We start from the raw sequence: 55476 nt of genomic DNA, 5'->3' as shown, positions 1-55476 counted from the left end.
AGGCTGCCGGGACCTGCGGGCCGGTCTGCTACGCGTCCCCGTCGCCGGCGGCGTGGACCGTGAAGTCGCCGCCCACGGTCCGCAGGCCGTCGTCCGTGGTGCCGCTGATCGTGTACCGGTCGTCCCCGGCGTCCCGGCCGCCCCGCTCGTGGTCGTACTGGCCCGCGAACACCCACTCGCCCGCCGGGACGGTACGCCCCTGCCTGAGCACCCAGGTGTAGACGAGGAAGCCGTCGCGCTCGGCCACCGTCAGGGTGAAGTCGCCCTCGGGCAGGGAGCGCCAGGCGCCCGTGGAGGACACCCCGCCGGTCTGGGCGATCTTCAACTGCACGGTCAGCGCCGTCAGCCGCTGCGAGGCCCTCAGCGTCACGTTGCTCTGCGCCCAGAACTCGTTGCTGTGCGGGTCCACCGAACCGTTCGACCACAGCGGGCCGTTCTCCACGTCGTCGGTGTCCGGCAGCGCGTGCGGGGCGGCGGGGGTGGCGGGTGCGGTGGGCGTGGACGCCCCGGACGGTGTGCCGCTCGGGCGGTCCGGCCGCTCGGGGCCGGCCGTGTGCGGCGGAGCCTGCGGGGTGGCGGGCGGCCGGCCGGTGGCCTCCGGGGAAGCGGCCGGCGGGGGCGGCACGGCGACCTGCCGCTCCTGCGGGGCCGGTTCGCCGCGCACGGCCGAGGCGACCGCGTAGCCGCCGGCGGCGAGCATGCCCGCGACCGCCGCCGTGGCGCCGGCGATCCGCAGCCAGCCCCACACCGGGGGCCGCGTCGCCCGGTGGTCGGGGCGCCCCCGCTGCGCCATGCCCCGCCCGACGCGGGCCAGGATGTACTCCCGGTCCGGTTCGTGCGTCCCGGCCGCCTCCCGCAGCCGGGCGCGCAGCTCGTCGTGCACGTCCCGCTGCATGGTCATCGGTCCCTTCCTGCGGTCTCACGGGTACCTGCCATCGCGGCGCGCACCTGCCGCGGAACCGATGGCCGGCCGAGCAGCCGCTGCAACTCGGTCATGCCCTTCGAGGTCTGGCTCTTCACCGTACCCACCGAGACGCCGAGGGCCAGCGCGGTGTCCTTCTCGGAGAGGTCGAAGGCGTGCCGCAGCACCACACAGGCCCGCTTGCGGAACGGGAGCCTGCGCAGCGCCGACCGCACGTCGAGGACCCCCGCGACGTCCGGGTTCTCCGTCCTCTCCTCGCGCTGCGACCAGAACAGCGCGACGCGGCGCCGCTCGCGCACCGCGCTGCGGATGCGGGTGCGCGCCAGGTTGGCGACGACTCCGCGCGCGTAGGCCACCGGGTGGTCGGCCGCGCGCACCCGGTCCCAGCGGTGCCACAGCGCCAGCAGCGCGTCCGCCGCCAGATCGTCGGCGGCGTCCGGCTCTCCGGTCAGCAGATGGGCGAGACGCGAGAGTTCGGCGTAGTGGCGTTCGAAGAAGGCATGGAACTCCTCGGAGGCGGCGTCGTCGACGACTGTGCCCACGGGTGACCTCTCCTGCCCGATGAGTGACATGTGAATGCCATGTGGCCGTACGGTGTTTCGGACACTGTATGGCACTGCGAACCGAGGCCGGCCGCCCCGGGGCGGATCCGTCACCAGCCCTGGGAGCGCCCTCGCAGGAAGCCCGCTTCGTAGGCCGCGATCACCGCCTGGGTGCGGTCCCGGGCGCCGGTCTTCGCGAGCACCGCCGCCACATGGGTCTTCACCGTGGCGGGCCCGACGTCCATCCGCCCGGCGATCTCCGCGTTGGTCAGCCCGGCCGCCATCAGCCGCAGGACGTCGCTCTCCCGGCCCGTCAGCCGGCCGACCCAGGCCGGGGGTTCGCCGTACGCGCGCGCGTGCTCGTCGGCGAGCGCCCGCACGGCCGCCGGGAACAGCAGGGTGTCACTGCGCGCGACCAGCCGTACCGCCTGCACCAGCGCGTCGGCGTCGCAGCGCTTCAGCAGGAAGCCGGCGGCTCCGGCGCGCAGCGCCGCGTAGACGTACGAGTCGTTCTCGAAGGTGGTGACGACGACGACGCGGGGCGGCGCGTCGAGCGTGGCGAGGATCCGCTCGGTGGCGCGGATGCCGTCCACCTCCGGCATCCGCACGTCCATCAGGACGACGTCGGGCCGCAGTTCGCGCACGACGGACACCGCCTCGGCCCCGTTCGCCGCCTCGCCCGCCACCTCCAGGTCCGGCTCGGCGGACAGGATGGCGCGCAGCGCGGTGCGGACCATGCGTTCGTCGTCGGCGACGACGACCCTGATCGGCGGACGGGTCATGCGGTTCCCTCCAACGGCAGGCGGACGGACAGCCGCCACATGTCATCGACGGGCCCCGCCCGCGACGAGCCCCCCAGCAGGCGCACGCGGTCGGCGACGCCCCGCAGGCCGTGGCCGCCGCCCGGGCGGCACCCCTGCCGTCCGGGGAGGGGATTCTCCACGTCGATCAGCAGCCGCCCGTCGGCGACCCCGATCCGCAGCGCCACCGTCCCCCGGCCGCCGCCGTGCCTGAGGGCGTTGCTCAGCCCCTCCTGCACGATCCGGTACGCCTCGCGGGACAGGACCGGCGGCAGGGCGGTGGTGTCGGTGCCGACCGAGGCCGTCACCCGCAGCCCGCCCGCCCGGGTGCGCCGCAGCAGGCCCTCCAGATCGGCCGCGAGGGTCGGCGCGGGTGCCGTCCCGGGCGCGTCCCCGTCCCGCAACACGCCCAGCACCGCGTCCAGTTCACCGACCGTGCGGCGCGTGGTCTCCTCGATGGCGGCGAGCGCCTCCCGCGCGAACTCCGGGTCGCTGTCCAACACTCGGCGGGCCGCGCTGGCCTGCAGCATCACCGCGCTGAGGGCGTGGCCGACCGAGTCGTGCAGCTCCCGGGCGAGCCGGTTGCGCACGGCCAGGTCGGCGGCGCGCGCCTCGGCCGCCGCCAGCCGGTCCTCGGGCCCCGGGCCGAGCAGCACCGGCGCCGAGCGGGCCAGCAGCGCCCCGGCACCGGCCGCGCACGCCGCCAGCCCCACCAGCGCGGCCAGGCCCGCCACCGGAGCCGCCGCCGACGCCCAGGCGTGGTCGAAGACCGCCGGCATGCCCATGCGGGTGCCCGCGAGCCGGGACACCACCGGCAGCACGATCAGCACCACCGCGAACGGCGGTACCGCGAGCGACATCCCGGCGACGATGCCGCCCAGCCCCAGGTGCAGCGTAAAGAAGGCCGCCGTGCGCCTCCGCGCGGCGCGGCTGCGTGCCGGCCCCCGCGCCAGCCCGTCCGGGTCGAGGCCGCACAGGGCGCGCACCGCCCCGGCCTCCAGCGACCGGGCCGGCGGGAACAGTGCCGCGGTGAGCGCGGCCATCGGCAGTGCGAGGGCGAACGAGGCGAGCTGCAGGGAGAGGTCGTTGAACAGATACCGCGAGTTCGTCGCCGGCCCGACGATCAGAGAGCCGACGAGGAAGTACGGCATGGCGAGCGCCCCGCCGAGGATCAGATGGACCCAGCGCCGGCGCGCCCGTCCCCCGAACAGCGTCCCCGCGGCGGTCCTCACGCGGTTCACCGGCCGCGGTCCGCCGACCGCGCGGTGAGCAGACCGACGCCGAGCCGGGCCACGAGAACCCCGGTGACCATCTCGGCCGCGTGCACGAGGTCCATCCACCCCGTGGGCCGGTCGGCGGCGTCCTGGACGCCCGGTAGCGAGGCCAGCACCAGCCAGCCCGCCCAGCAGGTGGTGGCCGCGGAGCCGACCCAGGTGAGCGCGAGGGGCACCTTCACCGGGAGGAGGGAGGCGCGGCGCAGGACCGGCAGGCAGGCACCGGCGACGGCCGCGAGGAGGAACAGCAGGTAGACGGTCTCCATGGTGCGGAACGTGCTCGTACGGTCGTCGGCCAGGCCCTCGGCGAGGCCGGCCGTGCCGCCGCTCGCCCACAGGACGTGGGCGGTCAGGGGGAGCAGGGCGACGGCGGCGGCGAGCCCGGCCGGTCGCCGGTGGGCGCGGCCGGACACGGCCGGCGGCAGGTCCCGCACCCGGCCCCGCCACAGGTGTCCCCAGCGTTGCCGGGCGTACCCCGTGAACAGCGTGCCCAGGGCGAGCCCCTGCAGGATGAAGGCGCCGTAGACCACCCCGAACACCCAGGGGTCCAGGAACGGTTCCCGTCCCTCGCCGTGCGTGGCGGTCGTCCCGCCGAGCGCCCCGACGACCAGGAGCACCGGGTACCCCGCCATGATCGGGGCGAGCAGTCCGGTGGCCACCCAGGCGGGGAACACCGGCAGCCACGCGGGTGTCCGCACTCCCCAGGGCCGGGTGAACATCAGCGCCAGCACGATCACGGCGGCGTCCATGGCCACGGTGACACCGTTGGCGACCGCCATCGTGGCCCGGTGCTCCAGCAGCGGACTGCCGTCCGGGATGCCGATCCGGCTCCCCGCGATCCACGCGGTCTTCAGGCCGAGATACGGCACGCAGGCGGCGACGGCGACGGCGCGCAGGAAACGGCGGGTCCGGTCGGACGCGGCGGCGGGTGCCACCGGCCGGGGGGCGAGTGACTGCGTCATGCCCCCACACTCCCGCGCGGCCCGCTCACGCCGCCTCCTGCCCGCCGGTGATTTCTCTCCGCCGCGCGGGGGAGGGCTGGTCCTCCGGTCGTCTCCCGCCGCACGGGGGAAGGGCTCGGCCTCCGGCCGTCCCGGGGGCGGCCGGCTCAGCCCTCCAGGACGAGCACCGTCTCCTCGATCTCCGTGCCGCGCGCCTGCGCGAAGCCGTGCGCCCGCGCCGTCTCCCGGAAGCCGCACTTGTCCAGCACCCGCAGGGAGCCGGAGTTGTCGGCCGCCGCGCGCGCGTACAGCGGGCGTTCGGGGACCTCGGCGAGCAGGGCGCGCAGGGCGGCCGTGGCGATACCGCGCCCCCAGTAGGCGCGGTCGACCCAGAAGGCGACCTCGCGCTCACCCGGTTCGCCGTACACGGACGCGTTGCCGACGACATCGCCGTCGGCCAGCACCGTCCGCACCAGTGCGATCGACCTGTTGTGGCGCCAGTACGCGTCGAAGGCCTCCCGGTCGGAGGGGTCCTTCGGGGTGAAGGCGGCCATCCGCAGCGCCTCGGGGTCGTTCATCTGCCGGTAGAAGACCGGCAGATCGCTGTCGTGGACCTCGCGCAGGGTGATCTGCATGCTCAGAGCCTACGCGTCGCCAGTGTCAGCCGGTCGCGGGCGTCGAACAGGGCGTCCTTGACCATCTGCTCGTGCGCCGGGGTCAGCCGTGCCACCGGAACCGAGCAGCTGATGGCGTCGCGGGCCGGGGTGCGGTAGGGGATCGCCGTGCCGAAGCAGCGCAGACCGAGGGTGTTCTCCTCGCGGTCGACGGCGAAGCCCTGCTCGCGGACCTGGCGCAGCTCCTCGATGAGCTGCTCGCGGTCGGTGATGGTGTTCTCGGTGAGCGCCGGCAGCGTCTCGGGGAGCATCTTGCGCACCTGCTCGTCGCTGTAGGTGGCGAGGATCGCCTTGCCGAGCGAGGTGGAGTGGGCGGGCAGCCGGCGGCCGACCCGGGTGAAGGGGCGCAGGTAGTGCTGGGACTGGCGGGTGGCGAGATAGACGACGTTGGTGCCGTCCAGCCGGGCCAGGTGGATCGTCTCGGTGGTGTCGTCGGAGAGCCGGTCCAGCGTGGGCCGGGCGGCCGCGACCACCTCGTCGCCGTCGATGTAGGAGGTGCCGACCAGCAGCGCCCGCACCCCGATGCCGTACCGCGTCCCGGTCGCGTCGGTCTCCACCCAGCCCAGCTCCACCAGGGTGCGCAGCAGCATGTAGAGGCTGGACTTCGGATACCCGACGGCCTCCTGGACCGCCGCGAGGGAGTGCATACCGGGGCGTCCGGCGAAGTATTCGAGCAGCTCGACCGTCCGTACCGCGGACTTGACCTGCGCACCGCCCCCCGTCTCGCCAGCCGACATCGCCTGTGACCCCTTCGTTCGACGAGAAGCTGAAGTTATAGTCTCCAACAGCACATTCACCATCAGGGACAGTGTTCAGTATATCGAACAGATACAGGCCCTGGTGGGTGACCCGGATACACGTGGAGGGAACCCGCGGTGGCAGCAGCACCAGTCTGGAGTGTCGACCCCCGAACCGGGAAGCAGCGGGAACAGGTCGCGGTCGAGGCCACCGCCCAGGAGGTGGACGACGCCGTCCGGGCCGCGCACGACGCGCGCGGCCCGCTGGCCGACCGCACCGTTCGCGCGGCCTTCCTGCGCGCCGCCGCCGACGCCCTGGAGGCGGCCCGGGACGGCCTGGTGGAGACCGCCGACGCCGAGACCGCGCTCGGTCCCGTCCGGCTGACCGGCGAGCTCGCCCGCACCTGCTACCAGCTGCGGGCCTTCGCGGACATCGTCGACGAGGGCGCCTTCCTCGACGTGGTCATCGACCACCCCGACGACACCGCCACCCCGCCGGTCCCCGACCTGCGCCGCTACAAGGTGCCGCTCGGCGTCGTCGCCGTCTACTCGGCGTCCAACTTCCCCTTCGCCTTCTCCGTCGCCGGCGGCGACACCGCGAGCGCGCTGGCGGCCGGCTGCCCGGTCGTGGTCAAGGCGCACCCCGACCATCCGGGGCTGTCCGAGCTGGTCGCGAAGGTGCTGCGGCGGGCCGCCGCCGAGCACGGCGTCCCCGAGGGCGTGGTCGGGCTGGTGCACGGCTTCGACGCCGGTCTCGAACTGATCCGGCACCCGCTGGTCGCCGCGGCCGGCTTCACCGGGTCGGTCAAGGGCGGCCGGGCGCTGTTCGACGCCGCCGCCGCCCGCCCGGTGCCGATCCCCTTCCACGGCGAGCTGGGCTCGCTCAACCCGGTGGTGGTCACCGAGGCCGCCGCCGCCGAGCGGGCCGAGGCCATCGGGACCGGCCTCGCCGGTTCGATGACCCTCGGCGTCGGCCAGTTCTGCGTCAAGCCCGGCCTGGTCCTGGTGCCGTCCGGCGCGGCCGGCGACGGCCTGCTCAAGTCGCTCACCGACGCGGTCAGCGACACCGACGCGGGCGTCCTCCTCGACCACCGCATGCGGGACAACTTCGTCGCCGGTGTCGCCGAGCGCGCGGGCCTGGACGGCGTGGAGTCGCCGGTGACGCCGGGGGCGGGCGGCGAGCACACCGTGAGCGCCGGCTTCCTGACCGTGCCGGCCGCCCGGCTGGCCGAGGAGGGCGAGCACGACCTGCTGCTGGAGGAGTGCTTCGGACCGGTCACCGTCGTCGTCCGCTACGAGGACGAGACCGAGGTCAAGGCCGTGCTGTCACGCCTGCCGGGCAACCTCACGGCGACCGTGCAGCTCTCCGAGGAGGAGGCGGCCGGCGAGGGGCGGGGCGCGGAACTCCTGACCGAGCTGACGCCGCTGGCCGGCCGGGTCCTGGTGAACGGCTGGCCGACCGGCGTGGCCGTGGCACCCGCCCAGCACCACGGCGGTCCGTACCCGGCGACCACGTCGACGTCCACCTCCGTCGGCGGCACGGCCGTCGAGCGGTGGCTGCGGCCGGTCGTCTACCAGAACGCCCCGCAGGCGCTGCTGCCCGCCGAACTGCGCGACGAGAACGAGCTGGGGCTGCCCCGCCGCTTCAACGGCCGCCTGGAACGCTGAACTCCCCGGGCCCGCACGGAAGGAAAGAGCTGGGAGACTGGCGCGATGGACGTCGAGATTCCTGAACTCCCGTTCCCGCTGCGTACGTACGGGCCCGACGGCCACTGGAGCTACGAGGACGGTGTGCTCAGCGGCTGGGCCGGGGCGCGCCAGGACCGGTTCGTGCCGCCCACCGGTGAGGCGCTGGACCCCGCATCCGACGCGCCCCGGCTGCTCGGGGCGCCCGAGGGCGACTTCCAGCTGATCGCCCGGGTCACCGTGGGCTTCAACGCCTCGTTCGACGCGGGTGTGCTCTACGTCCACGTCGGCGACCGGGCCTGGGCCAAGCTGTGCCTGGAGTACTCCCCGGATGTGCCCACCGTCTGCACGGTGGTCACCCGGGGCCACTCCGACGACGCCAACTCCTTCACCGTGGACGGCAGCTCGGTGTGGCTGCGGGTCAGCCGGACCGGCCGGGCGTTCGCCTTCCACGCCTCCCGGGACGGCCGGCGCTGGGTGTTCGTCCGGCTGTTCACCCTCGGCGACGAGAAGGAGACGGGCGCCGCCCTGGTGGGCTTCCTGTCGCAGTCGCCGATGGGGGAGGGCTGCGTGGTCACCTACGACCACATCGAGTTCCGCGGCGCCTGGCCGGACGACCTGCGCGACGGCCGCTGACCCGGTACGGGGACCGGTACCGGAACCGGTGCCCGGCCCGGCACGTCTTCGACGGCATGATCAACGACCCCGCGGCCGGCGACCCCGCGGCCGGCGACCACGCGACCGGAGTCCGGGTGATCCGCACCGCCCTAGTGGCGGAGGCGGACGCCCTCGCGGCACTGCACCGGCGCGCGCGGTCGACGTACTACCCGGACGGCCTCCCGGACGACGGCATCGACTGGCCCGCCGCCTGGCGCACCGCCCTGCGGCGCCCCGACGGACAGGTGCTGTGCGCCGTCGAGGACGGCCGGCTCGCCGCGCTGGCCTCCTTCCGCACCCCCGAGGGGGCGGGCCCGGAGACGGTCAAGCTGTACCAGTTCCACGTCGACCCCGACCACTGGCGCTCCGGTATCGGTACGGCCCTGCACGCGGCCTGCGTGGAGCAGTGGCGGGCCGAGGGACGGCACACCGCCGTGCTCGACGTGCACGCCGGCAACCGGGGCGCGCAGGCCTTCTACAGCCGGATGGGCTGGGCCGGCCCGCCGCCGCGCGGTGGCGAGCACCACATCGGGCTGCGGTTCTCCGTGCCCCGGGAATGACCCCGGCTGCTTGAACGTTCATCCACTCGGCGGAGGGAGTCTCCGTCACCGTACGAGCTGGAGAGAGCCGAGACATGCGCGTCGAGATCTGGAGCGACATCGCCTGCCCGTGGTGCTACGTGGGCAAGGCCCGCTTCGAGAAGGCGCTCGCGGCCTTCCCGCACCGCGACCGGGTCGAGGTGGTGCACCGCTCCTTCGAGCTGGACCCGGGCCGCGCCAAGGACGACGTCCAGCCCGTGCTCACCATGCTCAGCAGGAAGTACGGCATGAGCGAGGCGCAGGCCCAGGCCGGCGAGGACAACCTCGGCGCCCAGGCCGCCGCCGAGGGCCTGGCCTACCGCACCCGCGGCCGTGACCACGGCAACACCTTCGACCTGCACCGACTGCTGCGCTTCGCCAAGGAGCAGGGCCGTCAGGACGAGCTGATCCAGCTTCTGTACCGGGCCAACTTCGCCGAGGAGCGCTCCCTGTTCACCGAGGGCGACGAGCGGATCGTCGAGCTGGCCGCCGAGGCGGGCCTGGACGCCGACGCCGCCCGCGCGGTGCTCGCCGACCCGGAACGCTACGCCGACGAGGTCCGCGCCGACGAGCGCGAGGCCGCGCAGCTCGGCGCGACCGGTGTGCCCTTCTTCGTCCTCGACCGCGCCTACGGCGTCTCCGGCGCCCAGCCCGCCGAGGTCTTCAGCCAGGCCCTCACCCAGGCGTGGGGCGACCGGTCGCCGCTCACCGTGATCGACCAGGACGACGCGCAGGCCTGCGGGGCCGACGGCTGCGCCGTACCGCAGCACTGAGCGAAAGCGCAGGTCACCGGGCTCGTATAAGCACTGCTTAGATGATCCGGGCAAAAAATCGCAATGGACTGACAGATGCTCGGGGCTCACAGTGGAGCCATGGAGACCACGGAGAGCTTCGAGAGTCTTGTCCGCGCCGAGTTCGCCCCGAAGAGCACCTTCCTGAACACCGCGAGCAACGGCCTGCTGCCGGCCCGCACCGTAGCCGCCCTGCACGAGGCGGCGCTGCTGCGGGCCGAGGGCCGGCCGGCGGGCCCGCTGTACGACGAGGTGGAGCGCTGCCGGGCCGCCTACGCCCGGCTGGCCGGGGTACCGGCCGGACGGGTCGCCCTGGGGTCCTCGGTCGCCGCGCACACCGGTCTGATCGCCGCCTCGCTGCCGTCCGGAGCCGAGGTCCTCACCGTGGAGGGCGACTTCACCTCCGTGCTCAACCCGTTCCACGTCCGCGGCGATCTCAAGGTCCGCGCGGTCCCGCTGGAGCGGCTCGCCGAGTCGGTGCGCCCCGGCACGGCGCTCGTCGCGGTGAGCGCCACCCAGTCCGCCGACGGCCGCAACGCCGATCTGACCGCCCTGCGCGAGGCGGCCCGCGCCCACGGTGCCCGCACCTACGTCGACTACTCGCAGTCGGCCGGCTGGCTGCCGATGGACTCCGCCGCCGAGCACGACTTCACGGCCTCGGTCTCGTACAAGTGGCTGCTCGGCCCGCACGGCGCCGCGTTCCTCGTCGTCCCCGAGGACTTCGGCGGGCTGACGCCGCTGCTGGCCGGCTGGGTCGCGGGCGAGGTCCCCTGGGACAGCTGCTACGGCCCGGTCACCGACCTCGCCCGGTCCGCACGGCGCTTCGACCTCTCCCCGTCGCTGTTCGCCCACGCCGGGCTGCGGACCTCGCTGGAACTCCTGGAGGAGCTGGGCGTGGCCGCCGTGCACGCCCACGACCTGGCCCTCGCCGACCGGTTCCGCGCGGGGCTGGCCGGTCTCGGCCACGAGCCGGTGCCGGCGCCGGGTTCGGCGATCGTCTCCGTGCCGGGGCTCGGCCACCGCCAGCCGGAGCTGAGCGAGGCGGGCATCGAGGTCTCCGACCGGGCGGGCAACCTGCGTGCGTCCTTCCACCTCTACAACACGGCCGCCGACGTGGACCGCCTGCTGGACGTGCTCTCCGGCTGAACGGACGGCGGCGGGCCGGGGCCCCCGTCCCACGGGAAGGCCCCGGCCCGCCGGTCCGCCGCCGGCTACCGCACGGGCGTGAAGTCCCGGGCGCCGATGAACTCCGGGCGGCGGATGGGCGCCGCGAACGGCTCCACCGCGGCGTTCTCCACGCTGTTGAACACGATGAACACGTTGCTGCGCGGGAACGGCGTGATGTTGTCGCCGGAGCCGTGCATGGCGTTGCAGTCGAACCAGGTCGCCGACCCGGCCCGGCCGGTGAACAGCCGGATGCCGTACTGGCTCGCCATCGCCGTCAGCGCCTCGTCCGAGGGCGTGCCCGCGTCCTGCATCTGCAGCGACTTCTTGTAATTGTCCTCGGGCGTGGCACCGGCGCAGCCCAGGAACGTCCTGTGCGAGCCGGGCATGATCATCAGCCCGCCGTTGGTGTCGTAGTTCTCGGTCAGCGCGATCGAGACGGACACCGTCCGCATGTTCGGCAGGCCGTCCTCGGCGTGCCAGGTCTCGAAGTCCGAGTGCCAGTAGAAGCCACTGGCACCGAACCCGGGCTTGACGTTGATCCGCGACTGGTGGACGTACACGTCCGAGCCGAGGATCTGCCGGGCCCGCCCGACGACCCGCTCGTCGCGCACCAGGTTCGCGAACACCTCGCTGATCCGGTGCACCTCGAAGACCGAGCGGATCTCCTTGGACTTCGGCTCGATGATGGAGCGCTCGTTCGCCCGGATCTCCGGGTCGGCGACGAGCCGCTCCAGCTCGCGCCGGTAGACGGCGACCTCGTCGTCCGTGATGAGCTGGTCGATGGCGAGGAAGCCGTCACGCTCGTAGGACTGCAGGTCGGTCGTGGTAATCGGCCCGGGCGCGTCCGGAGCGCCCCACACGACCGGGTCCTGGCGGGGAACCGACACTTCGGTGGCGCCACGGCTGGGGTACAGGTCGGTCATCGTCGTCACGATGTCTCACACCTCCTCGGGCTCGGTGAGCAGCGGGTACACGCCGTTCTCGTCGTGGTCCTCCCGGCCGGTGACCGGCGGGTTGAACACGCAGAGGCAGCGGAAGTCCTCCTTGACGCGCAGCGTGTGCCGCTCGTGCCCGTCGAGGAGGTACATGGTGCCGGGAGTGATGGAGTACGTCGTCCCGGTCTCGTGGTCGGTGAGTTCGGCCTCGCCCTCGACGCACACCACGGCCTCGACGTGGTTGGCGTACCACATGGACGTCTCGGTGCCGGCGTAGAGGATCGTCTCGTGCAGGGAGAAACCGACTCTCTCCTTGGCGAGGACGATGCGTTTGCTCTCCCAGGTGCCGGACGCCGCTTTCACGTGCCGGTCGGTGCCTTCGATGTCCTTGAACGAACGGACGATCACGGTGGTGCGATGCCTCCTAGGTGGTGACGGTCTCAGGCGTGTCAGGCGGTCTCACGGACGGCCCGGGCGAGAACGCTCAGGCCCTCGTCCAGCTCGTCCGCGGTGACGGTCAGGGCGGGCAGCAGCTTGACCACCTCGCTCTGCGGGCCGGACGTCTCGATGAGCAGGCCCAGGTCGAAGGCGCGCCGCGCCACCCGGTCGGCGCGCGCCTTGTCGTGGAACTCCAGGCCCCACACCAGCCCGCGGCCGCGGTACTCCTTGATGTCGGCGAGGTTCTCCTCGCAGATCGCGATGAGCGCCTGCTCGACCTGCTCGCCGCGCTCCCGGGTCTGCTTCTCCATCGCCGAGCCGTCGGCCCAGTACGTCTCCAGCGCGGCGGTGGCGGTGACGAACGCGGGGTTGTTGCCGCGGAAGGTGCCGTTGTGCTCGCCCGGCTCCCACAGGTCCAGCTCGGGCTTGAACAGGCACAGCGACATCGGCAGGCCGTAGCCGCTGATGGACTTGGAGACGGTCACGATGTCGGGGACGATGCCGGCCTCCTCGAAGGAGAAGAAGGCCCCGGTGCGTCCGCATCCCATCTGGATGTCGTCGACGATCAGCAGCATGTCCTGCCGCTCGCACAGTTCCTTGAGCGCGCGCAGCCATTCGGGCCGGGCGACGTTGATGCCGCCCTCGCCCTGCACGGTCTCCACGATCACCGCGGCCGGCTTGTTCAGACCGGAGCCCTGGTCCTCCAGCAGCCGCTCGAACCACAGGAAGTCCGGCACCTGGCCGTCGAGGTAGTTGTCGAACGGCATCGGGGTGCCGTGCACCAGCGGGATGCCGGCGCCGGCCCGCTTGAAGGCGTTGCCGGTGACGGCGAGGGAGCCCAGCGACATGCCGTGGAAGGCGTTGGTGAAGGAGACGATCGCCTCCCGGCCCTTCGCCTTGCGGGCCAGCTTGAGCGCGGACTCCACGGCGTTGGTGCCCGTCGGGCCGGGGAACATGACCTTGTAGGGCAGGTCACGCGGGCGCAGCACCAGGTCCTGGAAGGTCTGCAGGAAGGACCGTTTGGCGGTGGTGGACATGTCCAGGCCGTGGGTGACGCCGTCCCGGGACAGGTAGTCGATCAGCGCCCGTTTCAGCACGGGGTTGTTGTGGCCGTAGTTGAGGGAGCCGGCGCCGGCGAAGAAGTCGAGGTAGGCGTGTCCGTCCTCGTCGTACATCCGGCTGCCCTGGGCGCGGTCGAAGACGGCGGGCCAGCCGCGGCAGTAGCTGCGCACCTCGGACTCCAGGGTCTCGAAGACGCTCAGATCGGGCTGGGTGATGGTCACGACGAAATCGCTCCTCAATGCGACTGGGGGGTCAACGGGCCGATGCGATACAGGACTTCGGGGTCGTGCGGTCCGTCCGGGAACAGTTCGGTGCCGAACAGGACCTCGCGGGTGACCAGCGCGCCGTGGCGGGCGGCGAAGGAGGTGAACAGCCGCTCGGAGGCGGTGTTGCCGGGCGTGATGGTGGTCTCCACCGAGTCGATGCCCCGCTCGGCGGCGAGCCGTGCGACCAGCCCGTCCAGCAGGGCACCGGCCAGTCCCCGGCCGCGTTGCGCGGCGTCGACGGCCACCTGCCAGACGAGCAGGGTGCGCGGGGCGTCCGGCCGAAGGAACCCGGTGACGAAGCCGACGGGCCGCCCGCCGTCCTCCTCGCGGGCCACCGCAGAGGTGCCGGCGAAGTCCCGGCACCACAGCAGATAGCTGTACGAAGAGTTCAGGTCGAGCTTTCCGGATTCCTTGGCGATGCGCCACAGGTCGGCTCCGTCCGTCACCGACGGACGGTCAATGCGCAGGTCTGCTTGTGCGGCAGTCATGCGAATTGAATTTACCGAGAGAAATTCTGAATTGCACGGCCACGTGCTCTTACATGCTGGGCCGGTCTGTGTTATCACGCGTGCGTGGGGGAGTGCGCGGACGGCGGCGATATCCCGATATGCACGGGACAAAAGGTGCGAAGCGGACGCAATGTGGAACGCGTCACATAGTTGAAACAACCATGGGATGCGTCCGGAACGCGTCGATCCGCGTTCCTCAAATCTTAGTGTTTAGCCTCGGCGAAAGCGGGCAGAAGAAAACGGGGAGCTACCCGCCTGAATAATTACGGAATTGCATCGAATTATAGGCGGAGGATTAATTACCGCCAAGCGTTCTCGGCGGCCCGCAGCGCCCCCGGCACATCGACGTCCCGCCCCCGTTCCGCCAGGGCTGCGCCCAGCGCCGTCAGCGCGGCGCGCACCGCCCCCGGGGTGGCGTCCGGACCGTAGTGGTTGACCCGGACCATCTCCTCCGCGAGCGCCCCGCCCCCGGCGGCCACCGGCAGCGCGGGATCCGCCGCCAGCGCCCGGGCCACCAGCTCCGCGGCCGGCGCCCCGGCCGGGGCGCGCAGCGTGGTGGCCACCGGCGCCGCCTCCGCCGCCTCGCGCACGTACGGCTCCAGCCCGCCACCCAGCGCCACCGCGCCCGCCCGGGTGGCCGCCGCGGCGGACGCGTGCCGGGCCGTCACCGCGGCCAGGCCCGCCCGCTCGACGCGCTCCAGGCACGCCTCCAGCGCCAGCATCTCCCACTGCGCCGGCGCGTGCGGCAGCACCGCGCGCCCCCGGTCGATCCAGCGCTCCTTCCAGTCCAGCAGCGACAGATAGGAGCGGCGCGGGGCGTGCGGATTCGCCGCCATCCGCGCCCAGGCCCGCTCGCTCACCGAGACCGCCGACACCCCTGCCGGGCCGCCCAGCGCCTTCTGTGCCCCGATCACGCACAGGTCCACGCCCCACGCGTCCGGCTCCACCGGCTCGGCCCCCACCGACGCCACCGCGTCCAGGTAGAGCAGCGCACCGTGCTCCCGTGCGACCGAGCCGATCTCCGCCGCCGGGTTGGTGTTGCCGGTCGCCGCCTCCGCGTGCACCAGTGACACGAAGTCGATCTCCGGGTGCTCGGCGAACGCCTGCCGGACCTGCGCGGCCTTCACCGCCGTGTGGAAGGGCACCGCGAGGTCGATCACGGTGGCGCCGCAGTCGCGCAGCCAGTGGCCGAACGTCTGCCCGTAGGGGCCGGTGATCACGTTCAGCGCGGTCGTGCCCGGCCCGGCGGCCGCGCGGATCGCCCCCTCCAGCGGCAGCAGCGCCTCCCCCTGGGTGATCAGCACGTCCTGCCGGGTGCCGAGCAGCCGGGCCACCCGGTCCTCGATCGAGGCGAAGCGGGCGGCGTCCAGCGGGGCCGGGTCCAGGAAGGGGTGGGTCACGGCGGGGCTCTCCTCACGCGTACGAGCGGCGGTCCATCGAGCGTAGGGCCTCCCGTGGACGCCCCCGGGCCCGGCGCGGCCGGGCCCGGGAGCTCCCCGCGGCTCCACACTTCTCAGGTCGGCTGGGTCTCTACTTCTTAGGTCGGGTGGGTCTCTGGCCATCGGTTTGGTTTGAGATACCCAAACTCTTCCTTATAATCGGAACGCTCAGCCCCCTAGGGAAGGTCCCCATGAACACGCTCCTCGGGCGCCGCGCCCGCACCCTGGCCGCCCTCGCCGCGACGGCCGGCCTGGTCCTCCTGGCCGGCTGCACGTCGAGCGACGGCGGCGGCAGCGGCTCCAAGACCGCGGCCGGCGGGGTCGAGCTGGTCAAGGCCGGTCAGCTGACCACCTGCACCCACCTGCCCTACCCGCCCTTCCAGTCGGAGGTCGACGGCAAGGTCCAGGGCTTCGACGTCGCGCTGATCGACCTGGTCGCCGAGGACCTCGGCGTCGAGCAGAAGATCGTCGACACCCCGTTCGAGAACTTCAAGACCGGCGCGTTCCTCAACTCCGGCCAGTGCGACCTCGCCGCCGCCGGCATGACCATCACCGAGGAGCGCAAGAAGAACGTCGACTTCTCCGACCCGTACTTCGAGGCCACCCAGGCCGTCCTGGTCGACAAGAAGAGCGGCATCACCTCCTTCGCCGGCCTCAAGGGCAAGAAGGTCGGTGCCCAGGCCCAGACCACCGGCGAGGACTACGCCCGGAGCAAGGGCCTCGACCCGGTCTCCTTCGAGTCCTCCGACGCCGTCCTCAACGGCCTGCGCACCGGCCAGGTGCAGGCCGTCGTCATCGACTACCCGGTCGTCCAGGGCTGGCTGAAGGACACGGCGAACGCCACCGCCTTCGAGGTCGCCGAGCAGATCAACACCGGCGAGCAGTACGGCTTCACCGTCAAGAAGGGCAACGACAAGCTCCGCGAGGCCATCGACAAGGCCCTCGCCGGCGCCAAGGCCGACGGCACGTACCAGAAGCTCTACGAGCGGTGGATCGGCCCGTACGACCGGTCGGCCGCCTCCCCGTCCGCCTCGTGACCCGCCCGGACGCCGAGCTCGCCGCAGCCCGGCCGAAGAGGAAGGGTCTGACCCGGCGCCAGAAGCGCCGGGTCTCCCGCGGTGTCCAGTACGCCGTCTTCGTCGCCGGCGTCGCCGCCTTCGCGCTGCTCGCCGACTGGGGCCGGCTGCGGAACCAGTTCGCGCAGCAGGACATCGCGCGGCAGATGTTCCCCGACGTCATCACCCTCGCGCTGAAGAACACCGTCCTGTACACGGTGACCGGCTTCGCCGTCGGCCTCGCCCTCGGCATGGTCGTCGCCCTGATGCGGCTGTCCCCGGTCGGCCCCTACCGCTGGCTCGCCGGGATCTACATCGAGATCTTCCGCGGCCTGCCCGCCCTGCTGATCTTCATCTTCATCGGCGTCGCCGTCCCGCTGGCCTTCCCCGGCACCCAGATCGTCGGCGGCACCTACGGCAAGGTCGCCCTCGCGCTCGGCCTGGTCGCCGCCGCCTACATGGCCGAGACGATCCGCGCCGGCATCCAGGCCGTCCCCAAGGGGCAGATGGAGGCGGCCCGCTCGCTCGGCTTCTCACCGGCCCGCGCCATGGTCTCGATCATCCTCCCGCAGGCCTTCCGCATCATCCTGCCGCCGCTGACCAACGAACTCGTCCTGCTCTTCAAGGACTCCTCGCTGGTGCTCTTCCTCGGCGTCACCCTGGAGGAGCGCGAACTGTCCAAGTACGGCCGCGACCTGGCCAGCACGACCGCCAACTCCACACCGATCCTCGTCGCCGGCCTGTGCTACCTGCTGATCACGATCCCGCTCGGCTTCGTCGTGCGCCGCATGGAGGCCAAGGCCCAGGAGGCCGTCAAGTGACCGCACCCGACACCGGCGCCCGGCCCGAGATCCAGGTCCACGGGCTGCACAAGTCCTTCGGCGCCAACCACGTGCTGCGCGGCATCGACCTGGAGATCCGCCAGGGCGAGGTCGTCTGCGTCATCGGGCCCTCCGGCTCCGGCAAGTCCACGCTGCTGCGCTGCGTCAACCTGCTGGAGGAGCCCAGCGAGGGCCGGGTCGTCGTCGGCGGCACCGAACTCACCGACCCCGACGTCGACATCGACGCCGCGCGCCGCCGCATCGGCATGGTCTTCCAGCAGTTCAACCTCTTCCCGCACCTGACGGTGACCGAGAACCTCACCCTCCCGCAGCGCCGCGTCCTCGGGCGGGACAAGGCGAGCGCGGCGAAGGTGGCCGCCGAGAACCTGCGCCGGGTCGGCCTCGCCGAGAAGGCCGACGCCTACCCGTCCTCCCTCTCCGGCGGCCAGCAGCAGCGCGTCGCCATCGCCCGGGCCCTCGCGATGGGCCCCGAGGTGATGCTCTTCGACGAGCCGACCTCCGCGCTCGACCCGGAACTGGTCGGCGACGTCCTCGCCGTCATGCGCATGCTCGCCGACGAGGGCATGACCATGATGGTCGTCACCCACGAGATGACCTTCGCCCGAGAGGTCGCCGACCGCGTCGTCTTCATGGACGGCGGAGTGATCGTCGAGGACGGCGACCCCGCCCGGGTCATCGGTGCCCCCCGGCACGAACGAACCCGCCACTTCCTCTCCCGCCTCCTCGACCCGGCGATGGCGGACGTGGAGGACGAGACCACCGGCCGGGCCGGCGAAACGGCTGACTAAGGTTCGCTCCATGAGTGAACGCGCCGTGCTGCACGTGAAGGGCCGGATCCTGGCCGGACCCGAGGACATCCGGGACGAGCTGTGGGTCGTCGACGGGCGGATCTCCTACGACCGCCCCACCGGCGCCCGCGACGTCCGCACCGTCGCCGGCTGGGCGCTGCCCGGACTGGTCGACGCCCACTGCCACGTCGGCCTCGGCGCGCACGGCCCGGTCGACGCCGGCACCGCCGAGAAGCAGGCACTCACCGACCGGGACGCCGGCGCCCTCCTGCTGCGCGACGCGGGCTCGCCGTCCGACACCCGCTGGGTCGACGACCGCGAGGACCTGCCGAGGATCATCCGGGCCGGCCGGCACATCGCCCGCACCCGCCGCTACATCCGCGGCTACGCGCACGAGATCGAGCCCGAGGACCTCGTCGCCTACGTCGCCCAGGAGGCCCGGCGCGGCGACGGCTGGGTCAAGCTGGTCGGCGACTGGATCGACCGCGACCTCGGCGACCTCGCCCCCACCTGGCCGCGCGCGGCGGTCGAGGCGGCCATCGCCGAGGCCCACCGCCTCGGCGCCCGCGTCACCGCGCACTGCTTCGCGGAGGACTCCCTGAAGGACCTGGTGGAGTCCGGCATCGACTGCGTCGAACACGCCACCGGCCTCACCGAGGACCTGATCCCCCTGTTCGCCTCACGTGGCGTGGCGATCGTCCCCACCCTGGTCAACATCGCCACCTTCCCGCAGCTCGCCAAGGGCGGCGAGAGCAAGTTCCCGCGCTGGTCGGACCACATGCGCCGGCTCCACGCCCGCCGCTACGACACCGTGCGCTCCGCCTACGACGCCGGCATCCCGGTGTTCGTCGGCACCGACGCGGGCGGCAGCCTGCCGCACGGCCTGGTCGCCGCCGAGGTCGCCGAGCTGGTCACCGCCGGCCTCCCCGCCGTCGACGCCCTCGCGGCCACCACCTGGGCGGCCCGCGCCTGGCTCGGCCGTCCCGGCCTCGACGAGGGCGCGCCGGCGGACCTCGTGGTCTACGAGACCGATCCGCGCGCCGACGTGCGCGTGCTGTCGGCGCCGCGCCGCGTGGTGCTGCGCGGGCGGGTCGTCGCCTAGCGCGCGGACGGGGCGCCCGCGGGGCGCTTCGCGCCGGGTGCGGTGGCACCCGTACGGGGCGGCGCGGGAACGCCTGTGCCGGGGGATTCGAATGAATGGGCGGAAAGTCCCCGATGGGGTGAAGTGGTGGCGGATCGCTGACGGTACGGGTCCGGCGCGGTCAGTCTTGCCGGGTCCCGAGCCTGTCTCCCCCAGGGGGTCCCACACCGTGAACGGCACCACCTTCCGCACGCCCGCACGCCGCCTCGCGACCGTCGCCACGGCCACCGCCCTGGCCGCCGGTCCCGCGGTCCTGGCCACCCCGGGCGCGGCCCACGCGACCTCCGGCGAGGGCCGCGCGAGCGCCGTCGTCCTGCGCACCGGTCTCGACGTGTCGCTGCTGAACAAGACCGTCGAGGTGCCCCTCGCGGTCACCCTCGACGAGGTCCGGGCACCGGCCGACGCCAGGAGGACCGCGCTGACCGCCACCCTCGACGGGGTCGACGGCGGCCGTCCGTTCGAGGTGCTGCGCGCGGAGGTCGCCGAGGCCGAGGCCACGGCCGACGGGGACCGGGCCGAGGCGTCCACCCGGCTCACCCGCGCCCGGCTGCACGTCCCCGGCCTGCCGCTGCTGTCCGTCATCGAGGTCGACGCGGTCACCGCCAAGGCGGTCTGCGCGACCGGGCGGCGGCCGCTCGCCTCCGCCACGCTGCCCGGCTCGGTCACCGTCCTCGGCAAGCGCACCACCGTCACCGCCGGCGGCCCCACGGTCGTCAAGGTGCCCGGCGTGGGCGAGGTCCGCCTCGACCTGGCCCGCCGCGAGACCACCTCCCGCACGGCCGCCGCGACCGCCCTCGAACTCTCCCTCAGCATCGACCCGCTGAACCTGAACGTGGCCCGGGTCGAGGGCACCGTCACCCTGGCCCGCGCCACCTGCGAGACCCCCGCGGCCCCGCAGTCCTCTGCCACCCCGGCCGGCTCCGGTGGCGTCGAGCCCCAGGGCGCACCGGCGGGGAGCGTCGAGGCCGACCTCGCCGAGACGGGCGGCAGTTCCCTGACCCCCTACATCGCGGGCGGCGCGCTGGCCCTGCTGGTGGCGGGAGGGGCCGCGGTCCTGCTGGGCCGCCGGGGACGAGGCTGACGGGGCTTGCGGGGCGGATCGGGCCTGCGGGGTGGCGGGCCCGGCGGGGCGGCGGCGTGACGGCGCACGCGGACGGCTCGCTCCGCTTCCGGGTCGACGGAACCCCGTACGTGCCCGCCGAGGCGTTCCTGAGCGGCAGCAGCCAGGGCAAGCCGATCCTGAAGCCGTCCCCGGGCCGGGCGGGCAGCGCGGCGCACCGCAACTGGGTCGCCGACAGGACGCCCGGTACGGAGGCGGGCGGGTAGGAGCACCGCCGGGTGCTCCCGCCCGGTGCGCCCGGTGCTCCCGCTCGGCGGCCGTGCCCGGCGCCGCCGGGGTCAGCCGGTCGTGACGGCCAGCGCCCGGCCGAAGGCCGGCAGGAACCGGTCCACCGTCGCCCGGTCCCGCACGGCCAGCCGCAGCCACTCCTCGTCGAGCCCGGGGAACGTGTCCCCGCGCCGCACCGCGAAGCCCAGCTCCCGCAGCCGCCGCCGGACCGCCGCCGCGTGCACCACCCGCACCAGCACGAACGGGGCCTCCGCCGGGCCCGCGACCCGCACCCCGTCCCCGGCGAACCCACCGAGCCCGGCGACGAGATGGGCCCGGTCCGCGGCGATCCGGTGCGCCGCGTGCGCCGCCTCCGCGAGCGCCCGCGGCGACACGCACGCCTCGGCCGCCGCCAGCGCCGGCGTGGACACCGGCCACAGCGGCTGGGCCCGCTCCAGAGCCGCGACGGTCTCCGGCGCGGCGAGGACGTACCCGACGCGCAGCCCGGCCAGACCCCACGTCTTGGTCAGGCTGCGCAGCACCACCAGCCCCGGCACGTCCGTCCGCCCGGCCAGCGCCTCCCGCTCACCGGGCACCGCGTCCATGAACGCCTCGTCGACCACCAGCGTCCGCCCCGGACGCGCCAGTTGGACGATCGCCTCCGCCGGGTGCAGCACCGACGTCGGGTTGGTCGGGTTGCCCACGACCACCAGGTCCGCGTCCCCCGGCACCCGCTCCGGGTCCAGCCGGAACCCGTCGCCCGCCCGCAGCAGCACCCGGTCCACCGTGTGCCCGGCGTCCCGCAGCGCCGCCTCCGGCTCCGTGAACTGCGGATGCACCACCACCGGCCGGCGCACCTTCAGCGCCCGCGCCAGCAGCACGAACGCCTCCGCCGCCCCCGCCGTCAGCAGTACCCGCTCCACCGGCAGACCGTGCCGCGCCGCGACCGCCGCCCGCGCCGCCCGCCCGTCCGGATAGGCCGCCAGCCCCGCCAGCGAGGCCGCTATGTGCTCGCGCAGCCACACCGGGGGCGTGTCGGCGCGGACGTTCACGGCGAGGTCGACCAGCGCCGAGCCGTCGTCACGGACCTCGGCGTCCCCGTGGTGCCGCAGGTCGTGTCCCTCAGTGCGCATGGGAGTGTGCGTGCCCTCCGTGGTGGTGATGGTGGTGGCCGTCGTCGTCCGGGTGGAAGTGCGGCTGCTGCGCCATCCCCACCTTGTCCTCGAAGCCGGGCAGCGCGATCCGGTACACGCACGAGTCGCAGTTCATCCGCAGGTCGCCCTTGACGGCCTCCTCGTACCGCTCCATCACCAGGTCCAGCAGCTCCGGCTCCGGCCCGATCACGTCCGCCGACCGCACCTCGGCCTCCGGGTGCGCCGCCGCCCACTCCTCGGTCTGCCGCCGGACACGGTCCGGGAGGATGCCGGTGAACAGGAAGTACGGGAGTACGACGACCCGCTCGGCACCCAGCCGGGCGCACCGGTCGAGACCGCCCGGCACGTCCGGCGCCGCCAGCGACACGAACGCCGTCTCCACGCCCGCGTAGCCGCGCCCCTCCCAGAACAGCCGGGCCGCCTTGTGCACCTCCGCGTTGGCGTCCGGGTCGGTGGAGCCGCGCCCCACCAGCAGCACGGTCACCTCGCTCCGCTCCCACTCCCCGAGCACCTCCTCCACCCGCCGCTCCAGCACGCTCAGCAGCGCCGGGTGCGGGCCCAGCGGGCGGCCGTAGGTGTACGAGATCCCCGGGTGCCGCTCCTTCTCCCGGGCCAGCGCCGCCGGGATGTCCCCCTTGGCGTGGCCGGCGGACACCAGCATCAGCGGTACTGCGGCGAACCGCCTCACCCCGCGCTCCACCAGGTCGGTGACGGCCTCACCGAGCGGCGGCGGGGACAGCTCGATGAAGCCGCCCGCGACGGGCAGCTCGGGGTGGCGGCGCCCGAGCTCTTGGACGAAGGCGCGGAACGCCTCGGCTCCGGCGTCGTCCCGGGTGCCGTGGCCGGCGATGAGCAGGGCGGGCGGCGTGGTCACTTGTTCTCCTCGGCGGAAATCGGGTGGTACAGCAGGGCGTTGAGCGCGGCGGCGGCGACCGCCGACCCGCCCTTCTCGGACACGTTGCTCACGGCGGGCAGCCCGCTCTCGCGCAGCGCGGCCTTGGACTCGACCGCGCCGACGAAACCGACGGGCAGGCCGATGACGAGCGCGGGCGCGGCGTCCAGCGTCAGCAGCTCCTCCAGCGCGGTCGGCGCGTTGCCGATCACCCAGAGGGCACCGGGTCCGACCTGCTCGTGGGCGAGCCGGATCGCGTGCGCCGAGCGGGTCAGCCCCGGCCCGGCCACGGCGTCCCCGAGCCGGCAGACGGTCTGGCGCCGGGTGATCCCGGCGGCCACCATCCCGACGTCCACGACCACCGGCGCCCCGGCGTGTAGCGCCGCGTGCGCCTTGGCCAACTCGCCCTCGTCCATGACGAGATCGGTGGCGTACTCCAGGTCGGCGGCGGAGTGGACGACCCGCTCCACCACCGCCCGGGTCAGCGGCGGGAAGCGGGAGGTGTCCAGGCGGGCCCGCAGCCGGCGGTAGGACTCCTGCTCGATCGGATGGACGACACGGTTCATTTCGAGTCCTCCTGCCAGCGGTAGCCGCGCGGTGTCACCATGCGCCCCGCGATGATCCGGGTCGCCGTGTTGCCCACCGTCACGACCGTCATCATGTCGACGGTCGCCGGATCGAGCGCGCCCAGCGTCGTCACCCGGCTCGACTCGTCCGCGCGCGAGGCGTTGCGCACCACACCGACCGGCGTGGCGGGCGCCCGGTGCCCGGCGAGGATCGCCAGCGCCTTGGGGAGCTGCCAGTCGCGGCCCCGCGAGCGCGGGTTGTAGAAGGTGACCACGAGGTCCGCCTCGGCCGCCGCCCGCACCCGCCGCTCGATGACCTCCCACGGCGTGTGCAGGTCGGACAGGCTGATCGACACGTGGTCGTGGCCCAGCGGCGCCCCGAGGATCGCTCCGGCGGCCAGCGCGGCCGTCACCCCGGGCACCCCCACCACGTCGATGTCGTCCGACGCCTCGGCGAGCGCCGGCGACGCCATCGCGTACACGCCCGCGTCACCGCTCCCGATCAGCGCCACGGCCCGCCCCTCGCGGGCCTCCGCCACGGCCGTGCGGGCCCGCTCCTCCTCGGCCCCGAGCCCGGACTCCAGGATCCGGGTGCCCGGCCGCAGCAGATCACGGATCTGGTCGACGTACTGGTCGAGCCCGACCAGCACGGACGCCCGCCGCAGCTCGGCCTTCGCACGCGGGGTCAGCAGGTCCCGGGCGCCCGGCCCCAGCCCGACCACCGCGAGCCGCCCGCGCCCCGGACGCCGTACCACCGCGCAGGTGGCCATGGCGGGCCGCGCCGCCGACTTCCGCTTGGGCACGAGGAGTTCGCCCCCGCCGGCCAGCGCCGCCGCCTCCGCCACGGACGGCGTGCCCACCGCCGCGAGCGGCGCCGCGGAAGGGTTCGGCACCTCCACCGCCGCCAGCTCCTCGGCCGGGTACGTCACCACGGGCACCCCGAGCCGCGCGGCGGCCCCGACGATCCCGGGCTCCTCCGACTTGGCGTCGACGGTGGCGAGTTCGGCGACGCTGCGCGGCGACAGCCCGGCCTCCCGCAGCGTCCCCTCGATCAGGTCGAGCACCTCCGCCACGGGCGCACCCCGGGACGCGCCGACACCGACGACCAGCGTGGGCGGACGCAACAGCACCTCCCCGTCGGCCGGTTCACCCGCGCGGTCGGTCACCCGCACCCTGCGGTCCCCCCGGCCCGTGAACGGCAGCGGGGGCAGCGGCCACGCCACCTCGGCGTTCAGCGCGACCGGCTCACCGTCCAGCAGCGCCCGCGTCACCCCGGCGACATCGCCCTCGTACGGCAGCCCGAGGGTGTCCAGACCGGGCAGGCCGACCGCGTCCGTGGCCGTGGTCACCACCGGCCGTGCGCCCAGTACCTCGCCCACCTCACCGGCGAGCGCGTTGGCGCCGCCGCCGTGCCCGCCGAGCAGCGGCACGGCGAACCGCGCCGCCTCGTCGACGCACACCACGCCGGGGTCGGACGCCTTGTCCGCCAGCAGCGGGGCGACCAGCCGTACCACCGCCCCGGTGGCCAGGAAGCACACCAGCTGCTCGCACTCCCCGAACGCCCGCCGTACCGCGTCGGCCACGGGCCCGTCGTACACCCGCGTCCGCTCCGGCCAGGCCGCGGCCAGCCGGTCCCGCGCCGCCTCCCCCGCCGCGGTGGCGGAAATCAGGCCGATCACAGGGCAACTCCTTCACTAGGTGCCGGGGTTCTGACGCCCCACAGCAGGAAAACGGGATTGGTCGCCGCCAGCCGGGTCACGTCCCCCGGCAGCGGCGCGAGCCGCGACGACTGCAGCAGCACGCCCTCGCAGCCGAACCCGGCGTCGGCCAGCGCGTCCCGCGCCGCCGCCACCCGGTCCAGCGCGGCCACGGCCACCACCACCGAGCGCCGGGCCCGGCGGGCGCACGTTCCGACGATGTCCGCCAGCTCACGCCCGCCGCCCCCGACGAACACCGCGTCCGGATCGTCCAGACCGGCCAGCGCCCGCGGCGCCGCCCCGTGCACCACGTGCACGTCGACACCGTGGGCGCCGGCGTTGCCGCGGATCCGCGCCACCCCGTCGGCGGACTTCTCCACCGCCGACACGGCGGCACCCAGCCGCGCGCACTCCACCGCCACCGAACCGGACCCCGATCCGACGTCCCACACCAGATCGCCCGGCCGCGGCCCGAGCCGCGCCAGCGCCAGCGCCCGCACCTCGAACTTGGTGATCATCGAGTCGCGGTGCGCGAACTCCGCCTCCGCCAGCGCCCAGCCGGGCGGCGGCAGCGCCGGCCCCGCCACCGTCCGCACCGGACCGGCCGCCCGGGACGCGTCGAGACAGAGCACCACACTGACCGCCGCACCCCAGTCCCGGGCCGCCGCCTCGGCGGGCGTCACCCGCTCCACCCGCTCCCGCTCCGGATCGCCCAGCGCCGACGCCACCACCAGCACCCGGTCGTACCCCGCCAGCGCCGCCCCCAGCTCGGCCGGACCCGCACCGGGCCCGGTCAGCACGGCCACCTTCGGATACGCCCGGCACACGTTCACCGCGGTCCGCGGCGCCCGCCCGTGCGCACTCACCACCACCGCGTCGTCCCAGGTCAGCCCCAGCCTGGCGAAGGCCGCGGCCACCGATGACACCCCGGGCCGCACATCGAGCCGGTCCGCGCCGCACCGCTCGGCCAGCGCCCGCACCACCCCGAAGAACCCCGGGTCGCCCGACGCCAGCACCACCACCCGCCGGTCCTTCGCGTCGTACTCCGCGACCGCGTCCAGCGCCGGCGCCAGCGGCCCCAGCACGATCCGCTCCGCCGACTCCGGCAGCCGCACGGCGTCCAGGTGCCGCCGCCCCCCGACGACCAGCTCCGCCCGCGCGAGGACCTCCGGCGCGACCGGTGCCCCGGTCCCCGCGCCCACCACCGTGATCACGTCCCGGCACCCCGCGCGCGCAGCGCCTTACGGGCCTCGGGGTCCGCTTTGCGGTACCCGTGGAAGTGCCCCGGGTGGTACAGGTGCGAGCGGGTGCCGTGCGCGTCCAGCGCCGGACCCACCAGGAAGAGGGTGTGCTTCCAGAGCCTGTGCTCCTTCACCGTCTCCTCCAGCGTCCCGATCGTGCACCGCACGACCAGCTCCTCCGGCCAGGTCGCCTGGTACGCCACGACCACCGGCGTGTCCGTCGGGTAGCCGCCCTCCAGCAGCTCCCGCACCAGCTGCCCGCTGCGCGCCGCCGACAGGAACACCGCCATCGTCGTCCCGTGCCGGGCGAACTCCCGCACCTCCTCACCGGGCGGCATCGGCGTCTTGCCGCCGCCCAGCCGGGTCAGCACCACCGACTGCGCCACCTCCGGGATCGTCAACTCCCGCTGCGCCAGCGCGGCCACCGCCGAGAACGACGAAACCCCCGGCACCACCTCGGTCGCGATCCCGATCTCCCGGCACCGGTCGAGCTGCTCCTGCGTGCCGCCCCACAGCGCCGGGTCCCCGGAGTGGATCCGCGCCACCCGCAGCCCCTCGCGCGCGGCCCGCTCGTACACGGCCACCACGTCCTCCAGCGACATCGTCGCCGAGTCGAGGACCCGGGCGTCCTCCCGCGCGTGCTCCAGCACCTCCGCCTGCACCAGGCTCGCCGCCCAGATCACCACATCGGCCTCGGCGATGGCGCGCGCGGCACGGAACGTCAGCAGATCGGCGGCGCCGGGGCCGGCACCGACGAAGGTCACCTTGCCGGTGGGGGCATCGGCCATGGGTCGGGGTCCTCTCGTACGAAGCTTCACGGGGTTCGGATGTGCGCGCCGGGGTGCTCATCGGATACGAAGAGCACATGGCGGTGTTCGTCGCGCTCGGCGCGTTCCTGATGACGCTGGTCGGCGGCTGGACGGCGCAACGGGTGACCGACCGCCGGCACCTGGTCCTGGGCCTGGCCGGCGGCCTGATGCTGGGCGTCGTCGGCCTCGACCTGCTGCCGGAGGCGCTGGCCGCGGCCGGCACCGAGGTGTTCGCCGTACCGGCCGCGCTGCTGCTGTTCGTGGCCGGATTCCTGTTCGCCCATACGGTGGAACGTCTGCTGGCCACCCGCCGCGCCGCGCACGGTGGCGCCGAACACGGCGCCCGCACCCCGGAGGTCGGTCTCACGGCGGCCGCGGCCATGGTGCTGCACAGCGCCATGGACGGCCTCGCCATCGGCGCCGCCTTCCAGGTCGGCGGCGGCATGGGCGCCGCGGTCGCCGTGGCGGTGATCGCCCACGACTTCGCGGACGGCTTCAACACCTTCACCCTGACGACCCTGTACGGCAACGCCCGCCGCCGCGCGCTCGCCATGCTGGTCGCGGACGCGGCGGCCCCGGTGGCCGGCGCGGCCTGCGCCGCGTTCCTCACCGTCCCGGAACCGCTGCTCGGCGGCTACCTCGGCTTCTTCGGCGGCGCCCTGCTCTATCTGGCCGCCGCCGAGATCCTGCCCGAGGCCCACCACACGCACCCGGCCCGCTCCACCCTGCTGTGCACGGTCGCGGGCGTGGCGTTCATCTGGCTGGTGGTCGGCCTCGCGGAGTGACACCGGCGGTCTCACAGCTTGCCGCCCCGCGCGCCGTCCCGCGGCGCCGGAGCGATCAGCGTCGACAGGTAGGGCAGGGGCGCGCCGTCCAGGTCGGAGGCCCGGCGGATCGACTCCTCCGGCAGTCCCAGCGCCGACCCCCACACGGCGTCCGCCAGCCGTCCCGTCTCCCGCAACGCCTCGGCGACCTCGGCCGCCCGCCGCCCGAACTTGTACGCCACGACCGTCCCCGGGCCCGCCAGCGCCTCCTTCAGCACGGCCGGGCCCGCCGTCACCGGCACCAGCGTCAGCGGCTCGGTGCCCTCCGTCAGCACCGCCCCCGACCGCGCCGCGAGGTCCTGCATGGCGGTGATCCCGGGCACCGTCTCCACGACCGTCCCCGGCACCAGTTCACCGATGGTCTGCGCCAGGTACGTGAACGTCGAGTACACGTTGGGATCGCCGATCGTCGCGAACGCCACCCGGCCCCGCTCCCGCAGCAGCTGGGCGACCCGCGCGCCGGCCGCGTCCCACGCCGCCTCCCGCCGCGCCCGGTCGGACCGCTCGTTCAGCGCGAACACCACGCGCACGACCCTGTCCCCGGGCACGTAGTGCAGCACCGTCGCCTCGGCGCGGCCCGGCTCCCCGCCGTCCGTTCCGTCCGGCGCGGCCATCACCGGCACCACGACCACCTCGGCGGCCCGCAGCGCGTTGACGCCCTTGACGGTCACCAGCTCCGGATCCCCGGGCCCGACCCCGACCCCCACCAACCTGCTGCTGCTCATGACGTCCGGCACCTCTCCACGAACCGACGGGCGACACCGGGCGCGGACGCCCAGTGGGTGTGCAGGTAACTCGCGTGCACACCTCGCTGTACGAAACCCTCCACCCGCCGCCGCGGGACCCGGACCCCCCACGCGGGGGCCGCTCCCGCCCCCGGTTCCACGACGGTCCGGTGGAACTCGTGCCCCCGCATCCGCGTGCCCGCCGCGGCCAGCGCGCTGTCCCCGACCGCCACCGCGTCCCGGTAGCCGAGCGTCAGCCGCTCGCTCATCCGGGCGGTCGCGTCGAGCACCCCGCACATCGGCCGGCCGTCCAGCTCCCGGCACAGGTACAGCAGCCCCGCGCACTCGGCGGCCACCGGTGCCCCGGACCGCGCCAGGGCGGCCACGGACTGCCGCAGCGGCTCGTTCGCGGACAGCTCGGCGGCGTACACCTCGGGGAAGCCGCCCCCGACGACCAGCCCGCGGGTGCCGTCGGGCAGCCGTTCGTCGCGCAGCGGATCGAACGGCACCACCCGCGCCCCGGCCGCGGCCAGCAGCTCGGCGTGCTCCGCGTACGAGAACGTGAACGCGGCCCCGCCGGCCACGGCGACCACCGGCCCCGGCACCCCGTCCGGCCACGCAACCCCCGCCCGGTCGGCCCCTGCCGCCAAGTGACCCCGGCCACCGGCGGACCCGGCCCCCACGTCCCCCGGACCACCGGCGCCCCCGGCCACGACACCGCCCCGGCCACCGGCGGGCGCGGTCGTCGAGTCGCCCCGGTCACCGGCGGATCCGGCCGGCACGCCCGCGGCCCTGCCGACGGGGTCGGCGGCCGGCGCCCCGGCCCCGCCGCCGGACGGTCCCGCCAGCGCTGCGGCCGCGTCCCACGCCGGGCCCGCCACCGGGCCCGCGCCGCGCGCCAGCGCCAGCAACGCCTCCAGATCGCACCCCTCGGCGACCTGACGGCCCATCGCCGCCACGGCCGCCACCGCCGCCGACGACCGCTCGGCCACCGGCACCAGGCCCAGATGGCGCGACGGCGTCTCCACCGGCGCCGCCCGCCGCAGCACCCCCAGCACCGGCACCCCCGCGGAGTCCAGCGCCTCCCGCAGCAACTCCTCGTGCCGGTCCGAGGCCACCTTGTTCAGGATCACGCCCCCGACCCGCACCCCCGGATCCCACGACACGAACCCGTGCACCAGCGCCGCCACCGACCGCGACTGCGACGAGGCGTCCACGACCAGCACCACCGGCGCCCGCAGCAGCTTGGCGACATGGGCGGTGGAGGCCAGTTCGCCGTCCCCCGCCGCCCCGTCGAACAGCCCCATCACACCCTCGACCACGGCCACGTCACAGCCGCGCGCACCGTGCGCGAACAACGGCCCGACCAGCTCCGGACCGCACAGGTACGCGTCGAGGTTCCGCCCCGGCCGCCCGCACGCGAGCGTGTGGTACCCGGGATCGATGTAGTCCGGCCCGACCTTGTGCGGGGACACGGCGAGTCCCCGCGCGGCGAACGCGGCCATCAACCCCGTGGCCACGGTCGTCTTGCCGCTGCCGGAACACGGCGCGGCCACGACCAGCCGGGGCACGGACGTCGGGGACATCACCACTCGATGCCCTTCTGGCCCTTCTGCCCCACGTCCATGGGGTGCTTCACCTTGGACATGTCGGTCACCAGATCCGCGAGGTCCACCAGCTTCTCCGGGGCGTTGCGTCCGGTGATCACCACATGCTGGGTGCCGGGCCGGTTCCGCAGCACGTCGACCACCTCGTCGGTGTCGACCCACCCCCAGTGCATCGGGTACGCGAACTCGTCCAGCACGTACAGCCGGTACGTCTCGGCCGCCAGATCCCGCTTGACCTGCTCCCAGCCCTCCCGCGCCTTCTCCTCGTTGTCCATCTGCGCGTCGCGCTGCACCCAGGACCAGCCCTCGCCCATCTTGTGCCAGTCGACGGAGCCGCCCTCCCCGCTGGCGCCGAGCACCCGCAGCGCGTTCTCCTCGCCCACCTTCCACTTCGCCGACTTGACGAACTGGAACACCCCGATCGGCCACCCCTGGTTCCAGGCCCGCAGCGCGAGCCCGAAGGCGGCCGTCGACTTGCCCTTGCCGACCCCGGTGTGCACGACGACCAGCGGACGATTCCGCCGCTGACGCGTCGTCAGTCCGTCGTCGGGCACCACACTCGGCTGCCCCTGAGGCACTACGCGGCCCTCCCCTGTACGTCCTTGACCAGTCCGGCGATGCTGTCCGCCCGCAGTCCGTCCAGCGTCACCGCGGTCCCGCCCAGCTCACCGGCGAGCTTGCCCGCCAGCCCCAGCCGCACCGGCCCGGACTCGCAGTCCACGACGACCGAGGCCACCTGCTCGGCCGCGAACAGGGCGGCGGCCCTGGACGCCGGCACCAGCGGCTCCGGACCTCCCGTCGCCCGCCCGTCCGTCACCACGACCACCAGCGCCCGCCGCGCCGGGTCCCGCAGCCGCTCCACGCGCAGCACCTCGTGCGCCCTCAGCAGCCCGGCCGCCAGCGGAGTCCGCCCACCGGTCGGCAGCGACTCCAGCCGGGCCGCGGCGGCGTCGACGGACGAGGTCGGCGGCAGCGCCACCTCGGCGCCCGACCCGCGGAACGTCACCAGCCCCACCTTGTCCCGCCGCTGGTACGCGTCGAGCAGCAGCGACAGCACCGCGCCCTTCACGGCACCCATCCGCTGCCGGGCGGCCATGGAACCGGAGGCGTCCACGACGAACAGCACGAGGTTCCCCTCGCGCCCCTCCCGGGCGGCCTGCCGCAGGTCGTCCCGCCGGATCACCAGCCCCGGCCCGGACCGCCCGCGCGCCCGCTGATGCGGCGCCGCCGCCCGCACGGTCGCGGCCAGATGCAGCCTGCTCAGCGCACCCCGCGGCCGACGGGCCCCCATCGTCCGCCCGTGCTCGGTCCGCGCCCGCGAACGCCGCCCGGCGGCACCCTCACCGATCCCGGGCACGCTCAGCACCTTGGCCCGGAACGGCTCGGCGGCCCGCACGGGCGACTGCTCCCCGGCACCGGACGCCCGCGGCTCACCGCCCTCCCCGGCCTCGGGCCGCGCGGCGGTGTCACCGCCCTGTGGATCACCGTCCCCGGGCGACGGCTGCCCACCGCCCCCGCCACCGGGACCGTCGGGATCCGGGTCGTCGTCCCGGGGGTCCTCCTCGGCGGCCTCCTCCAGCGTCTGGTCGAGCTTGTCCTCGTCCAGCCCCGGCGCGTCGAAGGGGTTGCGCCGCCTGCGGTGCGGCAGCGCGAGCAGCGCGGCCTGACGGACGTCCTCGGCCAGCACGTCCGTCCGCCCGGCCCAGGCCGCCAGGGCGGTCGCCGTCCGCGCCATCACGATGTCGGCCCGCATCCCGTCGACCTCGAACGCCGCGCACGTCGCGGCGATCTGCCGCAGCGCCCCGTCGCCCAGCCGCACCCGCGGCAACAACTCCCGCGCGGCGACGATCCGCTCCCGCACGGCGGTCTCCTCGTCGGCCCAGCGCGCGGCGAACCCGGCGGGGTCGTCGTCGTAGGCGAGCCGCCGCCGCACGACCTCCACCCGCTGGTCGGGCTCGCGCGAGGCGGCCACCTCGACGGTCAGCCCGAACCGGTCGAGCAACTGCGGCCGCAGTTCGCCCTCCTCCGGGTTCATGGTCCCGACGAGCAGGAAGCGCGCGGCGTGCCGCACCGACACGCCCTCGCGCTCGACGTAGGAGGCGCCCATGGCGGCGGCGTCCAGGAGCAGGTCGACCAGGTGGTCGTGGAGGAGGTTGACCTCGTCGACGTACAGGATCCCGCGGTGCGCTTGCGCCAAGAGGCCGGGCTCAAAGCTCTTCACGCCTTCGGCCAGAGCGCGCTCGATGTCGAGCGATCCCACCAGCCGGTCCTCTGAGGCACCTACGGGCAGCTCGACCATGCGGGCGGGGCGCCGAGTGCCGTTGCCCGGCTCGTGCGGCCCGTCCGGGCAGGCGGGGTCGGGGGCAGCGGGGGCGCAGGAGAACCGGCAGCCGGGGACGACGGCGACCTCCGGCAGCAGCGCCGACAGGGCGCGTACGGCGGTGCTCTTCGCGGTCCCCTTCTCGCCGCGCACCAGCACCCCGCCCACGGCGGGGCTCACCGCGTTGAGGAGCAGCGCCAGGCGGAGGTCGTCCTGGCCCACGACGGCGGTGAACGGGAACGGGATGGTGGTCACTGGTCGCCCTCCAGGTCGCCTTCGAGTTCCAGGTAGGTGGCGCGCAGCCGCTCGATCGTGTCGGCGTCCGGCTCCGCCCACAGCCCGCGGTCCGCCGCCTCCAGCAGCCGCTCGGTGATGCCCCGCAACGCCCACGGGTTGGACCGGCGCATGAAGTCCTTGTTCTCCGGGTCGAAGACGTACTCGGCGCTCAGCTTCTCGTACATCCAGTCGTCCACGACGCCGGCCGTGGCGTCGTACCCGAAGAGGTAGTCCACCGTCGCCGCCATCTCGAAGGCGCCCTTGTAGCCGTGGCGCCGCATGGCCGCCATCCAGCGCGGGTTGACCACCCGGGCGCGGAAGACCCGGTGCGTCTCCTCACCCAGCGTCCGCGTCCTCACCTGGTCCGGCGTCGCCGAATCGCCCACGTACGCCTCGGGGTTGGCCCCCGTCAGGTGCCGCACCATGGCGACCATGCCGCCGTGGTACTGGAAGTAGTCGTCGGCGTCGGCGATGTCATGCTCTCGCGTGTCGACGTTCTTCGCCGCCACCGCGATCCGCCGGAACGCCGTCTCCATGTCCCCCCGGGCCGCCCGCCCGTCGAGCCCGCGCCCGTACGCGTAGCCGCCCCAGACGGCGTACACCTCGGCGAGGTCCGCGTCGGACCGCCAGTTCCGCGCGTCGATCAGCGGCAGCAGCCCTGCGCCGTAGGCCCCTGGCTTCGACCCGAAGATCCGGGCCGTGGCCCGCCGCCGGTCCCCGTGCCCGGCGGCGTCCTCGTCCACGTGCGCCCGTACGTAGTTCGACTCGCCCGGCTCGTCCAGCTCGGCCACCGCCCGGACCGCGTCGTCGATCAGCCCGACCACGTGCGGGAACGCGTCCCGGAAGAACCCGGAGATACGGACCGTGACGTCGACGCGCGGCCGCCCCAGCTCCTCCAGCGGGATCACCTCGAAGCCGGTCACCCGGCGCGACGCGTCGTCCCACACCGGCCGGCACCCCAGCAGCGCCAGGATCTCGGCGATGTCGTCCCCCTGGGTGCGCATCGCGGACGTGCCCCACACGGTGAGGCCCACCGACCTCGGGTACTCGCCGGTGTCCTGCAGATAGCGCGCCACCAGCGAGTCGGCCAGCGACTGCCCGACCTCCCAGCTCAGCCGGGACGGGATCGCCTTGGGGTCGACGGAGTAGAAGTTGCGGCCGGTCGGAAGGACGTTGACCAGACCGCGGGTCGGAGAGCCGGACGGGCCGGCGGGCACGTAGCCGCCGCGCAGCGCCCGGAGGATGTGCCCGATCTCGTCCGTCGTGCGCGCCAGCCGGCGCACGACCTCCGTGCACGCGAACTCCAGCACGGCCACGGCGTCGGGGAGTTCGGCCCCGATCACGTCCCGCACCAGCGGCGCGGCCTCGGCCACCGCCCAGCCGCGCTGTTCCATCCCCTCGGCGATCCGCCGGGCCAGCTGCTCCAGCAGGTCGATCACGTCGGACGCGGTCCGCGACGGGCCGTCGGCCAGGTCCGTCAGCTCCACCGGGACCTTCACGGGCGCCCCGGGCTCGCCCAGCAGCTCCTTCTCCACCAGCCCGAAGTGCGCCGCCAGCGCCGCCCGCAGCCCTGGCAGCGCGTTCGCCCGGCCGCCCCACACCTGCGAGGCGCGCAGCACGGCCAGCACCAGGTTCACGCGCGGCTCGCCGACCGGGCCGCCGCCGAGGACGTGCAGGCCGTCCCGGATCTGCACGTCCTTGATCTCGCACAGGTATCCGTCGATGTGCATGACGAACTCGTCGAACGCGTCGTCGTCGGGCTGCTCGTCGACGTGCAGGTCGTGGTGCAGCTCGGCCGCCTTCACCAGCGTCCAGATCTGGGCGCGCACCGCCGGGGCCTTCACCGGGTCCAGGTCGCTGACCAGGGCGTACTCGTCCAGCAGCTGTTCCAGCTTGGCCAGGTCGCCGTAGGTGTCGGCGCGCGCCATCGGCGGCACCAGGTGGTCGACCACGGTGGCGTGCCCGCGCCGCTTGGCCTGGGTGCCCTCGCCGGGGTCGTTGACGATGAACGGGTAGACCAGCGGGAGGTCGCCGAGGACCGCGTCCGGGGCGCAGCCGCGGGAGAGGCCGAGGCCCTTGCCGGGCAGCCACTCCATCGTGCCGTGCTTGCCCATGTGCACGATCGCGTCGGCGCCGAAACCGCCCTCCGACGGCGCGGCCTCCAGCCACCGGTACGCCGCCATGTAGTGGTGCGAGGGCGGCATGTCCGGGTCGTGGTAGATCGCGATGGGGTTCTCGCCGAAGCCGCGCGGCGGCTGGATCATCACGACGACGTTCCCGAACCGCAGGGACGCCAGCACGATGTCGTCACCGTCGACGTACAGCGAGCCGGGCGGCTCCCCCCACGCCTGGAGCATGGCCTCGCGCAGTCCGGGGTCCAGCTCGTCGAACCAGGCCCGGTAGTGGGCGAGCGGCACGCGCGCGGGCGCGGCGGCGAGCTGCTCCTCGGTGAGCCATTCGACGTCGTGGCCGCCGGCCTCGATGAGCCGGTGGATCAGCTCGTCGCCGTTGTCCGGGTACCCGTCGACCGCGTATCCGGCCGCCCGCAGCGCGTCCAGCACGCGTACCGCCGAGGCGGGCGTGTCGAGGCCGACCGCGTTGCCGACGCGCGAGTGCTTGGTCGGGTACGCGGTGAAGACGAGCGCGACGCGCTTGTCGGCGTCGGCCTTGTGCCCGAGTGCCGCGTGCCGTACGGCGATCCCGGCCACCCGCGCGGCCCGTTCGGGGTCGGCGACGTACACCGGTACGTCGTCCGGGCCCTGTTCCTTGAAGGAGAACGGGACCGTGATCAGCCGCCCGTCGAACTCGGGGATCGCGACCTGCATGGCCGCGTCCATCGGGGACAGCGCGGCGTCGGACTCCTCCCAGGCGGCCCGTGACGACGTCAGGCACAGCCCCTGCAGGACGGGGATGTCCAGGTCGGCGAGCGCGCCCACGTCCCAGGTCTCCTCGTCACCGCCGGCCGACGCCTGCGAGGCGTGCGTGCCGCCGGCCGCGAGCACGGTCGCGACCAGCGCGTCGGCCTGCCCCAGCAGCTCGTACAGCCCGCTGTCCGCCCCGCGCAGCGAACCGCAGAACACCGGCAGCGCGTTGGCGCCGCGCGCCTCGATCGCGTCGCACAGGGTGTCGACGAAGGCGGTGTTGCCGCTCAGTTCGTGGGCCCGGTAGAACAGCACGCCGACCGTCGGCCGGCCCGGCACGCGCGCGCGGTTCCCGTGCGGCCCGTACTCGGGCATCCTGCGCGGCCCGTCGAAGCCCTCGCCGGTCAGCAGCACGGTGTCGGACAGGAACCGGGCCAGCTCGGCCAGGTTGTCCGGCCCGCCCTCGACGAGGTACTTCAGCGCCTCGGCGACGACACCGGCCGGTACCGTCGACTCGGCCATCAGCTCGGCGTCCGGCACGGCCTCGCCGCCCAGCAGCACGGTCGGGATCCCGGACGCCCGGAGCGCGGCGAGCCCGTCCTCCCAGGCGCGCTTGCCGCCCAGCAGCCGTACGACGGCGATGTCGCAGCCCTCGACGAGCGCGGGGAGTTCCTCGGCGACGTCCACCCGGGTCGGGTTGCCGATCCGGTAGTCGGCGTCACCGGCGGCCCGGGCCGCCAGCAGATCGGTGTCGGCGGTCGACAACAACAACACTGTGCTCATGCGGGCGCTCCCGGTGGAATGAAAGGCAGTCCTTGCGGCGCGCCCGACTCGATGAGCCGCCACAGCGCGTCCGTGTCCGCGTGCTGTTCGATCAGGTCGCCGAGCCGGTCGAGCTGCTCCTCGCGCAGCGCGGCGAAGGAGGTGTCGGGGGCGGGCACGAAGCGGCGGCCCGCGGCGGCGGCCACCTCGCGCAGGAAGGCCCGCCGGAAGCCGTCCGACTCCAGTGAGCCGTGCCAGTGCGTGCCCCAGGTGTGGCCGACCCGGCAGCCGTCGAGGAAGGGCTCGCCCCCCACGACGTCGGCGACCCCGTGGTGGATCTCGTACCCCTCGACGGGCTCGCCGAGGGCCCGGCCCGCCGGCCGGGTGAGGGTCTTCTCGCGGGCGAACCGCACCCGCACGGGCAGGATGCCGAGGCCGTCGACGTGCCCTGTACGGCTCTCGACGTCGTCCTCGATGTGCTCGCCGAGGATCTGGAAGCCGCCGCAGACACCGAGCACCGGCCTGCCCTCGGCGGCCCGGCGCACGAGGGCCTCCGCGAGGCCCCGCGCGCGCAGCCACTCCAGGGCCCTGACCGTGCCCCGGGTTCCCGGGACGACGACGAGATCGGCGTCGGCCAGTTCCTCGGGCCGGTCCACGAACCGCACCACGACACCGGGTTCGGCGGCCAGGGCGTCGACGTCGGTGAAGTTGGACATGAGCGGGATCGCGCAGACGGCGACCCGCAGGACGTCCTCGCCGACGGGCGGGGCGACGTCCGACTCCCGCACGCTTCCCCGCAGGGAGACCCGCAGCCCGTCCTCCTCGTCGATCCCGAGCCCGTGCCGGAAGGGCAGCACGCCGTACGTCCGCCGCCCGGTGAGCCCGTGCAGCATGTCGAGGCCGGGTTCGAGCAGCGAGACGTCCCCGCGGAACTTGTTGACGAGGAACCCGGCGACCAGCTCCTGGTCCTCCGGCGACAGCAGGGCGACGGTCCCGAAGAAGGAGGCGAAGACACCGCCGCGGTCGATGTCGCCCACGACGAGCACGGGCAGCCGCGCACGGCGCGCGACGCCCATGTTGACGATGTCGGTCCGCCGCAGATTGATCTCGGCGGGAGAACCGGCCCCCTCACAGATCACCGCGTCATACGTGCCCCGCAACTCGGCGAGACAGTCGAGCACGGTCCCCAGCAGCTGCTGCTGCCGCCCGCCGTGGTAGCCGCGCGCACTGAGCTCACCCACCGGCTTGCCCATCAGCACGACCTGACTGCTCTGCTCGCCCCCCGGCTTCAGCAGCACCGGGTTCATGAGCGCGGTCGGCTCCACCCGGCAGGCCTGCGCCTGCATGGCCTGTGCCCGCCCGATCTCGGCGCCCTCGCGCGTCACGAACGAGTTCAGCGACATGTTCTGCGCCTTGAACGGCGCCACCTTCACGCCCTGGCGCGCCAGCCAGCGGCAGATCCCGGCGGTGACGACGCTCTTGCCGGCGTCGGAGGTGGTGCCGGCGACGAGGAGACCCCCGCTCATGACGTACGCCCCTTCGTGAGAGCCCGGACGGCGAGTCGCCCGGCGACCCCGGCGCCGAGCGCGAGCCAGCCGACCCGCCGGGAGAGCCGTACCGCCCGGTCGATGTCGGTCACGGCGACGGCCCGGCCGGCCGCGCCGTTGAGGACGGGCCGGTGCTCGACCCGGCCGCCGTAGGAGAGGGTGCCGCCGAGCCGCACCCCGAGAGCGCCCGCGAAGGACGACTCCACCGGGCCGGCGTTGGGGCTGGGGTGGCGGCCGGCGTCGGCCCGCCAGGCCCGGACGGCGCCGCGCGGGTCGGGCCCGGCGACCGCGGCGAGCACGGCGGTCAGCCGGGCGCCGGGCCAGCCCGCGAGGTCGTCGAGGCGGGCGGAGGCCCAGCCGTAGCGCCGGTAGCGGGGCGACTTGTGGCCGACCATGGCGTCGAGGGTGTTGACGGCGCGGAAGCCGACCAGCCCCGGTACCCCGGCGAGGGCGCCCCACACCAGGGCGCCGACGACGGCGTCGGAGGTGTTCTCGGCGACCGACTCGACGACGGCCCGGGCGATTCCGTCGGCGTCCAGCGCCTGCGGGTCGCGGCCGCACAGGTGCGGCAGCCGGGCGCGGGCCGCGGCCACGTCGCCGGCCGCGAGGGCGTCCCCGACGGCCCGGGCCTCCCGGGCCAGCGAGGTGCCGCCGACGACGGCCCAGGTGGCCATGCCGGTCAGGGCGACGGAGGCGGTGGGGGAGCGGCGTACGGCACGGGCGACCGCGGCGCCCACGGCGACGGTGCCGCCCACGCACACGGCGGTGTGCAGGGCGCCCCGGCCCCGGTGGTCGCGCCACAGGACCCGCTCCACGGCGGTGGCGGCCCGGCCGAACGCGGCGACCGGATGGCCCCGGCGAGGATCGCCGAGCAGGAGGTCACCGAGGAGGCCGGCGGCGGCGCCGTACGCGAAGACGCGATCGGCCCGCATGGGCTCAGCCGGCCGTGGGGTCGGGCAGGGCTCCGGTACTGACGCTCGATCGGCAACCGCGCATGGCGATACGTGTCCTCACTCAGGGTGTCCACGCCCTGGTTCGACGAGACCGACGGTGAGAGTTCCTGGCTCCCGGGGGGTTCTACCCCGGTGACAGTGGCGGGACCGCGCCGGATTCGCACCGGCTTCCTCTTCTGCCGCCGTACTTGGCTCGGGCAGTCCACCACGGGTCCGGAAGGGCCGTCAACTTGCCGTTGACCTGCGGTGGGGGAGTGTGCAGAAGCCCACACCGGCGCATGGCGCGCTCCGGGGCGCGGACATGACCGCGCCCCGCCCGCGACCGCCGGTGAGGGCGGGGCGGACAGGGCGGGTGGGGTGTCGCGTGCCGGTGTGGCGTGTGGCCGGCTCAGACCACGGCCGGGCTGATCAGACCACGATCGGGGCGGATCGGGCGGATCGGGCGGATCAGGCCACGATCAGGCTGATGCCGTAGGCCACCGCCCCGGCGCACGCCGCGAAGCAGGCGTAGGCGCCGGTGGTCGCGAGGACCGCGGATCCGCCGTCGGACTGGGCGCGCTCGCGGCGCGAGAGGCCCATGATGCCGAGGGTGAACAGGGTGACGAGGCCGACGGTGACGGCGAGGCTGACGCCGAAGACGGAGCCCAGGGCTTCCCAGTCGATCTTCATGTGATGGTTCCTTGGTTACCGGGTGGGCGGCGCTCAGACCGCGGCGGCGGGAGGCGTGGCCGGGTCGGCGGCGGTGGCCACCGGGGCCGGGGCCGCGATGACGGCCGAGAGGTCGTCGGCGGCCGGGGAGCCCGCCGGGGGCGGGGTGACGGCGGCGATGGCGGTGGTGACCACGCCGGCCGGCTCCTCGGTCTCGTTGACGTTGGTGTGGTCGACGACCTCGCGCCGGGAGGCCTTCCAGATGGCGGCGCTGGAGGCCACCAGGAAGACCGCGACGAGGGCCGTGCCCCAGTCGCCGAGCCCCGTGACGTACTCGGCGAGCGCGCCGACCAGCGCGGCGGCCGGCAGCGTCAGGCCCCAGGCGACGAACATGCGGGTGGCGGTCGACCAGCGGACGACCCCGCCCTTGCGGCCGAGGCCGGCGCCCATCACGGAACCGGAGACGACATGCGTGGTGGACAGCGAGAAGCCCAGGTGGGAGGAGGCCAGGATGGCCGTGGCCGCGCTGGTCTGGGCGGCGAAGCCCTGCTGCGGCTGCAGGTCGGTCAGGCCCTTGCCCATGGTGCGGATGATGCGCCAGCCGCCGATGTAGGTGCCGAGCGCGATGGCCAGGCCCGCGGAGAGGATGACCCAGACGGGCGGGTCCGAGTCGGGGGCGATGGTGCCGCCGGCCACCAGGGCCAGGGTGATGATGCCCATCGTCTTCTGCGCGTCGTTGGTGCCGTGGGCCAGCGAGACCAGGCCCGCGGAGGCGACCTGACCGGCCCGGTAGCCCTTGGCGGACGCCTTCTCGTCGGCCTTCTTGCCGAGGGCGTACGACATCCGGGTCGCCAGCAGCGCGGCGAGACCGGCGACCACGGGGGCCGCGACGGCCGGGATCAGCACCTTGGTGACGAGCACGTCGCCGTGGACCGCGCCGAAACCGGCGGAGGCGACGGCGGCGCCGATCAGGCCGCCCATGAGGGCGTGGGAGGAACTGGAGGGGAGCCCCACCAGCCAGGTCAGCAGGTTCCAGAGGATCGCGCCGACCAGGGCGGCGAAGATGACCTCGGGACGGATGCCCGTCTCGTCGACGAGACCTTTGGAGATCGTGTTGGCGACCTCCACGGAGAGGAAAGCGCCCACCAGGTTGAGCACGGCGGACATGGCCACCGCGACCTTGGGCTTGAGCGCACCGGTCGAGATGGTCGTGGCCATCGCGTTGGCGGTGTCGTGAAAACCGTTCGTGAAATCGAACGCGAGTGCGGTTACCACCACAATCGCGAGGATCAGCGAGAAGTTTTCCATTTACCCAGGCAATCGTTCGAAGTCATTGGCTGTTGGACCGTAGGCAACCTGGGTGAACGGAAGGTGAACTGGAACGGGCGCACGGGTGTCGGATGGGCTTCCGAGGGTTCCGGATCCCGCCCCGGGTGCTCGACCCGGCCCCCGGGCCGGTCCGGAGGCTGGCAGGATCGCCGTATGGCAGAGCGCAGAGGTGATGAGCGGGCGCGGGCCGGCGCGGCGGAGGCACGCGCGTGGGACGCGCTGGTCGCGGCCGCCCGCCGCACCGTCGCCGACGGGCTGGTCGTCGGCACGTCCGGCAACGTCTCGGTACGCGTCGGGGACACCGTACTCGTCACCCCCTCGGGGGTGCCGTACGACCGGCTGGGCCCGGAGGACATCACCGGGGTCGACCTCGACGGCCGGCAGGTCCTCGGCGCCCTCGTCCCCACCAGCGAACTGCCCATGCACCTCGCCGTCTACCGGAGCACCGGGGCCGGGGCCGTCGTGCACACCCACGCCGTGCACGCGACCGCCGTCTCCACGCTCCTGCCGGAACTGCCCGTCGTCCACTACATGACGGCCGCGCTCGGCGGCCCCGTCCGGGTCGCCCCCTACGCGACCTACGGCAGCGAGGAACTGGCCGGCAACATGCTGCGCGCCCTCGACGGCCGCACCGGCTGCCTCCTGCAGAACCACGGCACCGTCACCTACGGTGCCACCCTGGACCAGGCCTACGACCGCACCGCCCAGCTGGAGTGGATGTGCCGCCTGTGGCTCACGGCCTCCGCGGTGCCGGGCCTGCGGCCGAGCCTGCTGACGGCGGAGCAGCTCGACGAGGTGACGGAGAAGCTGCGCGGGTACGGACAGCCCCGCTGACCGGCGCGGGTGCGGCAGCCGGCCGGGGTGCTGCGGCAGTTGATCGGGGCTCGGATCGGCCGGGGCTCGGATCGGCCGGGGCTCGGATCGGCCGGGACTCGGATCGGCTGGGGCGGCAGCCGGCCGGGGCCCGGACCGGCCGAGGCGGGAAGCGGCCGAGACGCGGATCGGTCGGGATGCGGAACAGGCCGGGACGCGGAACCGGCCGGGACGCGGAGGACGGCCGCGAACGCACGCAGGCTGACCGAAATGGGACGTTTCGTCACCCTGGGCAGCCGCACCGCTGGCCGTCGGCCCACGCGCCCCCGACACTGGAACGCGTGCGCCCTGTCAAAGCGACGGCCGTCGCCGTCACCGCAGCCCTGGCCGCCGGAGCGGCCGGTGTCGCCGCCGGCCGCCTCGCCAGCGACGCCGCCCTCAAGGCGCCCGCCGGCCGCCCGCTGCCGACCGAACCCCGGCTCACCGTGCACGGCACCGCCGCCGGCCAGATCACCCTCACCCGTGACCTGGCCAGCCTGCGCCCCGGCACCTACGGCCTCTCCGGTGACGGCAGCCACGCGGTCGTCGGACCCGTCCTCGACCACGCGCCGCACCCCGCCGACACCGTGGTCCGCCGACTCGAACGCGTCACCCACGGCACCCTGCGGCCCGGCGACGCCGTCTGGCTCACTCCCAACGTGCACGTCGGCAACCCCCGCGCCGCCCTCGGCATCGACTACGCCGACATCGACGTGCCCGGCGAGCTGGGCACCCTGCCCGCCTGGTTCGTGCCCGCCGCCCGCCACACCTGGGTGATCGCCGTGCACGGCCTCGGCACCACCCGCGAGCACTCCCTGAACCTCATCGGCTTCCTGCACCGCCGCCACGTCCCGGTCCTCGCCGTCTCCTACCGCGGCGACCTCGGTGCGCCCCGCTCCCCGGACAGCCTCAACCACCTCGGCGAGACCGAGTGGCGCGACGTGGACGCGGCGATCCGCTACGCCGTGCGCTACGGCGCCCACCGCGTCGTCCTGCTCGGCTGGTCCACCGGCGCCGCCATGGCGCTGCGCGCCGCCGCCCACTCCGGCGTGCGCGAACGCGTCGCCGGACTGGTCCTGGACTCCCCGGTGCTCAGCTGGCAGACCACCCTGCGCGCCCTCGCCACCGCCCGGCACACCCCCGGCGCCCTGCTGCCGCTGGCCGTACGGGCCGCCCAGGGCCGGGCCGGCCTGCACGGCGGCCCCCAGGCCAACGGCACCGACGCCGCCCTGCCCCCGCCGGCCGTCCCGACGCTGCTCTTCCACGGGCCCGGCGACGTGGTCGCCCCCTGGCACCTCTCCCGCCACCTGGCCGACCGCCACTCCGGCCGCGTCGCCCTGCACACCGTCCCCGACGCCCCCCACGGCGCCATGTGGAACCCCGACCCGGGCGCCTACGAGGAGGCCCTCCGCCGCTTCCTGACGCCCCTGGTGTGAGCCGGGGCCCGCGAGCGCCGGCCCTACGGTTCCGTTTGGTGCCGGACCAGTGGCCTGTTTTCGGCCTTCGTGCCCCCGTGAGGTGGTGTACCCAGGCCGGTCACGTGGCCGCCGGTGACATTCCGTTTGGGTTTTCGCACCGTCAACCGGAAGACTGCACCCGTGACGTCCCGTATCCCGCGCGACTCCAGGCTTCGACTCGTCCGCCCGCGACCCCTGGCCGCCGCCCCTTCAGCAGTGAACGAGCGGCGCCCACGCCGCCCCGCACCCCGCCCCCCGCAGGGCACCCCGGCCCCGGCGGAGCTGGCCAGAATGGCGCGCTCCGGACTGGCCGGCGCGGTCCGGGTCGCCCGCTGGGCCGACGCGGCCCTCGGCCCGGGCGGCGACGCGGCCACCGCCGACGGCAAGGCCACCCTGGCGGACGCGACCGCCGAACGAGCGGCCGGCCACCTGGGCCTGACCCCGGCTCAGGTCAGGGCCGACTGGGACACCGCCCGCCTCGCCGGCCTCGTCGAGGTGCACGGCGCCAGCGCCCGCCCCGGCTGGCGGCTGCGCGCCTGGGACCGCGACGACAGCGCCGTCCTGCGCGGCTGGGTCGCCCTCTTCGACGCCTGGTCACTGGCCGTACCCGAACCCGCCGGCCAGGAGCCCGCCGCGGTGGCCGAGGTCGTCTCGGCCATGCCACAGGTACTCTCCTTCCTCCAGCTGTCCGCCGGCCCCGTCCCCGTCGAACAGCTCCTCGACCTCCTGCGCCAGCGCGTCACCGAACTGCGCACCGAGCGCTGCGAGATCAGCTACGACACGGAGGCCGACGGCGACACCGGGACGGCGACCGGAGTCAGAGCCGGCGCCGGAGCCGGCACCCCGCCCCCGGACACCGCCCCCCTCACCGCCCCCGGCGCTCCCGCCGCCCCCTCCGCCGACGCCGACCCGGCGGAACCCGCGCGCGACGCCGAACTCGCCCCCCTCCTCGACTGGGCGCTGCACGCCCTCGCCTCCGTCGGCGCGCTCACCTGCGGCGACGGCCAGGCCACCCTGACCCCGCTCGGCAACTGGGCGGTGTGGGTCAAGCTGGAGCAGATCTGCGTCGCCGCGCAGAGCCCCGCCGGCAACATCGAGCAGGCCGCGGAGGACATGCTGCGCGGCTGCGCCCAGCTGCGCCCCAACGCGGCCCGCGCCGAGTACCGCGCCTGGCTCGCCGCCCGGCCCGTCGGCAGCGCCGTCACCGAGCTGCTGGCCGCCGCCCGCGGTGAGGACGCCCTGCTGCGCGGCCTGGCCTTCGAGGCGCTGCGCGTCGTCGGCGCCCCCGCCGAACCCGATGTCCGGGCCGTCGTCGACGACCCCGCCCTGCGGCCCTACGCCCTGCTCTGGCTGGCCGAGCACGACGGCGTGGACCCCGAGGACGCCCACGAGGTGCTCACTCGCGAGGAGGCCACCTGGCTGTGGGTGGACACCGCGGCGGCGGTCGCCGACCACGGCGAGGCCCCGATGCTGGTCCGCCACCTGGAGTCCGCGCTCCAGCCGACGGTGCCCGCGCTGCTGCACGAGGTCCGCGCCGTCGGGCACCCGCGCACCGTGCAGGTGCTGGTCGCGCTGGCCGCCGCGCACCCGGACCCGGCGCTGGCCAAGGCCGTGCGCCGGGCCGCCTTCCAGGTGCACACCGGGGGCAGCTGAGCCGCGCCCAGGCGTCGGCGTCAGCCGGGTATCTCCGGGGCGTAGGTGCCGAAGCTCCAGACGTTGCCCTCCAGATCGCGGGCCATGTAGTCGCGCGAGCCGTAGTCCTGGTCCGTCGGTTCCATCAGGACCTCGGCGCCGTGCCGCACGGCCCGCCGGTGGTGTGCGTCGACGTCGTCCACCACGACGTACACCCCCGTGGGGCCGGTGCCCTTCATCGCCTCGTCGAAGCGGCTGCCGGTGCCCTTCGAGCCGATCATCACCGCGCCGTTGCCCTGCGCCAGCTCGGCGTGGGCGACCCGGCCGTCCTCGCCCTCGTACACCGCCAGCTCGGTGAAGCCGAACGCCTCCGTCAGCTGCCGGACCGCCGCCCGGGCGTCCCGGTACAGCACCGTGGGGTACACGCTCGGCCGCGTGCCGTCCGCTCTTGTCATGCCGACCCCTCCCGAGTGCCGGATGAGACTGCGTCACTCCTGCCAGTGTCGCAATGGCCACTGACATCCCGCACGCGGAGATCGAACACGCGAACGCCGGAAAAGTGGTTGCACGGGGCCGTTAGACTGGCCCCCATGGCCATTCTCCTCGCGCATTAGACGGCGGGACGCCCGCCCGTCGACCGCCACCGCCCCCGCGGCGGCGCGCCACGCGCGGCACCCCCCGGCCCGCCCTTCCCGCCACCCCTTCCGCCCTGGAGTCTGTCCGTGATCTCCGCCTCCGGTATCGAGCTGCGCGCCGGTGCCCGCATCCTCATCGAGAACGCCTCCTTCCGCGTCACCAAGGGCGATCGCATCGGCCTCGTCGGCCGCAACGGCGCCGGCAAGACCACGCTGACCAAGGTCCTGGCCGGCCAGGGCATCCCCGCCGCCGGCACCGTCACCCGTTCCGGAGAGGTCGGCTACCTCCCGCAGGACCCGCGCACCGGCGACCTCGACATCCTCGCCCGCGACCGCATCCTCTCCGCCCGCGGCCTCGACGTCCTGCTGCGCAAGATGCGGGAGAACGAGCAGCGCATCGCCACCGGCAAGGGCACCACCCGCGACAAGGCGATGAAGCAGTACGAGCGCCAGGAGACCGAGTTCCTCACCAAGGGCGGGTACGCCGCCGAGGCCGAGGCCGCCACCATCGCCGCCGCGCTGAACCTGCCCGACCGCGTGCTCGGACAGCCCCTGCACACGCTCTCCGGCGGTCAGCGCCGCCGTATCGAGCTGGCCCGCATCCTGTTCTCCGACGCGGACACCCTGCTCCTCGACGAGCCGACCAACCACCTGGACGCCGACTCGATCATCTGGCTGCGCGACTACCTCAAGACCTACCGCGGCGGCTTCATCGTGATCTCCCACGACGTCGACCTGGTCGAGACGGTCGTCAACAAGGTGTTCTACCTGGACGCCAACCGCTCCCAGATCGACGTCTACAACATGGGCTGGAAGCTCTACCAGCAGCAGCGCGAGGCCGACGAGAAGCGCCGCAAGCGCGAGCGCGCCAACGCCGAGAAGAAGGCCGCCGCGCTCAACTCCCAGGCCGACAAGATGCGCGCCAAGGCCACCAAGACGGTCGCCGCGCAGAACATGGCCCGCCGGGCCGAGAAGCTGCTGTCCGGTCTGGAGGCGGTCCGCCAGTCAGACAAGGTCGCCAAGCTGCGCTTCCCGGAGCCCGCGCCCTGCGGCAAGACGCCGCTGACCGCCGAGGGCCTGTCGAAGTCGTACGGCTCGCTGGAGATCTTCACCGATGTCGACCTGGCCATCGACAAGGGGTCCCGGGTCGTCATCCTCGGCCTGAACGGCGCCGGCAAGACCACCCTGCTGCGGCTGCTCGCCGGCGTCGAGCAGCCCGACACCGGTGCCGTCATCCCCGGTCACGGCCTCAAGCTCGGCTACTACGCCCAGGAGCACGAGACGCTCGACCCGGACCGCACCGTCCTGGAGAACATGCGCTCCGCCGCCCCCGACATGGACCTCGTCGAGGTCCGCAAGGTGCTCGGTTCCTTCCTTTTCTCCGGCGACGACGTCGACAAGCCGGCCGGGGTCCTCTCCGGCGGGGAGAAGACCCGTCTCGCCCTGGCCACCCTGGTGGTCTCCTCGGCCAACGTGCTGCTGCTGGACGAGCCCACCAACAACCTCGACCCCGCCAGCCGCGAGGAGATCCTCGGCGCGCTGCGCACCTACAAGGGTGCGGTCGTCCTGGTCACCCACGACGAGGGCGCCGTCGAGGCGCTCCAGCCGGAGCGCATCATCCTGCTGCCGGACGGCGTCGAGGACCTGTGGGGTTCCGACTACGCGGACCTCGTCGCCCTGGCCTGACCGCGGGGGTGATCCACTGCGTATGGATCATTCGGCCTAGCCGTGATCCATCATCTGTGTGAGATCTCCTCGTATTGAGGTGTGTCCTACACGGATTTCGCGGCCGATCCCCCCGCCGCCGGGGGATCGGCCGTTGCCCGTCTCTGACCTGGGAGTTCCCGCGACGACTCGTTCGATCGTGCGGACGGATGTGTGTGGAATCACAGCTTCCGCTTGTGGGGGTGCGCTCCTGTCGTCAAAACCGTGTCGCACGGACCTTGCCGAATGGGTGGCCATCACGCCCCGGAGGGGTGATCATGAGGAGACCAGAGCGCACTTCCCATGAGGAGGCACGGGTGGCCGAGACTCTGAAGAAGGGCAGCCGGGTGACCGGCGCCGCGCGCGACAAGCTCGCGGCAGACCTGAAGAAGAAGTACGACTCCGGTGCGAGCATTCGGGCACTGGCCGAGGAAACCGGCCGCTCGTATGGCTTCGTTCACCGGATGCTGAGCGAGTCGGGCGTCACGCTTCGTGGGCGTGGCGGGGCGACCCGGGGCAAGAAGCCCGCTTCGTCCTGATCCCCGGCGGTCCATCGGCTTCGATGGTGGCCACCCGGTCGGTCGTCCCCCGGGCCCTTGAGGGACCCTGGGCGACTCCAGGACCGGCCGGGTGGTTACTGTGCAGTCACTTAGCTCCGCTTCGCTGACCGCACACATCGGAGGCGCCCCATGGCAACGCCCGCCAAGGACCTCGGTCCGGTACTCGACAAGGACGGCGTACGGCTCACCGTCGACGACGCGTTCGCCACGGTGACGCTGACCAATCCGGCCAAGCGCAACGTGCAGAGCCCCGCCATGTGGCGGACGCTCGCAGAGGTCGGACGTCGGCTGCCGGGCTCCGTCCGGGTCGTCGTGCTGCGCGGTGAGGGCAAGTCCTTCTCCGCCGGGCTCGACCGGCAGATGTTCACGCCCGAGGGGATCGAGGGCGAGCCCTCGTTCATCGACCTCGCGCGCAGCGGCGACGCCGAACTCGACGCCGCCATCGCCGGGTACCAGGAGGCGTTCACCTGGTGGCGGCAGAGCGACATCGTGTCGATCGCCGCTGTCCAGGGCCATGCCATCGGGGCCGGGTTCCAGCTCGCGCTCGCCTGCGACCTGCGCGTCGTCGCCGACGACGTGCAATTCGCCATGCGCGAGACCAGCCTCGGGCTCGTCCCCGACCTCACCGGTACGCATCCGCTGGTCTCCCTCGTGGGCTACGGCCGGGCGGTCGAGATGTGCCTGACCGGACGGTTCGTCCAGGCTCAGGAGGCCGTCGCCAGTGGCCTCGCGAACGTCGCCGTGCCCGTCGGCCAGCTCGACGAGACGGTGCGGGAACTGGCGGCCGCGATCCTGGCCGCCCCCCGCGAGGCGGCCATCGAGACCAAGGCGCTGCTGCGGGCCGCCGGCGGCCGCACCTACGACGAACAGCGCGCCGCCGAACGAGCCGCGCAGGCCCGACGCCTGCGCGACCTGGCGGGCCTGGGCGAATAGCCCACGCGCGCCCGGGAGGCGCCGCCGGGCCGGGGTTCCGCGGTCCCCGGCCGGTGCTGACCGTTCGTGCCCGGTCGGGCGCCTGCCCCGCCGGAGGCTGCCGCCCGCGTCGTAGGGCGGTCCCAGCGGGGTGACCCGGGCCGGGCGCGGTCAGGGTGGCCCGCTGCGCGCGGTCGACGCGGCCACGCGGAGTGCCCTGCCTCCTCCCGGGCGACCGCTCGTTCCCGGCCTCCGGCGAACCAGGGGGCCCGAGGGCTGTCGTGAACGTCCCTCCTGCGCCGCGGCGCCCGGCGCGGCGCCTCGCCGCGTTGTCGGGCCGCCCGCGTACGCCCGGCAGGCGGGCGGCCCCTAGCCGGCCGACGTCACCACCACCGCCACCGTCGGGTGGTCCGGCAGCGCCTCGGACACCGCCGCGCGGACCTGGCGGGCGACGTCCACGGCCCGGTGGCCGGCGCCGACCGCGAGCTCCACGCGCGCGTGGCGGCGGGGCAGGGCGGCGCCCTCCGGCCGGTGCTGCTCCAGGTGCACCGACCGGCCGACGCCGCCGAGGACCCCGGTCAGGGCGACGACGCCCGGTACCGAGCGGGCGGCGTCCGCCGCGCGGCTCTCGTCGTCGCCGGTCACCGTGCCGGCCGACGGCGGCCCCGGGGGCGGCTCCTCCTCCTGACCCGGCTCCTCGTCCAGCAGGGACGCCACCCTCAGGTCCACCTCCGCCACCGTCAGCCCGAGCCGCTGCCTCGCCGCGTCGGCGAGGGCGGCGCGCAGCCGGGCGGCCGCCGCCGGCAACGGCTCGGCCGGCCCCACCGCGATGTCCCCCGTCACCCGCAGCGGCCCCGGCGGCAGACCGCTCGGCGGCGGCGGTACGGCCGGCTCCGCGTCGCCCGCGGGGTCCGCCGGCCCCAACCGCAACCCGTCCAGCCGCACCCCGCGCACCTCCCGCGCCGCCGCCCGCAGCACCGCCCGGGCCGCGTCCTCCGTGATCCACGCGCCGTCGGCGGGGCCGCCGAGCGGCAGCAGCCTGCCCAGCCCCACCTGACGTCGCACCGCTTGTGTCCAGCTCTCCGCCGCCGTCATTCCTCCAGCCTGCCGCATCCCCGGGGCGCGGGAGCGCAACCGCGCTTACGGTGGGGAGAGGAAGACGACCGAAAGGGACGTACGGCGATGACCGAGATGACGGACCGAAACCGGACGCAGAATTCCGAGCGCGAGACCGACACGCCGGTGCAGACCCGCAAGCCCACCCGTCGCGGCGGCGGTGACCCGGGAACCCGCGGGCGAACCACCATCGCCGACGGCGTGGTGGAGAAGATCGCCGGCCTCGCGGCCCGTGACGTGGACGGCGTGCACGCCATGGGCAGCGGCTTGAGCCGAACCTTCGGCGCCGTGCGCGACCGCGTACCGGGCGGGTCGACGAAATCGGTGACCCGCGGTGTGAAGGCCGAGGTCGGCGAGGTGCAGACCGCGCTCGACCTGGAGATCGTGATCGAGTACGGCGTCGCCATCGAGGACGTCGCCCGCGGCGTGCGCGAGAACGTCGTCGCGGCGGTGGAGCGGATGACCGGCCTGGAAGTGGTCGAGGTCAACATCGCCGTGACCGACGTCAAGCTGCCCGAGGACGAGGAAGAGGAGCCGGAGCCCCGGATCCAGTGACCCGCCGCGGCGGACAACCGTACGGCTGAGGGGAGAGCACCTTGAGCATGGCCATGGTCGGCATGATCGCCGGCATGGCGCTGGGCTTCGCCGGGTACTTCGGCGGGTTCGGCGCCTTCCTGCTGGTGGCGGCGTTGGGCGCCGTCGGTTTCGTCGTCGGACGGGTCCTCGAAGGGGACTTCGACCTCGGCGACTTCTTCCGGTCGCGCGACGACCGGCGGCGGTGACCGGTGAGCGTGGGGACCGGCACGCTCGGCGGACGCCCCGCCCTCGTCCCGCCCGTTGAGCGGGGCGCCACCCGGATCGCCGACCGGGTCGTCGCCAAGATCGCTTCCCAGGCGGCCCACGAGGCGGTCGGCGCCCTCCCGCCGGACGCGACCCGGCCCCGGGCCACGGTCGTCGTGCACCACTTCGCCGCACACGTCAGGGTCCACCTCGAACTCGGCTATCCCTGCGACCTCGCCGCGCGCTGCCGTGCCGTCCGCCGTCACGTCGCCGAACGGGTGCGGGCGCTGGTCTCGATGGACGTGCCGGAGGTCGCCGTCCACGTGGAGCGGCTCCACCCGACGACGGCACACGGCACGGCACGGGGGAGGACCCGATGACCGAACCACCGGCCCCCGGCCCCGAGGACACCACCCGGCGACTGCCGGTCCTGGAGAAGGAGCCCCCGCCAGCTCCCGACGCCGAGGCCGGAACCGGGGCAGCACCCGCCGGCCGCCGCCGCTTCTGGTCGGCGCGCCGCGTCCCGGTCGGCATCACCGCCCTCGTGCTGCTGGTCGTCGCGGGTGCCTTCCTCTACGACGTCGTCGCCGTGCGGGCCGGTCACGACGCCCTCGACTGGCGCCGTGACCTCGCCCGGCAACTCGCCGAACGGCCCCTGGACGACACCTGGGTCCTGGTCGGCGCCGGGGTCGCCGCCGCGCTCGGCCTCTGGCTGATCGTCCTGGCCGCCACCCCCGGCCTGCGTGCCGTCCTGCCCATGCGCCGCACCCACCCCGACGTCCGCGCCGGCCTGCACCGCGACGCCGCCGCGCTGGTGCTGCGCGACCGTGCGATGGAGGTGGCCGGTGTGCAGTCGGCACGCGTCCGGGTGCGCCGGCGCCACGCCGAGGTCCGCGCGCTGTCCCACTTCCGCGACCTGGACGACGTACGGGCAGATCTGGACCAGACCCTCACCGGTGCCCTCGCGGGCCTGGGCCTGGCCCGCCCGCCCGCCCTGTCGGTGCGGGTACGGCGCCCCGGGAAGAAGGGATGAGGTCGATGCTCAGGACCGTCAACCGGGTCCTCCTCGCACTCGTCGGGCTGGTGCTGCTGGTGATCGGCGGGGCGGTGCTCGCCGTGGGCCTGGGCGCGCCCGCGCCCTCCTGGTGGCTCCACGACGACCAGCACGACGTCCTGCTCAGCACCGCCGAACGCACCCGCTGGCGCGACGACGGCTGGTGGTGGCCCACCGTCATCGCCGTGCTCGCCGTCGTCGTCCTGCTGACCCTGTGGTGGCTGACCGCGGTGGTGCGCCGCCGTCGGCTCGGGGACCTCCTCGTCGACACGGGCGACGGTGAGGGCGCGCTGGTGCGGGGCCGGGCCCTGGAGCACGCGGTGACCGCCGAGGCGGCCCACCTGGACGGCGTCGCGCACGCCCACGTCCACCTCACCGGCCGCCGCACCGCCCCCGCGGTCCGCGTGCGACTGCGGATGGAGCCGCACGTGGACCCGGGCACGGCGCTGCGTGAACTGACCGACCAGGCGCTGGAACACGCCCGGGGGTCGGCGGGACTTGCGGCGCTTCCGTCCGAGGTACGCCTGAAGGCCGTGAAACACCGCGCCGAGCGGGTCAGCTGACCCAGGGCCGTCCCGTCCCGCGCGACGGCGCCCGGCCGACGCCCCGTCAGAACCCGTGCCGCACACCACCGTCCACCGGCACCATGATCCCCGTCAGATAGGAGGCCGCCGGCGACAGCAGGAAGGCCGCCGTCCGCCCGAACTCCTCGGGCTTCCCGTAGCGCCGAAGCGGAATCCGCGCCTCGTTGGCCGCCCGGGTCGCCTCCGGGTCCGGCGACATCCCGTCCAGCTCGCGCACGCGGTCGGTGTCGATGCGCGCCGGCAGCAGTCCCACCACCCGGATGCCGCGCGGCCCCAGCTCGTCGGCCAGCGACTTGGCGAACCCGGCGAGGCCCGGCCGCAGCCCGTTGGAGATCGTCAGTCCCGGGATCGGCTCGTGCACCGACCCGGACAGCACGAACCCGATGACCCCGCCGGCCTCCAGCTCGTCCGCCGCCGCCCGGGCGAGCCGGACCGCCCCGAGGAACACCGACTCGAACGCCGCCCGCCACTGTTCGTCGGTGTTGTCGGCGGCGAACCCGGGCGCCGGTCCGCCCACGCTGACGAGGATGCCGTCGAAGCCGCCGAAGCGCTCCCGCGCGGCCGCGATCAGCCGGGCCGGCGCCTCCGGATCGGCGTTGTCGACGGCGACGCCCACCGCGTCCGCGCCCAGTCCGGCGGCGGCGTCGGCGGCCCGCTCGCCGTCCCGCCCGGTCACCACCACCTTCGCACCGTCGGCGACCAGTTCCCGCGCCACCGCGTGGCCCAGGCCGCGGGTCGCTCCCGTGACGACGTACACCCGGTCCTTCAGTCCAAGATCCATGGCCCTATTCTGCTGCGTCGCCGCCGAACAGGGCGAGGGCGGTGTTCACCAGGCCGATGTGGCTGAACGCCTGCGGGAAGTTGCCCAGGTGCCGGTCGCTCACCGGGTCGTACTCCTCCGACAGCAGCCCCACGTCGTTCGCCAGCCCGCCCAGCCGCTCGAACAGGGCACGCGCCTCCTTCGTACGGCCCGTCATGTGCAGGGCGTCCGCCAGCCAGAACGAGCAGACCAGGAAAGCCCCCTCGGAACCGGGCAGGCCGTCGGTGGTGGCGTTGACGCTGTAGCGGCGCAGCAGTCCGTCATGGGACAGCTCCGCGCGGACCGCGTCGACCGTGCCGACGACCCGCGGGTCGTCCGGCGGCAGGAAGCCGACCCGGGGGATCAGCAGCAGCGAGGCGTCCAGTTCGGCCGAGCCGTACGACTGGGTGAAGGTGTTGCGTTCGGCGTCGTAGCCCTTCTCGCACACCTCGCGGTGCACCTCGTCCCGCAGCGTGCGCCAGCCGTCGAGGTCGCCGGGCAGGTCCGGGTGCTCCTCCAGCGCCCGGACGGCCCGGTCGGCCGCCACCCACACCATCACCTTCGAGTGCGTGAAGTGGCGGCGGCCGCCGCGTACCTCCCACAGGCCCTCGTCCGGCTGCCGCCAGTTCTCGCCCAGCCAGTCCATCAATGCCACCTGCAGCGCCCACACGTGCGACTTCGGCGACAGGCCGGAGTCGCGGGCCAGCGCCAGGGAGTCCATCACCTCGCCGTACACGTCGAGCTGGACCTGTCCGACCGCCTCGTTGCCGACCCGGACGGGGGCCGAGCCGCCGAAGCCGGGCAGCCAGTCCAGCTCCAGCTCCGGCAGCCGGCGCTCGCCCCCTACGCCGTACATGATCTGCAGGTCGGCCGGGCTGCCGGCGACCGCGCGCAGCAGCCAGTCGCGCCATGCGGCGGCTTCGTGCACATAGCCGGCGCTGAGCAGGGCGCCCAGGGTGAGGGTCGAGTCGCGCAGCCAGCAGAAGCGGTAGTCCCAGTTGCGGACGCCGCCCATCTCCTCCGGCAGGGAGGTGGTGGGCGCGGCGACGATGCCGCCGGTCGGGGCGTAGGTGAGTGCCTTCAGGGTGATCAGGGAGCGGACCACGGCGTCCCGGTACGGGCCGTCGTAACGGCAGTGGCTCACCCAGGCGCGCCAGTCCTCGACGCTGGCCCGCAGCGCCTTGTGGGGGTCGATGAGCGGGGGGCGCGGCTCGTTCGAGGGGTGCCAGGTGAGGACGAACGCCACCTGTTCGCCCTCGGCCACGGTGAATTCCGAGTAGGTGGACATGTCCTCGCCCCAGGTGTGCACCTCGGGCTCGCTGCGCAGCCAGACCGCGTCGGGCCCGGCCACGGCGATGCGGTGGCCGTCCGTCCGGCGCACCCAGGGGACGATCGAGCCGTAGTCGAAGCGCAGCCGCAGCTCGCCGCGGACCGTGACCCGGCCGCGCAGGCCCTCCACGATCCGCACGAGGTCGGGGGCGCGGTCGCGTTGCGGCATCAGGTCGGTGACCCGGATCGCTCCGTCCGGGGTCTCCCACTCGGTGTCCAGCACGAGCGTGTCGCGGCGGTAGGCGCGGCGGGTGCAGGGGCCGTCGGCTCCCTTGGGCCTGATGCGCCAGTAGCCGTGGTCCTCGTCGCCCAGCAGCCGGGCGAAGCAGGCACCGGAGTCGAAACGGGGCAGACAGAGCCAGTCGACGGATCCGTCCCTGCCCACCAGGGCGGCCGTCTGCTCGTCGCCGATGAGTGCATAGTCCTCGATTCGGGGTTCCACGCCCTAGCGGGTTCCCGGCGGACCGGGCGGGCAATCAGGGCCGTGACCCGGGCAACGGTGTGGGGCCGGCCGCGCCGCCGGCGCCGGAGAAGATCACACCGGGTTCGGCGGGTGCCTGGTTGAGCACCCACAGACCGATCAGCGTGGCCAGTGCGAAGACGACGATGACCAGGACGGCCAGGACCAGCCGCCGTCTGCGCTCGCGGCGCCGCCACTCGCCGCGGGCCGAGCGGTAGGCGTCGGGGGCGGCCTGCACCCCGTCCGCGAGCGCGGCGAGGGCCGCCCGCAGTTCCCGTTCCGTACGGTCGTGGCCGGTGCCGGGTGCCGGAGTCGTGTCTCGATGCGTCATCGCCGGGCCTCCATCGCCTGGCTCAGTGCGGCGATGCCGCGTGCCGTGTGGGTCTTGACCGAGCCGCTGGAGATGCCCATGGCGGCGGCTATCTCGCCCTCCTTCAGCCCGAGCCAGTGCCGCAGCACCAGCGCCTCGCGCTGCCGGGCCGGCAACTGCTGCAGCGCGTCGATGAGGACCCGCTGGTCGTCCCGGAGCAGCGCGGTGCTCTCCGCCGAGGCGACCACCTCCTCGGGCGGGCTCGGCGGGCTCTCCACGTGCCGGCGGGCGACCTGGAGGTGGCGTATCCGCATGCGGGTCAGATTGCAGACGGTGGAGCGCAGATACGCCTCCGCGGCCTGGACGTCCCGCAGCCGCCGCCACTTGCGGTAGATCTGGTAGTACGCCTCGGCCACCACGTTCTCCGGGTCGTCGGCGCCGAGCAGCACGGCGAGCCGCAGCATCGAGGAGTAGTGCAGCTCGAAGAGGCGCGCGAGGAAGGGCTCGCGC

Annotated in this window: 56 protein-coding genes and 1 riboswitch; of the genes, 23 read left to right on the top strand and 33 right to left on the bottom strand. The window is 74.2% G+C overall.

Annotated features, from left to right (window positions below; translation table 11 throughout):
• Positions 1 to 28 precede the first annotated feature (28 nt).
• From ACSLTV_RS27575 to ACSLTV_RS27545, 7 genes are all read right to left on the bottom strand, one after another.
• The gene (locus ACSLTV_RS27575; RefSeq protein ID WP_432138284.1) at positions 29 to 901 is read right to left on the bottom strand and encodes a hypothetical protein; all 873 of its coding nucleotides are present in this window, start codon (positions 899 to 901) and stop codon (positions 29 to 31) included.
• Positions 898 to 1464, bottom strand: a complete 567-nt coding sequence (locus ACSLTV_RS27570; RefSeq protein ID WP_432138283.1) for a SigE family RNA polymerase sigma factor — start codon at positions 1462 to 1464, stop codon at positions 898 to 900. Before ACSLTV_RS27570 ends, ACSLTV_RS27575 begins: the two co-directional genes overlap by 4 nt.
• Before the next feature lie 110 nt (positions 1465 to 1574).
• Positions 1575 to 2246 (bottom strand): response regulator transcription factor, encoded by a 672-nt coding sequence (locus ACSLTV_RS27565; RefSeq protein ID WP_432138282.1) that lies wholly within the window; start codon positions 2244 to 2246, stop codon positions 1575 to 1577.
• Positions 2243 to 3496 (bottom strand): sensor histidine kinase, encoded by a 1254-nt coding sequence (locus ACSLTV_RS27560; protein ID WP_432138281.1) that lies wholly within the window; start codon positions 3494 to 3496, stop codon positions 2243 to 2245. The genes ACSLTV_RS27565 and ACSLTV_RS27560 overlap by 4 nt, the downstream gene beginning before the upstream one ends.
• Before the next feature lie 5 nt (positions 3497 to 3501).
• The gene (locus ACSLTV_RS27555; protein WP_432138280.1) at positions 3502 to 4500 is read right to left on the bottom strand and encodes a hypothetical protein; all 999 of its coding nucleotides are present in this window, start codon (positions 4498 to 4500) and stop codon (positions 3502 to 3504) included.
• 146 nt (positions 4501 to 4646) lie between these two features.
• Positions 4647 to 5114: a GNAT family N-acetyltransferase gene (locus tag ACSLTV_RS27550; protein ID WP_432138279.1), complete on the bottom strand. Its 468-nt coding sequence runs from the start codon at positions 5112 to 5114 to the stop codon at positions 4647 to 4649.
• A gap of 2 nt (positions 5115 to 5116) precedes the next feature.
• Positions 5117 to 5890 (bottom strand): IclR family transcriptional regulator, encoded by a 774-nt coding sequence (locus ACSLTV_RS27545; protein ID WP_432138278.1) that lies wholly within the window; start codon positions 5888 to 5890, stop codon positions 5117 to 5119.
• Positions 5891 to 6028: 138 nt separating this feature from the next.
• Here ACSLTV_RS27545 and ACSLTV_RS27540 point away from each other — a divergent pair, with 138 nt between their 5' ends.
• From ACSLTV_RS27540 to ACSLTV_RS27520, 5 genes are all read left to right on the top strand, one after another.
• Positions 6029 to 7558, top strand: coding sequence for an aldehyde dehydrogenase (NADP(+)) (locus ACSLTV_RS27540; protein WP_432138277.1), 1530 nt, complete (start codon positions 6029 to 6031; stop codon positions 7556 to 7558).
• A gap of 45 nt (positions 7559 to 7603) precedes the next feature.
• Positions 7604 to 8212, top strand: coding sequence for a DUF1349 domain-containing protein (locus tag ACSLTV_RS27535; protein WP_432138276.1), 609 nt, complete (start codon positions 7604 to 7606; stop codon positions 8210 to 8212).
• Between the two features lie 56 nt (positions 8213 to 8268).
• A complete protein-coding gene (locus ACSLTV_RS27530; RefSeq protein WP_435613062.1) occupies positions 8269 to 8793 on the top strand; it encodes an N-acetyltransferase family protein in 525 nt (174 codons plus the stop codon).
• A 74-nt stretch (positions 8794 to 8867) separates the two neighbouring features.
• Positions 8868 to 9584, top strand: coding sequence for a DsbA family oxidoreductase (locus tag ACSLTV_RS27525; RefSeq protein ID WP_435613061.1), 717 nt, complete (start codon positions 8868 to 8870; stop codon positions 9582 to 9584).
• 99 nt (positions 9585 to 9683) lie between these two features.
• Positions 9684 to 10748 (top strand): aminotransferase class V-fold PLP-dependent enzyme, encoded by a 1065-nt coding sequence (locus ACSLTV_RS27520; RefSeq protein WP_432138273.1) that lies wholly within the window; start codon positions 9684 to 9686, stop codon positions 10746 to 10748.
• 65 nt (positions 10749 to 10813) lie between these two features.
• On the opposite strand, the gene thpD is transcribed toward ACSLTV_RS27520, so the two are convergent.
• From thpD to ACSLTV_RS27495, 5 genes are all read right to left on the bottom strand, one after another.
• Positions 10814 to 11692 (bottom strand): ectoine hydroxylase, encoded by an 879-nt coding sequence (thpD, locus tag ACSLTV_RS27515; RefSeq protein ID WP_432138300.1) that lies wholly within the window; start codon positions 11690 to 11692, stop codon positions 10814 to 10816.
• Between the two features lie 15 nt (positions 11693 to 11707).
• Entirely contained in the window at positions 11708 to 12112 is a 405-nt protein-coding gene (locus ACSLTV_RS27510; protein WP_432138272.1) for an ectoine synthase, read from the bottom strand.
• 41 nt (positions 12113 to 12153) lie between these two features.
• A complete protein-coding gene (gene ectB / locus ACSLTV_RS27505) occupies positions 12154 to 13425 on the bottom strand; it encodes a diaminobutyrate--2-oxoglutarate transaminase (RefSeq protein WP_432138271.1) in 1272 nt (423 codons plus the stop codon).
• Between the two features lie 14 nt (positions 13426 to 13439).
• The gene (gene ectA, locus ACSLTV_RS27500; RefSeq protein ID WP_432138270.1) at positions 13440 to 13958 is read right to left on the bottom strand and encodes a diaminobutyrate acetyltransferase; all 519 of its coding nucleotides are present in this window, start codon (positions 13956 to 13958) and stop codon (positions 13440 to 13442) included.
• 320 nt (positions 13959 to 14278) lie between these two features.
• Entirely contained in the window at positions 14279 to 15379 is a 1101-nt protein-coding gene (locus ACSLTV_RS27495; protein ID WP_432138269.1) for a pyridoxal-phosphate-dependent aminotransferase family protein, read from the bottom strand.
• A 230-nt stretch (positions 15380 to 15609) separates the two neighbouring features.
• On the opposite strand from ACSLTV_RS27495, the gene ACSLTV_RS27490 reads away from it, so the two are divergent.
• The 6 genes from ACSLTV_RS27490 to ACSLTV_RS27465 all read left to right on the top strand — a co-directional run bounded on the left by ACSLTV_RS27490 (position 15610) and on the right by ACSLTV_RS27465 (position 20570).
• A complete protein-coding gene (locus ACSLTV_RS27490) occupies positions 15610 to 16455 on the top strand; it encodes a transporter substrate-binding domain-containing protein (RefSeq protein WP_432138268.1) in 846 nt (281 codons plus the stop codon).
• Entirely contained in the window at positions 16452 to 17294 is an 843-nt protein-coding gene (locus ACSLTV_RS27485; protein ID WP_432138267.1) for an amino acid ABC transporter permease, read from the top strand. Before ACSLTV_RS27490 ends, ACSLTV_RS27485 begins: the two co-directional genes overlap by 4 nt.
• The gene (locus tag ACSLTV_RS27480) at positions 17291 to 18103 is read left to right on the top strand and encodes an amino acid ABC transporter ATP-binding protein (RefSeq protein ID WP_432138266.1); all 813 of its coding nucleotides are present in this window, start codon (positions 17291 to 17293) and stop codon (positions 18101 to 18103) included. Before ACSLTV_RS27485 ends, ACSLTV_RS27480 begins: the two co-directional genes overlap by 4 nt.
• Before the next feature lie 10 nt (positions 18104 to 18113).
• A complete protein-coding gene (locus tag ACSLTV_RS27475) occupies positions 18114 to 19205 on the top strand; it encodes an amidohydrolase family protein (protein WP_432157616.1) in 1092 nt (363 codons plus the stop codon).
• A gap of 208 nt (positions 19206 to 19413) precedes the next feature.
• Positions 19414 to 20325: an SCO1860 family LAETG-anchored protein gene (locus ACSLTV_RS27470; RefSeq protein WP_435613060.1), complete on the top strand. Its 912-nt coding sequence runs from the start codon at positions 19414 to 19416 to the stop codon at positions 20323 to 20325.
• 56 nt (positions 20326 to 20381) lie between these two features.
• On the top strand, positions 20382 to 20570 hold the full coding sequence (locus tag ACSLTV_RS27465; RefSeq protein WP_432138263.1) for a hypothetical protein: 189 nt from the start codon (positions 20382 to 20384) through the stop codon (positions 20568 to 20570).
• A gap of 72 nt (positions 20571 to 20642) precedes the next feature.
• Here the strand turns inward: ACSLTV_RS27465 and cobC are convergent, their stop codons facing one another.
• The 6 genes from cobC to cobM are packed head-to-tail and all read right to left on the bottom strand — an operon-like array spanning position 20643 to position 26909.
• Entirely contained in the window at positions 20643 to 21704 is a 1062-nt protein-coding gene (cobC, locus tag ACSLTV_RS27460; protein ID WP_432138262.1) for an Rv2231c family pyridoxal phosphate-dependent protein CobC, read from the bottom strand.
• A complete protein-coding gene (locus ACSLTV_RS27455) occupies positions 21694 to 22599 on the bottom strand; it encodes a sirohydrochlorin chelatase (protein WP_432157617.1) in 906 nt (301 codons plus the stop codon). Before ACSLTV_RS27455 ends, cobC begins: the two co-directional genes overlap by 11 nt.
• Entirely contained in the window at positions 22596 to 23183 is a 588-nt protein-coding gene (locus ACSLTV_RS27450) for a precorrin-8X methylmutase (RefSeq protein ID WP_435613059.1), read from the bottom strand. The genes ACSLTV_RS27455 and ACSLTV_RS27450 overlap by 4 nt, the downstream gene beginning before the upstream one ends.
• Complete coding sequence (gene cobJ / locus ACSLTV_RS27445; protein WP_435613058.1) at positions 23180 to 24862, bottom strand: precorrin-3B C(17)-methyltransferase; 1683 nt, start codon at positions 24860 to 24862, stop codon at positions 23180 to 23182. The genes ACSLTV_RS27450 and cobJ overlap by 4 nt, the downstream gene beginning before the upstream one ends.
• Positions 24859 to 26094, bottom strand: coding sequence for a precorrin-6y C5,15-methyltransferase (decarboxylating) subunit CbiE (cbiE, locus tag ACSLTV_RS27440; RefSeq protein WP_432157620.1), 1236 nt, complete (start codon positions 26092 to 26094; stop codon positions 24859 to 24861). The genes cobJ and cbiE overlap by 4 nt, the downstream gene beginning before the upstream one ends.
• Positions 26091 to 26909 carry a precorrin-4 C(11)-methyltransferase gene (gene cobM, locus ACSLTV_RS27435; RefSeq protein WP_432138257.1) on the bottom strand — a complete coding sequence of 273 codons (819 nt, stop codon included), beginning with the start codon at positions 26907 to 26909 and terminating at the stop codon, positions 26091 to 26093. The genes cbiE and cobM overlap by 4 nt, the downstream gene beginning before the upstream one ends.
• Before the next feature lie 77 nt (positions 26910 to 26986).
• Here cobM and ACSLTV_RS27430 point away from each other — a divergent pair, with 77 nt between their 5' ends.
• Complete coding sequence (locus tag ACSLTV_RS27430) at positions 26987 to 27715, top strand: ZIP family metal transporter (RefSeq protein WP_432138256.1); 729 nt, start codon at positions 26987 to 26989, stop codon at positions 27713 to 27715.
• Positions 27716 to 27726: 11 nt separating this feature from the next.
• On the opposite strand, the gene cobI is transcribed toward ACSLTV_RS27430, so the two are convergent.
• The 9 genes from cobI to ACSLTV_RS27385 form a co-directional block, all read right to left on the bottom strand.
• The gene (gene cobI / locus ACSLTV_RS27425) at positions 27727 to 28491 is read right to left on the bottom strand and encodes a precorrin-2 C(20)-methyltransferase (protein ID WP_432138255.1); all 765 of its coding nucleotides are present in this window, start codon (positions 28489 to 28491) and stop codon (positions 27727 to 27729) included.
• Positions 28476 to 30065: a cobyrinate a,c-diamide synthase gene (locus ACSLTV_RS27420; RefSeq protein WP_435613057.1), complete on the bottom strand. Its 1590-nt coding sequence runs from the start codon at positions 30063 to 30065 to the stop codon at positions 28476 to 28478. Before ACSLTV_RS27420 ends, cobI begins: the two co-directional genes overlap by 16 nt.
• A complete protein-coding gene (gene cobO, locus ACSLTV_RS27415; RefSeq protein ID WP_358931834.1) occupies positions 30065 to 30664 on the bottom strand; it encodes a cob(I)yrinic acid a,c-diamide adenosyltransferase in 600 nt (199 codons plus the stop codon). Before cobO ends, ACSLTV_RS27420 begins: the two co-directional genes overlap by 1 nt.
• The gene (locus ACSLTV_RS27410) at positions 30664 to 32661 is read right to left on the bottom strand and encodes a putative cobaltochelatase (RefSeq protein WP_435613056.1); all 1998 of its coding nucleotides are present in this window, start codon (positions 32659 to 32661) and stop codon (positions 30664 to 30666) included. Before ACSLTV_RS27410 ends, cobO begins: the two co-directional genes overlap by 1 nt.
• Positions 32658 to 36326: a cobaltochelatase subunit CobN gene (gene cobN, locus ACSLTV_RS27405; RefSeq protein ID WP_435613055.1), complete on the bottom strand. Its 3669-nt coding sequence runs from the start codon at positions 36324 to 36326 to the stop codon at positions 32658 to 32660. The genes ACSLTV_RS27410 and cobN overlap by 4 nt, the downstream gene beginning before the upstream one ends.
• Positions 36323 to 37831: a cobyric acid synthase gene (locus tag ACSLTV_RS27400; protein ID WP_435613054.1), complete on the bottom strand. Its 1509-nt coding sequence runs from the start codon at positions 37829 to 37831 to the stop codon at positions 36323 to 36325. The genes cobN and ACSLTV_RS27400 overlap by 4 nt, the downstream gene beginning before the upstream one ends.
• Positions 37828 to 38784, bottom strand: a complete 957-nt coding sequence (locus ACSLTV_RS27395) for a cobalamin biosynthesis protein (protein ID WP_435613053.1) — start codon at positions 38782 to 38784, stop codon at positions 37828 to 37830. Before ACSLTV_RS27395 ends, ACSLTV_RS27400 begins: the two co-directional genes overlap by 4 nt.
• 103 nt (positions 38785 to 38887) lie before the next feature.
• Positions 38888 to 39027, bottom strand: a riboswitch (cobalamin riboswitch).
• A 225-nt stretch (positions 39028 to 39252) separates the two neighbouring features.
• On the bottom strand, positions 39253 to 39474 hold the full coding sequence (locus ACSLTV_RS27390; protein WP_432138249.1) for a hypothetical protein: 222 nt from the start codon (positions 39472 to 39474) through the stop codon (positions 39253 to 39255).
• A gap of 33 nt (positions 39475 to 39507) precedes the next feature.
• On the bottom strand, positions 39508 to 40761 hold the full coding sequence (locus ACSLTV_RS27385; RefSeq protein ID WP_432157624.1) for an inorganic phosphate transporter: 1254 nt from the start codon (positions 40759 to 40761) through the stop codon (positions 39508 to 39510).
• Between the two features lie 174 nt (positions 40762 to 40935).
• On the opposite strand from ACSLTV_RS27385, the gene ACSLTV_RS27380 reads away from it, so the two are divergent.
• From ACSLTV_RS27380 to ACSLTV_RS27370, 3 genes are all read left to right on the top strand, one after another.
• The gene (locus ACSLTV_RS27380) at positions 40936 to 41616 is read left to right on the top strand and encodes a class II aldolase/adducin family protein (protein ID WP_435613052.1); all 681 of its coding nucleotides are present in this window, start codon (positions 40936 to 40938) and stop codon (positions 41614 to 41616) included.
• Between the two features lie 320 nt (positions 41617 to 41936).
• Positions 41937 to 43070 (top strand): alpha/beta hydrolase, encoded by a 1134-nt coding sequence (locus ACSLTV_RS27375; protein ID WP_432157626.1) that lies wholly within the window; start codon positions 41937 to 41939, stop codon positions 43068 to 43070.
• Positions 43071 to 43382: 312 nt separating this feature from the next.
• Positions 43383 to 44744, top strand: coding sequence for a hypothetical protein (locus tag ACSLTV_RS27370; protein ID WP_432157627.1), 1362 nt, complete (start codon positions 43383 to 43385; stop codon positions 44742 to 44744).
• A 20-nt stretch (positions 44745 to 44764) separates the two neighbouring features.
• Here the strand turns inward: ACSLTV_RS27370 and ACSLTV_RS27365 are convergent, their stop codons facing one another.
• On the bottom strand, positions 44765 to 45178 hold the full coding sequence (locus ACSLTV_RS27365) for a VOC family protein (protein WP_432157628.1): 414 nt from the start codon (positions 45176 to 45178) through the stop codon (positions 44765 to 44767).
• Between the two features lie 267 nt (positions 45179 to 45445).
• Between ACSLTV_RS27365 and ACSLTV_RS27360 the strand changes: the two genes are divergently transcribed.
• The 3 genes from ACSLTV_RS27360 (at position 45446) to ACSLTV_RS27350 (ending at position 48555) form a co-directional block, all read left to right on the top strand.
• Positions 45446 to 47044, top strand: coding sequence for an ABC-F family ATP-binding cassette domain-containing protein (locus ACSLTV_RS27360; RefSeq protein WP_432138243.1), 1599 nt, complete (start codon positions 45446 to 45448; stop codon positions 47042 to 47044).
• A 335-nt stretch (positions 47045 to 47379) separates the two neighbouring features.
• A complete protein-coding gene (locus ACSLTV_RS27355) occupies positions 47380 to 47601 on the top strand; it encodes a helix-turn-helix domain-containing protein (RefSeq protein ID WP_432138242.1) in 222 nt (73 codons plus the stop codon).
• Positions 47602 to 47751: 150 nt separating this feature from the next.
• On the top strand, positions 47752 to 48555 hold the full coding sequence (locus ACSLTV_RS27350) for an enoyl-CoA hydratase/isomerase family protein (RefSeq protein WP_432138241.1): 804 nt from the start codon (positions 47752 to 47754) through the stop codon (positions 48553 to 48555).
• Positions 48556 to 48903: 348 nt separating this feature from the next.
• On the opposite strand, the gene ACSLTV_RS27345 is transcribed toward ACSLTV_RS27350, so the two are convergent.
• Entirely contained in the window at positions 48904 to 49629 is a 726-nt protein-coding gene (locus ACSLTV_RS27345) for a nucleopolyhedrovirus P10 family protein (protein ID WP_432138240.1), read from the bottom strand.
• Between the two features lie 87 nt (positions 49630 to 49716).
• Here ACSLTV_RS27345 and ACSLTV_RS27340 point away from each other — a divergent pair, with 87 nt between their 5' ends.
• The 5 genes from ACSLTV_RS27340 to amaP are packed head-to-tail and all read left to right on the top strand — an operon-like array spanning position 49717 to position 52047.
• Positions 49717 to 50205 (top strand): Asp23/Gls24 family envelope stress response protein, encoded by a 489-nt coding sequence (locus tag ACSLTV_RS27340; protein WP_432138239.1) that lies wholly within the window; start codon positions 49717 to 49719, stop codon positions 50203 to 50205.
• A gap of 41 nt (positions 50206 to 50246) precedes the next feature.
• A complete protein-coding gene (locus tag ACSLTV_RS27335; RefSeq protein ID WP_432138238.1) occupies positions 50247 to 50432 on the top strand; it encodes a hypothetical protein in 186 nt (61 codons plus the stop codon).
• 3 nt (positions 50433 to 50435) lie between these two features.
• Positions 50436 to 50810 (top strand): Asp23/Gls24 family envelope stress response protein, encoded by a 375-nt coding sequence (locus ACSLTV_RS27330; protein ID WP_432138237.1) that lies wholly within the window; start codon positions 50436 to 50438, stop codon positions 50808 to 50810.
• Entirely contained in the window at positions 50807 to 51463 is a 657-nt protein-coding gene (locus tag ACSLTV_RS27325; RefSeq protein WP_432138236.1) for a DUF6286 domain-containing protein, read from the top strand. The genes ACSLTV_RS27330 and ACSLTV_RS27325 overlap by 4 nt, the downstream gene beginning before the upstream one ends.
• Positions 51460 to 52047, top strand: coding sequence for an alkaline shock response membrane anchor protein AmaP (gene amaP / locus ACSLTV_RS27320; RefSeq protein WP_432138235.1), 588 nt, complete (start codon positions 51460 to 51462; stop codon positions 52045 to 52047). The genes ACSLTV_RS27325 and amaP overlap by 4 nt, the downstream gene beginning before the upstream one ends.
• A gap of 46 nt (positions 52048 to 52093) precedes the next feature.
• On the opposite strand, the gene ACSLTV_RS27315 is transcribed toward amaP, so the two are convergent.
• The 4 genes from ACSLTV_RS27315 to ACSLTV_RS27300 all read right to left on the bottom strand — a co-directional run.
• Positions 52094 to 52849, bottom strand: a complete 756-nt coding sequence (locus ACSLTV_RS27315) for an SDR family oxidoreductase (protein WP_432138234.1) — start codon at positions 52847 to 52849, stop codon at positions 52094 to 52096.
• A gap of 4 nt (positions 52850 to 52853) precedes the next feature.
• On the bottom strand, positions 52854 to 54638 hold the full coding sequence (locus ACSLTV_RS27310) for a glycoside hydrolase family 15 protein (RefSeq protein WP_432138233.1): 1785 nt from the start codon (positions 54636 to 54638) through the stop codon (positions 52854 to 52856).
• A gap of 34 nt (positions 54639 to 54672) precedes the next feature.
• Positions 54673 to 54987: a hypothetical protein gene (locus tag ACSLTV_RS27305; RefSeq protein WP_432138232.1), complete on the bottom strand. Its 315-nt coding sequence runs from the start codon at positions 54985 to 54987 to the stop codon at positions 54673 to 54675.
• Positions 54984 to 55476: sigma-70 family RNA polymerase sigma factor (locus ACSLTV_RS27300; protein WP_435613051.1), on the bottom strand; the 493-nt coding region annotated here is incomplete at its 5' end. The genes ACSLTV_RS27305 and ACSLTV_RS27300, both read right to left, overlap by 4 nt.

The organism is Streptomyces sp. bgisy159 (genome assembly GCF_965341775.1).
GTDB lineage: Bacteria > Actinomycetota > Actinomycetes > Streptomycetales > Streptomycetaceae > Streptomyces.
Note: the sequence above shows the minus strand (reverse complement) of the source record. Positions and strands in the feature narration are given on the sequence as shown.

Excerpts from the sequence above, each read along its gene's own strand:
- ACSLTV_RS27575 (WP_432138284.1), bottom strand. The coding sequence starts at position 901 with ATGACCATGCAGCGGGACGTGCACGACGAGCTGCGCGCCCGGCTGCGG.
- ACSLTV_RS27565 (WP_432138282.1), bottom strand. The coding sequence starts at position 2,246 with ATGACCCGTCCGCCGATCAGGGTCGTCGTCGCCGACGACGAACGCATG.
- ACSLTV_RS27555 (WP_432138280.1), bottom strand. The coding sequence starts at position 4,500 with ATGACGCAGTCACTCGCCCCCCGGCCGGTGGCACCCGCCGCCGCGTCC.
- ACSLTV_RS27550 (WP_432138279.1), bottom strand. The coding sequence starts at position 5,114 with ATGCAGATCACCCTGCGCGAGGTCCACGACAGCGATCTGCCGGTCTTC.
- ACSLTV_RS27545 (WP_432138278.1), bottom strand. The coding sequence starts at position 5,890 with ATGTCGGCTGGCGAGACGGGGGGCGGTGCGCAGGTCAAGTCCGCGGTA.
- ACSLTV_RS27535 (WP_432138276.1), top strand. The coding sequence starts at position 7,604 with ATGGACGTCGAGATTCCTGAACTCCCGTTCCCGCTGCGTACGTACGGG.
- ACSLTV_RS27530 (WP_435613062.1), top strand. The coding sequence starts at position 8,269 with ATGATCAACGACCCCGCGGCCGGCGACCCCGCGGCCGGCGACCACGCG.
- ACSLTV_RS27525 (WP_435613061.1), top strand. The coding sequence starts at position 8,868 with ATGCGCGTCGAGATCTGGAGCGACATCGCCTGCCCGTGGTGCTACGTG.
- ACSLTV_RS27520 (WP_432138273.1), top strand. The coding sequence starts at position 9,684 with ATGGAGACCACGGAGAGCTTCGAGAGTCTTGTCCGCGCCGAGTTCGCC.
- thpD (WP_432138300.1), bottom strand. The coding sequence starts at position 11,692 with ATGACCGACCTGTACCCCAGCCGTGGCGCCACCGAAGTGTCGGTTCCC.
- ectA (WP_432138270.1), bottom strand. The coding sequence starts at position 13,958 with ATGACTGCCGCACAAGCAGACCTGCGCATTGACCGTCCGTCGGTGACG.
- ACSLTV_RS27490 (WP_432138268.1), top strand. The coding sequence starts at position 15,610 with ATGAACACGCTCCTCGGGCGCCGCGCCCGCACCCTGGCCGCCCTCGCC.
- ACSLTV_RS27475 (WP_432157616.1), top strand. The coding sequence starts at position 18,114 with ATGAGTGAACGCGCCGTGCTGCACGTGAAGGGCCGGATCCTGGCCGGA.
- cobC (WP_432138262.1), bottom strand. The coding sequence starts at position 21,704 with ATGCGCACTGAGGGACACGACCTGCGGCACCACGGGGACGCCGAGGTC.
- ACSLTV_RS27450 (WP_435613059.1), bottom strand. The coding sequence starts at position 23,183 with ATGAACCGTGTCGTCCATCCGATCGAGCAGGAGTCCTACCGCCGGCTG.
- cobM (WP_432138257.1), bottom strand. The coding sequence starts at position 26,909 with ATGGCCGATGCCCCCACCGGCAAGGTGACCTTCGTCGGTGCCGGCCCC.
- ACSLTV_RS27430 (WP_432138256.1), top strand. The coding sequence starts at position 26,987 with ATGGCGGTGTTCGTCGCGCTCGGCGCGTTCCTGATGACGCTGGTCGGC.
- ACSLTV_RS27420 (WP_435613057.1), bottom strand. The coding sequence starts at position 30,065 with ATGTCCCCGACGTCCGTGCCCCGGCTGGTCGTGGCCGCGCCGTGTTCC.
- cobN (WP_435613055.1), bottom strand. The coding sequence starts at position 36,326 with ATGAGCACAGTGTTGTTGTTGTCGACCGCCGACACCGATCTGCTGGCG.
- ACSLTV_RS27400 (WP_435613054.1), bottom strand. The coding sequence starts at position 37,831 with ATGAGCGGGGGTCTCCTCGTCGCCGGCACCACCTCCGACGCCGGCAAG.
- ACSLTV_RS27395 (WP_435613053.1), bottom strand. The coding sequence starts at position 38,784 with ATGCGGGCCGATCGCGTCTTCGCGTACGGCGCCGCCGCCGGCCTCCTC.
- ACSLTV_RS27390 (WP_432138249.1), bottom strand. The coding sequence starts at position 39,474 with ATGAAGATCGACTGGGAAGCCCTGGGCTCCGTCTTCGGCGTCAGCCTC.
- ACSLTV_RS27385 (WP_432157624.1), bottom strand. The coding sequence starts at position 40,761 with ATGGAAAACTTCTCGCTGATCCTCGCGATTGTGGTGGTAACCGCACTC.
- ACSLTV_RS27380 (WP_435613052.1), top strand. The coding sequence starts at position 40,936 with ATGGCAGAGCGCAGAGGTGATGAGCGGGCGCGGGCCGGCGCGGCGGAG.
- ACSLTV_RS27370 (WP_432157627.1), top strand. The coding sequence starts at position 43,383 with ATGGCGCGCTCCGGACTGGCCGGCGCGGTCCGGGTCGCCCGCTGGGCC.
- ACSLTV_RS27365 (WP_432157628.1), bottom strand. The coding sequence starts at position 45,178 with ATGACAAGAGCGGACGGCACGCGGCCGAGCGTGTACCCCACGGTGCTG.
- ACSLTV_RS27350 (WP_432138241.1), top strand. The coding sequence starts at position 47,752 with ATGGCAACGCCCGCCAAGGACCTCGGTCCGGTACTCGACAAGGACGGC.
- ACSLTV_RS27345 (WP_432138240.1), bottom strand. The coding sequence starts at position 49,629 with ATGACGGCGGCGGAGAGCTGGACACAAGCGGTGCGACGTCAGGTGGGG.
- ACSLTV_RS27340 (WP_432138239.1), top strand. The coding sequence starts at position 49,717 with ATGACCGAGATGACGGACCGAAACCGGACGCAGAATTCCGAGCGCGAG.
- ACSLTV_RS27325 (WP_432138236.1), top strand. The coding sequence starts at position 50,807 with ATGACCGAACCACCGGCCCCCGGCCCCGAGGACACCACCCGGCGACTG.
- amaP (WP_432138235.1), top strand. The coding sequence starts at position 51,460 with ATGAGGTCGATGCTCAGGACCGTCAACCGGGTCCTCCTCGCACTCGTC.
- ACSLTV_RS27315 (WP_432138234.1), bottom strand. The coding sequence starts at position 52,849 with ATGGATCTTGGACTGAAGGACCGGGTGTACGTCGTCACGGGAGCGACC.
- ACSLTV_RS27305 (WP_432138232.1), bottom strand. The coding sequence starts at position 54,987 with ATGACGCATCGAGACACGACTCCGGCACCCGGCACCGGCCACGACCGT.